Raw genomic sequence first — 54,122 nt, forward strand, 5'->3', positions numbered from 1 at the left:
TGGGAGACCTGCTGGGTCGGGGGTTCGGTTTTGGGTTCTCTTTTTTGGGGGGAAAAGGGGGGAGAAAGAGCCCCCCCCCCACCCCCCCCCCCGCTCCCCCCCCCCGCGCCGCCGGCGGGCCGTCGGCGGCGCGCGCGTCGGCCAGGTGACCTGAGCGCCTTCGCTACGCGGAGGCCACGACCTGGCCGGACATGACCTGGGGAGGGTTGGGGAACAGGGACGCGAGGTTGTCCCGTACGAAACCGGCCGCCCTCTTGATCGATTCCTCGGCCCCCTCCTCGGTCTCGAAGACAGTGGTCGAGATCATGACCCCGTTTCCGGCGTCGACCCAGTAATAGGCGAGGAGACCGGGGATCTGGCGGATGAGCGGCACGAACCCCTCGCTCACCCGACGCCCTGCCTCGGCCGGATCGGTCACCCCTTCGTACCGTCTGACGGCTGCGTACACGGCTGCTCTCCTCACGAGTCCTGGGGCGTCATCTGCTGCGCAGACGCCGTACCCCCGTGCTGCGTGCTCCGCTCGCGAGCCGTACGGCAATCACCGGAAGGAGTCGGCCGGTGGTCCGAATGGCGGCCTCCGATGGTGCGGTGGCGGCTCGCTGAATCCAGGACTGCGACTGGCCGAATCCAGAACTGCGACGATCCGAATCGCGGACGAGCCGACCATGACTCCGAAGGTGGGCAAACGCCGTCATCGGCGGCGAGGTGACAACGGCGAGCCGGAGCGTGGTGCCGCCAAGTCCGCTCTCGCATCCGGGAGTTGGTGTGGGAAGCTGGCGTCGGCCGTTCGCGGGGCGGACATGGCGGCCGTCGAGAGGAGTGCGACGTGAGACAGGGCGGCTTCCGCGCCGAGGAGATCGACACCAGCAGGCCGCATCCTGCGCGGATCTACGACTACCTGCTGGGCGGCAAGGACCACTACGAGGTGGACCAGCAGGCCGGCGACGAGCTCGCCGCCGCGGCACCCGAGGTGCGGATCGGCGTGCGTGCCAACCGCGCCTTCCTGCGACGCGCGGTCCGATACGTCGTCGGCAGCGGCGTCCGCCAGATCCTCGACGTCGGCACCGGGCTGCCCACCTCGCCGAACGTGCACGAGATCGCCCAGGAGGTGGCGCCGGACGTGCGCGTCGCGTACGTCGACAACGATCCGATCGTGAAGGTGCACGCCGACGCGCTGCTCGGCAGCTCCGGCGCGACCAGCATCGTACTCGCCGACCTGCGCGACCCGTCGGCCATCGTGGACCATCCCGACGTCCGCGGCGTCATCGACTTCGACGAGCCGGTCGCCCTGCTCCTGGTCGCCGTTCTCCACTTCCTCACCGACGCGGAGAAGCCGGATCGGATCGTCGCCACGCTACGTGAGGCGCTGCCGGCCGGCAGCTTTCTGGTGCTCTCGCACGCCACGGGCGACTTCGCCGATCGCAGCGGAGCCCAGGCCGTCTACAGCAGGGCCACCGCCACCCTGAACCTGCGGTCCCGTGCCGAGGTCGAGCGGTTCTTCGGCGGTTTCGAACTGGTCGAGCCAGGTCTGGCCCAAGTCCCGTTCTGGCGCCCGGACATCCCGCCGCCGGCAGGATCCGGCGAGATCGGTTTCTACGGGGGAGTGGCCCGCAAGACCGGTTGAACCACCGTACGGCCGGAGCGTCGACCTACGACCGGCGATGATCGCGGCGCCGCTCTCACCCGTCCTGGACGGCGGTGTAGAGGGCGGCAGTTGCCGCGGCTTTGCGGGCGAGGGCCTGGCGCAGTTCCTCCGGGGCGAGGACCTCGGCGTCGGGGCCGAAGGCGAGGAGCGCTTCGGCGGCGATGAGGGAGGGGAAGCGCAGCCGGACGTCCACCCGTTGCGGATCGGCGTCCGTCGCGGGGAGGGAACCCTCCGGGACGGGGGCTGCCAGGTCGGCTTCGTGGATGCGGAGGAACTTGGCCAGGATCCCGGTGCGCACGCTCACGGTGACGGCCAGCGGTGCGGGGATGTGGTCGATGCGGTGGCGCAGGGTGTCCCACACGTCGGTCAGCTCCAGGCCGTCGCGACGTCGGACGGGCTCGTCGAGGACGGTGGCGGACAGTACGCGGTCGGCGCGGAAGAGCTGGGCTTCACCGTGGTGGTCGGCGACGAGGTACCAGACGCCGGCTTTGTTGACGAGGCCGTAGGGGTCCAGGGGGTAGGAGCGGACGCGATTGTCCCGGCCGTGCCGGTAGCGCAGCCGCAGGCGGCGATCGGTGAAGACGGCCTGCTGGAGCGGCGAGAGATCGGGGCTCGGGCGCTCGGGTCCGGGCGCGCCGCGCCACCGCGTGGGATCGATGAGGACCCGGCGACTGGCCAGTTCGGCATCGGGGCGGTGCGGCGCGGGCAGGGCGGCCATGATCTTGCGCAGGGCGGATCCGATGGCCTGGCCGAGACCGAGGTCGGCGTGCGCGCTGCCGGAGAGCAGGACGAACAGGGCACGGGCTTCGTCGGCGGTCAGCCCGGTGACGTCGGTGCGGTAGCCGGGAAGCAGGGCGATGCCGCCCTGCGGCCCGCGCACGGTGTAGACGGGCACGCCGGCCGCGGACAGGGCCTCCACGTCCCGCATGATCGTGCGGACCGACACCTCCAGGCGGTCGGCCAGGTCGGCGGCAGGCAGCCGTCCGTGGGTCTGCAGCAGCAGCATGATCGACAGCAGGCGGTCGGATCTCATGATGGAAGACTCCCAGCGCTATATGACACAAGATGTCATGTACGGCGCGCAGGATGCAGTCGACCGAGCCGCAGAAGGGACGCGGCCGGAACTCCCCGACACGTCCGCTGCCGGGCGCGCACCCCGCGCCTGGCTCGCGGGCAAGGGGCGAAGCATCCAGGAAGGACACGGCTGTGACCGCAACCGACACCAAGCAGATCGCCGAGGGCTACGCGAAGGCGTGGACCAGCGGGGACGTCGACACCGCACTGACCTATCTGGCGGAGGACATCGTGTGCGACGCGCCCGCCGGCCGGATCGAGGGGCTTGCGGCCTACCGCCCCTTCACCCAGAAGTTCGTCGACGCGCTGGCCGGGGCGACCATCACGAAGGTGCTCGCCGACGAGGACAGCGCGGCGATCGTCTACAGCTTCGACACCCCGTGGATGAAGGACTTCCGCAGCGTGGAGTACGTGACGATCGAAAACGGCCGGATCAGGCACGTCACCACGGTCTTCGACCGTCTCCCGGCCGCCGAGGCGGCCGCCGGGCGCGCCCGGGGCTGAGCCGTGCCCGCCGCCGAGTACGCGAAGACGCTCGTCGGCGCCGGGCTGCCGCGGTTCCTCACCGACGCCGTCGCCGGCCACGGCGACGGAACCGCCCGCGGTGGCCGGCACTCCGACAGTCAGGGCCTCCCGGAGTCTTCGGGCCGCTCGGCGAACTCGCCGAACCCGGTCTCCCGGGCGATCGTCGAGGCGCTCCGCCAGAACCGTCCGTAGCCGGAATGCCGCCGGTGCCTCCCGTCGGCACCGGCGGCACGTCCGCTGCGCACTCGCGCCGCACGGCCCACTCCTTCGCCGGGGCGGCCATCCAGGCGTCGTGGACCCGAACGTCTCATGCCGCGACTCCGGTCCGGGTACCTGAGCGGGGACATGAGCGAGAAAGGGCTGTGACGACATGCAGATCGATCTGAAAGGCCGCACCGCGCTGGTCACCGGCTCCACACAGGGCATCGGCGCGGCGATCGCCGCCGGTCTGGCCCGTGCCGGGGCTCGGGTGGGTGTCAACGGCCGCACTCCGCAGCGCGTGGAGGAGAGCATCGCCCGGCTGGCGCAGGAGGTGCCCGGGGCCGATCTGGTCCCGGTCGCGGCGGACGTGACAGACGAGGAGGGCGCCCGCCGAGCGGCGGAAGCCCTGCCACAGGTGGACATCCTCGTCAACAACCTGGGCATCTTCGGCGCCGAAGACCCCTTGAAGATCACCGACGAGCAGTGGCGGCGCTACTTCGAGGTGAACGTACTGGCCGCCGTACGGCTGACCCGCCTGTACCTGCCGGGCATGACCGGACGGGGATGGGGGCGTATCCAGTACATCGCCAGCGACTCGGCGGTCGTCATCCCCGCCGAGATGATCCACTACGGGATGTCGAAGACCGCCCTGCTCGCGGTGAGCCGGGGCTTCGCCAAACAGGCCGCCGGTACGGGCGTCACGGTGAACTCCGTGATCGCGGGCCCCACCCACACCGGAGGCGTCGAGGACTTCGTCCACGAACTCGTCGACCGCGACCTGCCCTGGGACGAGGCGCAGCGTGTCTTCATGCGCGAGCACCGGCCGCAGTCGTTGCTGCAGCGCCTGATCGAGCCGGAGGAGATCGCCCATATGGTGGTCTACCTCAGCTCCGACCAGGCCTCGGCCACCACCGGTGGCGCACTTCGGGTGGACGGCGGCTACGTCGACTCCATCCTGCCGTGACCGCTCGTCCCCGACCCGGGTGGCGGCCGTGTCGGAGTGGACGCCGAGACGTTCTCCCGGTGTTGGGAACTCCCGCGCCGCGGAGTTGGCGGCGCTTGCCGGAACCCTGCCCGGCGTGGGCGATCGGCGTAGGCGCAATCCTGCTCCCCGATCGCCCTAAGATGCGCAAGGACTGCATCGATGATCTGCGGGGGACGTGTTGAGGGAGTTGGCCCGTGTCGCGCCGGAGGTCCGGGACCGGCTCGTCGTTCGGTTCGGTGCCGAGGTGCTGGCCTGGTGCGACGAGTTGCCGGATCTCGTCGGCGGACTTACCGCCCGCTGGAACCTGGATCTCGTCGCGGCCGGCGGGGGAGGCACCTCACGGGTGTTCCGCTGCCTGAGACGTGACACCGGCACCACGGTGTGGCTGAAGCTCACGCCGGAGCCCGCGATCGCCCGCGAGGAAGCCGAAGCCCTGCGAGCCTGGGCGAAGACGCCGTCGGTTGTCACCCTGCTGGCCGACGACCTCACCGCCGGGGCTCTGCTACTGGAGGACGTGGAGCCGGGAGTGCAGGTGCGGGGAAGCGCCTGGAGCCTGCGCGAGGTGGCGGCGCTGCTGAGTGACCTCCGGGTTCCTCCGCCCGTACCGTGGGAGAACTCGGTACTGCGGCCTCTCACGCACCGGATCGACTTCCTCTTCGACCTGGCCGACCGCAGGCTGGCGTCGGCCGGTGTGAACGGTTCGTTCTCCCCGGCGCTGCTCGGCCGGACCCGGGCGGCCGCTCTCGAACTCGCCACCGGTGGACCCGTGGGACTTGTACATGGCGATCTCCACCCGGCGAACGTGCTGTCCGGTGCGGACGCCCGCTTGGTGGCGATCGATCCGAGGCCCGCATGGGGCGACCCGGACTTCGACGCCGTGGACTGGGTGCTTGAAGGAGCCGCGAGTACCGCGGTGCTGGAGCAGAGGATCGAGACGCTGGCGGCGATGGTTCCCGGCCAGTCTCCCCAGCGTGTGCTGGCGTGGTGCCGGGCCCTGGCCGCCCTCAACGCGGTCCCGGGAATCTGCGCCGGGCGTGACGATCCGCAAACCCGGTTCCTCATGACCCTGGCCGCCGGCTGATCCGCCCGCCGGCGTGACCCGTTCCGGCCCCCGGACGACGGCGTCCGAGGGCTTTCGTCAGGCGTTCGTCGAGCGCTGAGGACATCACACGGGGCCCGGTCCTATTCCCACTCAGGCGGGAAGATGGAATTGTCGAGCTCACCGTCGAGATCGCCGTTGATGGAAATGTTGTTGGTCTGATTGATAGTCACATTCCTGTTGCCGTCGCCGAACTGACAGCTGAGCTGATCGGCCAGCTCGCCCAGGTCGTCGTCGGTCCCCGACGGCTCGTCCCCGTCATCTGAACAAGGGCCGGTCGCGCCGTACGCGCCGGCCAGTCCGGTCGTGCCGGCGTTGCCGATCGGGTCGGTCGCGGCGGCCGTTGAGGCACCCCCAAGCAGAGCAACGGCTGTTGCAGCCATTGCGACTCCAAGTTTCACGCGCTGACGCACCTAAGCCTCCGTAGTCCGGACTTTTTGGCTGACAGCCCGATTATCCTGAACTACGATCATATTTCTATTATCTTGTCGGTCCGCATTCGAGTGAAGTTGATGCGCTGAAACGGACGCGGGCCGACAGCACTGCTCAGCGCTCTCGCCCTGCCGGCCGTTTCGCCGGGCCATCACCGCGGACGACCGGCAACCGGCCCGTGCCGCCACCGACTTGATGGCCGACCGAGCCCAACGGGGCTTCGCCGAGGCGGGTCAGCGCACGTCCGTGTCGGTCGTCCGTGGCCGCCAGGGCTCCGGCCCGGTGCCGTCGCTCCACGCCCGCACGTCGTCCCGGTCCCAGCACACGATCCCGCACTGCTCGGCGTACTCCAGCGCCGGAGCGGTGAAACCGCTGGTGGTGACGACGACCGCGACATCCGCGCCGTGGACGGTGAAGCACGTGCCGCCGAAGCGCTGGAGGTCCTGGGAACCGACCCGGTTGGTGTCGCCGTAGCGTTTGCACTGGATGACGACACGCCTTCCGTCCGGAGCCGTGGCCACCACGTCGGCGCCGAGGTCCCCGGCTCCGCCGACGACCTCCACCTCCGTGCATCCGTCGCGCTCGCACAGGGCGGCTGTCGCCTGCTCGAACTCGTCGGGGTCCAGGGTGTCGAGGTCGACGGGCCCGGTTGCCGGGCGGGCGGTCGCCGCGTCGGGCGTGAGCGCTGCGGCCTCGTCGGTGCCGTGGGAGGCGGCGGGCGGCTCATGGCGATCCGTCCGCCCGGCAGGGACGGGGAGCGGTCCGCCGGCCGTGGCCGACGCGACGGGGTCCCGGCCACCAGGAGACTCGTGATCCAGCGCGTCAAGTGCCGTTCTGGTCGCCTCGTCGAGCGCGGCGGTGGCCTTGCGCGCGGTCCGTGCCACGGAGAACGGATGCCGCCGACGCCGCCGCAGGAGCAGGGCGGCCGTCAGGACGAGAACGCCGAGCACGACGGCCCACAGGGGCCGGTGCTCGGCGACGCTGATCGCCGTGCGGGCGGTCAGGCCCACGAGGCTGACGACAGCGGCCAGGAGAGCGAAGAACAGGGCCGTGTAGCGCAGATCGAAGGCGCGCCGACGGTTCACCGGGCGCCCACGGCGGACGGGCGTTGCCACGAGATGTACTCCCCCCGACGGGACCGATACCAAGATCACTTCCCGTCTGCCCCGGATCGTGGGGTTCACCACCGTGTGCGTCCGTCGGCCCGGCGTCGACTGGCGTGGCGGCGGGCCGCCACGCCGCGGCCTGTCATGTGAGGCTTGCGGCCTCTTCCCGCGCGTTCCGCGGCGCGCTCTGCCGGGGCGGCAGCAGGAGCGGGGTGGCCAGCAGGAGGACTCCGGCGATGGCGATCGCGGTGCGGGGGCCGGTCACGGCGGCCAGCAGACCCCACAAGGCGGTCAGGGCCGCGATGGAGGCGCTGCTGCTGACCGACCACGCCGACAGGGTGCGGGCGACCCGGTCGGGGTCGGTGTGCTCGAGCCGGTGGGTGGCCAGCACCGGGTTGAACAGGCCGCAGCAGGTCACCAGACCGAGTTGGACGACGATGACCAGTACAATCCCGGGGACACCGGGCCGGACGAACGCCAGACCGACAGGCCAGCACGCACGCAGCACCCCGGCGGTGAGCATCACCTTGTGCTGCCCGAACCGCGTCACGAGCGGGCGCGCCAGGCGTGCGCCGACGAGACCACCGATGCAGGGGGCCGCGAACGCGAGACCGTACTGCCAAGGCGTGAACCCGAGGCGGCCCAGCATGAGTACGGCCAGCAGCGGCTCGGAGGCCATGATCAGACCGTTGACGACGATCGCGTTGAAGAACAGCGGGCGCAGCGCGGGGTGGGTGAGGATGTGACGCCATCCTTCGAGCAGGTCGCCTGCTCGCATCCGCCGCGCACCGGTCCGCGCGGGGCGCGGTTCCGTCCCGCCGACGGAGCGGATGCCCAGCGCCGAGAGCAGGTAGCTGACGGCGTCGGCCACCACGGTCGTCACCGGGCCGAACATCCCGATCGCGGCCCCGCCGAGCGGTGGTCCGACCACGGTCGCGGTCCACATCGTGGACTCGAACCGGCCGTTCGCGACGAGCAGGTCCTCCGGGGGCAGGAGCGCCTTCAGATACGCACCGCTGGCCGCGTTGAAGGCGATGTTGGCAGCGGCGACGACGACGGAGACGACCAGGAGCTGGGCGAAGCCGAGCCGGCCGAGCGCGAACGCGGCGGGGACGCTCATCAACGCCGCGAACCGGACCAGGTCCATCGCCACCATGACCGGCCGCTTGCGGTGGAACTCCACCCACGGACCGAGCGGGACCGCCACCACGGCCCCCACGGCCCGCCCCGCGGCGGACAGCGCCGACACCTGGGCCGGCCCGGAGTGCAGCACGAGGATCGCGATCAAGGGAAACGCGCCGAACCCGAGCCAGGTGCCGTAGGCGCTGACCGCATACGCCGCCCACAACCGCCCGAACCGCCGGCCCAGGGACCGCCTGCCTGTCATACCCGACGCACCTCTCGCCGATCCGCCCCACCACTGCGCTGAGCATCGGCATCAAAGCGGGAAGCGGATGGCGAGATCAAACAACCGACCCGACAGGAAAGCACAACCCTTCGTTGTGCACATAGCATGGCCGGCGTGGATCTCGAGTCGGTGCGCACCTTCGTGGCCGCCACGGACGCGGGGCGGTTCCAGGACGCTGCCGCGGAATTGTCGATCACTCAGCAGGCGGTCTCCAAACGCATCGCCGCACTGGAGAAGAGCCTCGGTGTGCGGCTGTTCACCCGCAGCGCACGAGGGGCGAAGCTCACCGTCGACGGACAGGCGTTCCTTCCGCACGCCCGCGATCTCCTACGGGCCGAAGAACGGGCGGTCGCCTCCGTTCGTCCCGGCCGGCGTGCGCTGCGTGTCGACGTGATCGGCCGACGGCTCGGCCCGGCCGGCGTGCTGAGCGACTTCCGGCGCGCGCACCCCGCGGTCCAGCTCGATGTGGTGACCCTCTTCGACGCCGACGCGGCCATCGACGCCATCCGGTCCGGCACGATCGACGCGTCCTTCCGCGCCGTCACCATGCCCGGCCGGCAGCTCCCCGACGACCTCGGGGTCGCCCGTGCCTTCGACGAGCCCGTGCAGCTTCTCACCGGACCGGCCCACGAGCTCGCCGCCGCCCGCGAAGTCACGCCCGCCCAACTCGTCGGTCACCGGATCTGGATGCCCGGCATCGTTCCCGGAACCGAGTGGGCCGCCTACTACGACGCGCTCGCCGCCGCGTTCGGGCTCACCATCGAGATCACCGGCCCCGACTTCGGCACCGAGCCCCTGCTGGACACCATCGCCCACTCACGGTCACTGGCGACCTTCGTCGGCGAGCAGACACGCCTCGTCTGGCCCGCCGACCACGGCCTGCGGCGGATCGCGGTGCGCGACCCGGCACCGGTCTACCCGCACTCACTGCTCTGGCACCGCGACAACCCGCACCCGGCACTCGCGGCGCTCCGGGACCACCTCGGCCGCGGGCGGTCCGGCCACTCCGGCACCGAGATCTGGACACCGGCATGGGCGCAGCGGCCGGCACCACCGCACCCGGCGCCGACGGCCTCGTGAGCTGCCCGGGTGCGGCGGTCTCCTGCGCCGGCGTGCCCTTCGCGGTCGTGCCGTAGCTCATCCCGTGGCGGGAGCGGGGGACGGCGCCGGCTCCCGGCCGCCGGGGTGGCGTGCACGCCATACGAGGAAGACCGACGTGCCGGCCAGACACCACGCGGCGAGCACGAGGTAGGGCTCGAGGTGCTGGTTGTGCGGGAAGTAGATGGCGTTGCGATGCGCGTTCACCGACGCACCCGGCGGCAGGAACCGCCCCAGAACGCCCAGCACCGGAGGGAGCAACGGCCAGGAGACCGCGCCCCCGGAAGAGGGGTTCCCGAGGATGACCAGCAACAACCACGTCGGCAGCAGCGCCCAGCGGCCCAGGAAGGTGTGGAACGCGGTGAAGATCATGCCGGCGGTGAACATCGTGAGCGCGCAGATCCCCCACGACTGGAGGAACGGCAGCCGAACCACGCCCAGCACCCAGTCGGTCATGACGCAGATGGACAGGCCGCCCAGGACGGAGTAGCCCGCGGTGACGGCGATCCGTTCGGCGGGGTGCAGCGCCTGGGCGTGCACCCCGAGCTGGATGGCGCCGACGAACCCGAGGATGGTCGACCCCAGGGTGATGTAGAAGAGGGCGAGTCCCTGGGGGTCGGTGGCCGGAAGCGGCTTGACGTCCTTGACCTGCACGGGGATGCCGAGCTTCTGGCCCACCGCCGGGGCCCTCTGGCCGAGGACCCGGGCGACCGACGCACCCGCCGCGCTCGCCACGTCGACCTCCACCCCGGCCGGTCCGCGCCGCAGGATCGCGAACTCCCGCTGCGCGTTGACGGCGGCGAGCGCCGCGCGGTAGTCGGGGTACGGGTGCAGGATCAACGAGGTGCGGAGGGTGGTCTCCAGCGCGTCGACGAATCGGTCCCCCTTGACCGAGCCTCCCGTCACCGCGACGGGGATGCGATGCGGTACGGGGTCGGCCATCGCCCATGAGTAGGCGCTGACGAAGAGCCCGGCCAGGGCCGCGACGAGGAGTGAGATCACCACTGCGGGCACGAAGCGCGAGGGTGCCGGCCGCGACCGTCCGCCCTGACGGCTGGGCTGCCGACCGGGCCCCGCTGCGGACCGATGCTCGCCCATGGCCGGGATCATATGTGCGGCCGAGGGCGGTGCCCGCCAGCCGTACCGGACGCGTCACCGGTATGCCGGAGCCCGCTTCCGTCCACGTGTCGGAATGCATCCGTCCGAGGGCCGGGACGGCCCGTGGCGTTTCCGGGTGTCGCCGCCGGGGACTCGGTCGTCATGGTGTCCTCCGTACCTGAGCAGCGCGTCCGCCTGCCGGCCCTGGAGGCGGGATGGCTGACTCAGACCTTCGTGCACTGGGCCTTCCCGGCCGGAACCGTGCAGCGCCTGTTGCCGGACGGCCTGGCCGTTCACGAGTACGAGGGCATGGCGTGGGTGAGCCTGACGCCCTTCGTGATGGCCGACGTACGACCGTCGGTGCTGCCCGGCGCGACGCCCGGGCTTCCCACGTTCCCGGAGACCAACCTGCGCACCTACGTCCGTGGACCGGACGGGCGTGACGGGCTGTGGTTCCTGTCCATCGAGGTGGACAACCCGCTCATGCTGGCGGCCCGCGCCGTGGGCGCCCCCTACAACCCGGGCCGGCTGAGGCTGTCCCGGGACGGTGACACGGTGTCCTACTCGGGTGCGCGGAGGGGCGGATCACCCTGGTACGAGATGACCGTCCGGGCTGGCAGGCCCCTCGTTGCCGCCGAGCGGGACATCTGGCTGACCTCCCGGTGGCGCGCGTACACACGACGGCTGGGGATGCTCTGGCAAACGCCCGTCGCACACGAGCCCTGGCCGCTGCGTGCCGCCACCCTCGAGCGCTTCGAGGAGACCGTGACCCGGGCGGCGGGACTTCCCGCACCCGCCGCCGAACCGTTGGTGCACTTCTCCGACGGGGTCCGGCACGTCCGCATCGGCGTGTCCCACCCGCTGCCGCCGCGGGCCGCGGCTGACCGGCACCGGGGGCGCTAGCCTCTCCCACCCAGCCATTCGGCGAGTACGGCGGCCTGGCTGTGGTCCACGTCCCTGGTCGCGGTGAGCAGCGTGAGCTTGTCGTCGGCGGCCAGAGACCGCAGGTGCTCGGCCGCCTCACGGTGTGCGGCATCGCGCAGTTCGGCCAGGTAACGGCGGCGGAACTCGGTGAACCGGCTGGGCTCGTGGCCGTACCAGCGGCGCAGATCGCTGGAGGGGGCGACATCACGCAGCCATTCGTCCAGGTGCGCGTCCTCCTTGCGCATGCCCCGCGGCCAGACGCGGTCGACGAGAACGCGCCTGCCGTCCTGAGGGGAGGCGTCCTCGTAGACGCGCCGGTAGGTGATCTGTTCGGCCATGACGGCACCCTCCACACCGCGTCGGGCTCCACGACGGATCCGTCCGACGTGTCCATTTTATGAGTGACGACGGGGCGGCGACGGCCGGGACCGCCGTCGCCCGCGTGGTTCTGCGCGGGGACGACCGGCGGCACATGCGAGAGCACCTGCGGGAGTGGCCGACCAGCCCGTCAGGACCGGATGGCGCGGACGGCCAGCGTCGCCGCGGCGGTGGCCGCGGCCACCCCGGCGGCGCCGACCAGCCCGAGGTGCTGGGAAGCCCACACCTGATAGCTGCGCGGCGTGGACTTGTCGTCGAAGACCCCGTGCGCTCCGAAGTCCCGGCCGTCGGACCCGTCCGCGGGCCGCCACAGGTTGACCGGCTGGTCCGGATCGCGGGGCTGGTCGGTCTGCTGGGACGCGTACCCGGTCCGGGCGAGGTAGCGGTCCAGCAGACCGGCGGCGAACTTGTTGGCGATCAGCGTGCCCATCGTCGACCCGCCGACCCAGTACTCCCGCCGCTTGGGATGGTCGGCGGCGTACACCACCGCCTTCGCCGCGACCTCCGGCTGGTAGATCGGCGGAACCGGCTGGGCGTGCCTGGGCAGCCGGGAGAGCACCCAGCTGAACTGCGGCGTGTTCACCGCCGGCATCTGCACCATCGTCACCCGCACGTTGCTCTTGTCGTGCATCAACTCGCAGCGCAGCGAGTCGTGCAGGCCCTGCACGGCGTGCTTGGCGGCGCAGTACGCCGACTGCAGCGGGATACCGCGGTAGGCGAGCGCGGAACCCACCTGGACGATCGTGCCCCGGTCCCGCGGCAGCATCAGGTCGAGCGCCACCCGGGTGCCATGGACATAGCCCAGCAGGGTCACCTCGATGACGCGCTTGAACTCCTCCGGACGGATCTCGGTGAAGGGGGCGAACACCGAGGTGAACGCCACGTTCACCCACACGTCGATCGGGCCCAGTTCCTCCTCCACCCGCTGCGCCGCAGCCGCCAGATCCTCGAAGCGGGCGGTGTCCACCGGGATCGGCAGTGCGGTCCCGCCGGCCTTCCGCACCTCCTCGGCAGCCCCCTCAAGTCCTTTCTCCCCTCGGGCCAGCAGGGCCACCTTCGCCCCGCGAGTGCCGAACGCACGCGCCGTCGCCCGCCCGATGCCGCCGCTGGCGCCCGTCACCACCACGACCTGTGGCTCCTTGACCTGCGGCTCCTTGCTCATGTTCGTTCCCTCCTCTGCACCTGGGACCGGCGGCCGACCCGCCGCGTCACCACCGAATACCCCGACTCGCACGTGTAGATCCACGGAAGCACGGCGGCGAGACGACCGCTCGCCGGCCCGGCCACCTCCCACGCCCGGGATGCGATGCTCATACCGGCGCGTAACGTAGGAATCACACGAGACGAAGAGACCAGGCACCCCTTTCGTCACTCCCCGCCGCCGGCGGGCGGTGACCGATGGAGGCGGGCGAGACGCAGCGATGCTCCGGGAGGCTCCGCAGCCTTGCCCACAGCCGGAAGGAGGGATCCTCGTGGGATCAGCGCCGGAGACCCTGCACCGGGCCGAGCTGACGGAGGAACAGACGCGTGACACCGAACGCGAGTGGTTCCTCGACGCCGACACCGGGGAGCTGAAGCCGGAGGGGGAGCAAACCGACCCCGACCGGGAGGACCGGCCAGGCCCGGTTCGGGTGGCCCGCTGGACGTTCGATTGACCGAGCCCTCCGAGGACCGCGTCTGGGCGCGCCACCGTCGGCGCACGGGGGCGGTGCTGATCGTCGGTGCGGGAGCGGTCGGCGGATTCCTCGCGGAGGAGCTGGCGCGGATCGGGTTCAGCCCGCTCCGGCTGGTCGATCCCGACACGCTCGCGGTGGAGAACCTGATTCGTCACCCGCTCGGTGCTCCCGCGCTGGGCCGTCCCAAGGCACCCGCGCTGGCCGGGAAGATCCGCCGCGACTTCCCCTCCTGTGACGCCGTCGGGCATCACGTGGACTTCCTGGAACTGCCCGCGGACCGGCAGCGGTCGCTGGTGGCCGGCGCGGACGTGGTGGTCGCGGCGACCGACTCGGCCACGTGCCAGCGCCACGTCAACCGCGTGGCCCTCGCCGTGGGCAGGCCCGCGGTGTATCCGGCGGTCTGGGTGGATCCCAGGATCCGTGACGCCGAGGTCGGCGAGATCCTGTGGGTGCTTCCCGGCAGGCGCACACCCTGCTACGAGTGCGCGGCGGCGTTCCGGCAGACGACGGCCGACACCCAGGCCGCGCGCGGTGCTCGGGTGGACATCCAGCTCGTCGCCCTGGCCACGGCCCAGGTGGTGACCGCGTTGGCGCACCCCGACGACGACCGCTCGGCGATCCTCGATCCTCAGCGCACGGCCATCTACCTCCACGGACTCACGCCCACCTCGCCGGGCGTCCGTGCCACTTTCCCCACGCCGGGACTGAGCAGCCGCAACGTCAGGGTCCCTTTCCCCTCGCGCCCCTGCGCCGCCTGCCGCGGCTGGCGTCACGTGGCGACCACCCCGGCATCGGCCACCGCGGGATCGCACGATCGGCCCGGCGATGACCGGGGGCGCGGCTGGCCCGTCTTCGCGGCCATCGTGTTGGCCATCCTCGTCCTGTTCATCGTCTCGATCGCCCGCGGTGCGCATACGTAGGGCCGCTGACGTCGCGACGGCCGGCGCATCGCCTCGCACCGCGCGGCCGGCTCGGAGTCCGAGCGTGCGGGGAGCGGACGCCCTGCCCCGTCCGGGCGGGCCCGTACGGAGCGCGTGAGCGAGCGACTGCAGGCGGACGACGACAGCCGGTGCAGGGCGGCGTCGACGTCTTCGCCGCGGGCCGGGCGGCCGGCGCCGTTCGGCCGAACGTGTCCGTGACCTGATCGCACGTCATCGGCCGCCTGATCAGGGGCCATGCGGCGATGTCGGAACGTGGGTCAATGCGCAGAGTAGTCGTTCGGTTGCACAATGCGACAAACTCTTTCACGGTGGGCTCAGGATCCGACGTCCATCGAAAGGAACACCCATGTCTGGTCTGTCCATACGTCGTACCGCATGCACCGCGCTCTGCGCCGCCCTTCTGACCGCTGTCGCCGTCCCCGTCGCATCGGCGGCCGACTCGGCCCGCGAGCGCAGCCATGCGGCGTCCACCCACACATCCGTCGCTGACCCGGATGCGCTGCTGGCCCGGCTGGAGAGCCTTCGCGACCCCCGCCTGGCGCCGGTCACCGACCTGACGGCCGCCGTGTTGGGGGCCGGGGACGGCCGACTTCCCGCGGCGAAGGCCAGAATGCTCGGTGACGCCGCGCAGGACGCCCTCGCCCGGCTCCGGGCGCAGCGGTCGGCGACCGCTGCCGCCGATCCGGCGGGCGATGCGCTGGCCGCCTTGCAGAAGGCGATCGACGACCTCGTGCATGCGATGGGCTCCGGCGACGCGGGCCAGGTGGCTGCCGCCGTCTCCGCCTTCGTGGCCGCCCTGAACCATTACATCGAGACGGTGCTCAACGGCAGCGGCCTGCCCACGCCCACTCCGACACCCACACCGACGCCGATCCCGACCCCCACTCCGACGCCGATCCCGACCCCCACTCCGACGCCGATCCCGACCCCCACGCCGACGGTGACCGTGCCCCCGCCGCCGGCGTCCGCGTCGGCCTCCTAGGTCATCACGTCCCGGACCCGCTGACGGGCGGCTTGCGTCAGGCGACGTGAAGTGCCGTACCGTCTGTCTCCCGTCGTCGTGTCCGGCATCGTCTCCTCCAGCGGTTGTGCCGTCCGTCAGGGCCGGCACAACCGCTTCTCCCGTTCCGCGCGCATACGGCGCGCGCGGCTCGGACGGCATCCCGTCCGGAAAAGATCGGGGCGGACAACCGGGTCCGGCCGGCACGTCCCCGTTCCGGCCGTCGTCGCGCGGCCCGGCGTGTTCATGTGGTGGCGTCGGGCTTGTTCCATTGGGCCCTGGACGGGCCCGTATTGTTTGTTTATGCGCTGGAACCGCCCGCGCTGGTCGCGCGTCTCCAGGCGGCAGAGACATCTGTGCCGGAGCCCGCCCTCCGTGAGCAGGCTGCCCAAAGGGGTTCGAGTTGAGACCTTCGATTTCCTCCACCCGCCGTACCACGACCGCCCTCGCAGCCGTTTCCGCGGCGGCCCTCGCCCTGCTCACCGGCTGTTCGTCGAGCAACTCGGCGAGCCTGAACGGAGCCGGCCGTTCCCACGGGGCCGTGACGACCACCCCGGCCGGCGCCGCGACGCCGTCGCCCGTACCGACCTCCGCCCCCTCCGGGACGCCCGACGCCGCCCCCTCGCGGACGTCCGACGCGGCACCGTCCGGGACGCCCGCCGGCGCGTCCGCCCGCGGCTGCCGGTCCCTCACGGTGTCGGCCGCCGTGAAGGCCGAGGTCACCGCCGCCTATGGGCGCCAGAACAAGCCTCCGCTGGTCCACATCAAGCCCCGCACCGGCACCTTCTACTACGGCATGTGCGACGGCGCCGGGTACGCCGCCGCGGAGTTCGAGCCGACCGCCGACGCCACCTACGCGGAGAAGGTCGCCGGCCAGGACGACGGCAGCGCGATGAAGTACTTCTCCCGTTCGGGGAACGGAAACTGGACCCTCGTCGCGAGCGACGGCCTGCCCAGGGACCCGCGCGGCTGCGCCGCCATCCCGCAGATCCCGGCACGCCTGGCCGCACTGTGGGGCGACTGCCTGGCGGTGCCGTAGGGAATCAACACCCCTGGCCGGCGGCCGGACCGCCGCCGTGGTGCGCAGCGCTCAGCGTCCCGGCCTCCCGTGGACGCTGCGGGCCGGCCCGGCGACCCGCCGGACGACCGGCCCTGGATGCGCCGGACCCGCCTCGTCAGAAGCCGGTGGACCGGCGGCCATGCCGCCGGCCGCGCACCGTGCCCGCCCGCTCATCCGGTCCGTTCGGTCCGTTCGACGACCGCGTCACATGGCGGATCGTCAGTTACCGGAGCGTGCCGTGGCGTACGGCGTCCACGGCGCCACCCTGTCACCCCAACCGTGTGCTCCCGCCCCATTGTGCCGCGCCGCGCGCCCCCTTACTGTTCGACTTTGCCTGAGTCTGTTTGAAGTTGATTGCTCAGGCGGTATGGAGGCCGCAGTGCGGAGTAATCGGATCGGTTCAGAGGTTGCGAGACCCGGCCGCCGTCGGTGGTGGCGGGCGGCCCTCGCGACAGCCGCGACCATCGCCCTGTCCACCGGCATGATCGCGCCCGCCGCCGCGCAGGACGCCGACGGGCAGGCGCCCGCCGCCGCGCCCGCCGCCGGCCCGGGGGCGCACACGGTGAGTCTCGACGGCTACTCGTTCCTCGTCGACGGCAAGCGCACCTACCTGTGGTCCGGCGAGTTCCACTACTTCCGGCTCCCGAGTCCGGATCTGTGGCGCGACATCTTCCAGAAGATGAAAGCCGCCGGATTCAACGCCACCTCGCTGTACTTCGACTGGGGATACCACTCGCCGAAGCCGGGTGTGTACGACTTCAGCGGGGTGCGTGACGTCGACAAGCTGCTCGACATGGCCCAGGAGGCCGGGCTCTACGTGATCGCGCGCCCGGCGCCGTACATCAACGCGGAGGTCGACAGCGGCGGCCTGCCCGGCTGGATGACCACCAAGGCCGGGCGCAACCGCAGTGACGACCCGCAGTTCCTCAAGTACGCGGACGAGTGGCTGACCCGGATCGACCGGATCATCGCCCGCCACCAGCTGACCAACGGCACCGGGTCGGTCATCGCCTACCAGGTCGAGAACGAGTACTACAACGGCTCGGCCGCGGGCCGCTCCTACATGCAGCACCTGGAGGACAAGGCCCGCGCCGACGGCATCACGGTGCCGCTGACCGGCAACAACAACGGCACCTTCAACTCCGGTGCGGCCGCCCTGGACGTCGACGGCCCCGACTCCTACCCGCAGGGGTTCAACTGCTCCAACCCCTCGAAGTGGAACGGCGTCCCCGACATCAGCTACGACCACCCGGCCGGCAAGCCGCTGTACTCGCCCGAGTTCCAGGGCGGCGCCTTCGACCCCTGGGGCGGGCCGGGCTACGACAAGTGCGCCCAGCTGATCAACGACCAGTTCGCCAACGTGTTCTACAAGCAGAACATAGCCGTCGGCGCGACCGCGCAGAGCTTCTACATGACCTACGGCGGCACCAACTGGGGCTGGCTGGGCATGCCGGAGAACTACACGTCCTACGACTACGGCGCCGCGATCCGCGAGAACCGCCAACTGGACCCGAAGTACTACGAGGACAAGCTGATCGGGTACTTCACGCAGTCGGTCGCCCCGCTGACCAAGACCGAGTCGATCAAGGCCACGCCGCCGGACGACTCCGCGGTCGTCGACACCGCCCGGATGAACCCCGACACCAAGACGCAGTTCCACGTCCTCCGGCACGGGAACTCCACGTCCACGGCGGTCGACAAGACCCACATCTCGCTGGACTTCAACGCGCAGCCGTCCGCGGACACCACCTACACCTGGGACGACCCCGACTCCGCGCTGCAGTACACCGGTTCGTGGTCGCACGTGGCCGATCAGAGCTACACGGGCGGGGACTACAAGCACACCGAGTCGTTCTCCAACAAGGCCGGTGACTCGGTCACCGTCCCCTTCGACGGCACCGCGATCCGCTGGATCGGCTCGAAGACCGACAACCACGGCTACGCCGACGTCTACCTCGACGGCACCAAGGTGGCGACGGTCGACGACTCCGGCGGCGAGAACCAGGCGGTGATCTTCCAGAAGGCCGGCCTGACGCCCGGCGCGCACACGCTGAAGATCGTCGTCGACGGGACCCACAGCTCGGGCTCCACGGACAACTACGTGTCCATCGACGCCATCGACGTGCCGACGGCCGCCACCGCGACACCGACCTACCCGGTCGTGCCCCAGCAGCCGGGTACCGCGATCACACTCGACGGACGCGACTCGCACGTGATCGTGGCGAACTACCGGCTCGGCGACGCGCAGTTGCAGTACTCGACGTCGGAGATCATGACCAACGCGACGATCGGGAACCGGGACGTCGCCGTGCTCTACGGCGACCCCGGGAGCGACGGCGAGACCGTCCTTCGCTACTCCTCCAAGCCCACCGTGGTCACCGGCGACGGCTCGGCCACGACCACCTGGGACGCGGCCACCGGTGACCTGCGGCTGAACTACACGCACAAGGGCCTGATCCGCATCAGCGTCAGCGGCGGCGGGAAGCGCCCCCTGCTGCTGCTCGTCGGCGACAAGGCCACCGCGGAGACGTTCTGGCGCCAGGACACGGCGACCGGCCCGGTGCTCGTGCGCGGCACCCATCTGCTGCGGACGGCGACCAGCCTGGACGGCGGCCAGACCCTGGCGCTCACCGGCGACAACGCCGACGACAAGAACATCGAGGTGTTCACCGCCGCCGACCACGTCACGTGGAACGGCCACGCCCTGCCCACCCGGGCCACCGACACAGGGAGCCTCACCGGACAGATCCCCGTCGCGGCCCCGGTACGCCTGCCGGAGCTGACGAACTGGAAACACGCCGAGGAGTCCCCCGAAGCAGCCCCCGGTTTCGACGACTCCGGCTGGCAGGTGGCCGACAGGACCACCACCAACAGCGTCTCCGGCGTCAACGCGCTGCCGGTGCTCTACGCGGACGACTACGGGTTCCACACCGGCAACACCTGGTACCGCGGCCGCTTCCGTGCCACGGGCAAGGAGACGGGCATCCACCTGGTCTCGGACTCCGGCGGAAAGGCGCAGGCCTTCTCCGCCTGGCTCAACGGCACCTTCCTGGGCAGCTCCACCACGGGCAGCGCCGACTTCACCTTCCCGGCAGGCTCGGTGAAGTCGAAGGGTGACAACATCGTCTCCGTGCTCACCGTGAACATGGGGCACGAGGAGGACTACAACTCGACCAACGGCAACAAGACCGCGCGCGGCCTGACCAGCGCCTCCCTCGTCGGAGCGCCGCTGACCCCCGTCACCTGGCGGCTGCAGGGCGTCCGGGGCGGCGAGGACCTGCAGGACACGGTCCGCGGCCCGCTGTCGACGGGCGGCCTGTACGGCGAACGGGCCGGCTGGTCCCTGCCGGGCTACCCGGACGGCGACTGGAAGCGGGTGTCCCTGCCGACGACCGACACCCGTCCCGGTGTGTCCTGGTACCGCACCGACGTCACCCTGGACCTGCCGCGCGGTCAGGACACCTCGCTGGGGCTGACGTTCACCGACGACCCGTCACGCAAGTACCGTGCCACGATCTTCGTGAACGGCTGGCAGATGGGCAACTACGTCAACTACCTCGGCCCGCAGAGCACCTTCCCGGTCCCCAACGGGATCCTGAACCCGAACGGCCGGAACAGCATCGCCATCGCCGTGTGGAACCTGGACGGCAGCACCGGCGGGCTCGGTAAGGTCTCCCTCACCGACTACGGAAGCTACGCCTCGTCCCTGCGCGTCGCGCAGAACGCCAGCCCCCGCTACAACCCCCGCACGTACGCGATGCCGAAGCGTCCGGGAGCGGATGTGACCCTGGACGTGCCCCACACGGCTCAGTCAGGACAGGCCTTCACGGCCGAGGCGACGGTGCGGGTACCGAGGGACAAACCGTCCGCCTCCGGGCTGACGGCCTCGCTCTCCGCTCCCGACGGCTGGAGCGTGAGTGCCACGAGCCCCACGTCCGTGGGGCGCCTGAACCCGGGCGGATCCGCCACCTTCACCTGGAAGGTGCAGCCGCCGGCCGGGGAACTGCCCTCCGCCTCGGCGCTCACCGCGACGGTGCGCTACCGGCAGGACGGACGGCAGGCGGCCGTCGGTGACGAGCGCATCGTCGGCGGTATCCCGCCGGCTCCGCCGGCCGGGGACAGCGCCGTGAGCGACCTGCCGTTCCTGTCGTCCACCAACGGGTGGGGTCCGGTGGAGCGCGACAGCAGCGTCGGCGAACAGGCGGCCGGGGACGGCCGTCCGATCAGCATCGCCGGTGTCCGCTACCCGAAGGGCCTCGGCACCAACTCCGTCAGTGACGTCGAGCTCTACCTCGCCGGAAAGTGCTCGCGCATGACGGCGTACGTCGGTGTCGACGACGAGACCGGTGGCGCGGGAACGGTGACGTTCTCCGTGATCGCCGACGGCAAGACCCTGGTGACCACGCCGACGATCCGGGGCAAGCAGGCGGCGGTGCCGATCGACGTCGATGTCAGCGGCGCGCAGGTGGTCGACCTGAAGGTCGGTGACGCCGGCGACGGCAACGGCAACGACCACGGCGACTGGGCCGTGCCGACGCTGACCTGCGGCTAGACGGACGTCTGGCGGACGCCTGCGACAGCGGGGCTGGATCTGCTGTCGCAGGCGTCCGCCGTTCGAGCGTCAACGCGTTGGGCTTCCCGCCGGTGCTCGGCGCGTCGACGCCCTGGATCCGCCGGTCACGCCCGAGAGTGACGAGACCGACGGCCCCGACGAGACCGAAGCGGTGCCGACGACGGTCCGGCCGCCGATCGCAGACGACTCGTCGGGCATCGCCGACCCGAGGATGCGACAGACTTCCCCCGCCCCGCCCCGCACCGACCCCCGCCGGCCGCGGTACAGGTGTCCCCGGTGTCGTCCGCGCCCGACGCGCTGGAGCAGCGACGCGTTGTCCACCGGCGTCACTCGGCCGGCACCGGGACGTGGCCGCTCCCAGCCCGGGCAGCGTCTCCGCCTGATGCCTGCCTGCCGTCCGCGCCGACTCGCGAGCTCCGCCGCCCGCCCGCCCCGAGGAGCGTGGCCGCCACGGATGCGCAGGCGACCGCGGCGATGCCGAGCCACTGCGGCCAGGCGAGCCGCTGGCCGAGAATGAGCAGTCCGAACAGGGCGCCGGCGGCGGGCTCCAGGCTCGTCAGCACGCTGAAGACGCGTGGCGGGATGCGGCGCAGTGCCTCCAGGTTGAGCGAGTACGGCAGCACACTGGACGCCACGGCCACCACAGTGGCGACCCACAGCACATGCGGGGCCAGCAGCGCACTCGCGGCGTGGGCGATGCCGTACGGCGCACTGAGCAGCGCGGCCCACAGGACCGCGAGCGCCAGGCCCTGCCCGCCGCTGATGCGCCGGGCCATGCGGGAGGAGACGAGGATGTAGCCCGCCCAGCAGCACGCCGCCAGCGCGGCCAGCGCGAGGCCGGTCGGGGCCAGGGGGACGCCGCCCCCGCTGAGCAGCAGGACACCGCCGGCCGCCAGGCATGCGGGCAGCAGGTCGACCACCCGTCGTGATCCGGCCAGGGCGATGACGAACGGGCCGAGGAACTCGATCGTGGCCACGGCCCCCAGGGGGATGTGCTTCACGGCCTCGTAGAAGGTGAGGTGGTGCGCCGCCAGCAGCGCGCCGGCGCCGATCACCGTGCCCCGGGCGCCCTTCACCGAGCTGGACGCATGCCGCCGCGGGCGCCACACCAGGCACAGAAGTACGCCTGCGATCAGCAACCGGAGAAATACGACGCCCGCGGCACCCACCTGCGGGTACACCCGTGGTGCAAAAGCCGCGCCGAACTGGATTCCGAACACCCCGCCCAGCACCAGCCCAGGTGCGGGCATCTTGCCCACGACCCCCGTGTACACGCGGGTCATGCCGCCCTTGCTCATCACCGGCTCACGTTCCTGTTCTCGGGACGGTGCGCGCTCAGTCGGCCATCCGCAGCAGCAACTTGCCGGTCGACGTACGCCCGCCCATCAGCCGGTGTGCCTCCGCCGCCTCCGACAGCGCGAACTCCGCGGTGATCGGCAGCCTCACCGTGCCGTCGGTGACCGTACGGAACGCGCGTTCGGCCAGCGAGCGCAGCGCCTCGGGCGCCGACTGCGCGAGCGCCAGGAGGGAGAAGCCCGCGACGGAACGGCCCCGCGGGTACAGCTCGGGCTGGCCGACGTGCCAAGGCTCTGCCGCGCTCGCGTTGCCGAAGGACACCAGCCGTCCGAAGACGGCCAGCGCGTCCAGGCCGCGGCGCAGGGTGGCGCCGCCCACCGGGTCGAGCACCAGGTCGACACCCCTGCCGCCGGTGGCGCGGCGGACGTCGTCGGAGAAGGCGTCGCTGGTGAACACCTCGTCGTAACCGTGCTCGAGGGCGTGCCCGGCCTTGTCCGCGGACGAGACCACGCCGTAGACCGCACCGGCGCCCGCCGCCCGGGCCAGTTGCCCGGCCACCGTGCCGATGCCGCCCGCCGCGCCGTGCACCAGCACGCTCTCCCCGGCGCGCAGGCGCCCCACCTCGTGCAGCAGGGCGTGCGCCGTCGGCAGCACAGTGGGCAGTGCGGCCGCGGTCCGCAGGTCCAGGCCCTCGGGGAGCGGGAAGACGGTGGCCGTCTCGGCGACCACGACCTCCGCGTACGCGCCGCTGTGAACGAGCGCGACGACCTCCTGCCCCGGACGCAGTCCCTCGACGCCGTCGCCGACGGCCCGGATGCGTCCGGAGACCTCCAGGCCGGGGCGGAAGGGCAGCGATTCCACGCGGTACCCCTCGGCGCGCGCCTTGAGGTCCGCGAAGTTCACACCGGCATAGGCGGCGTCGACGGTCACCTGGCCCGGCCCCGGCTCGGGGACGGCGGCCCGCACGACCTTCAGCACCTCGGGACCGCCGTACTCCTGGAACTCGACTGCGCGCATGAGCGGCCCCGTCCTTGTGCAGAGTGTTCAATGGAAAGCGAACACCGGCACCGTAAGATATTCATCGAACACTCTGCAAGCGTCGAGAACACTCCGCGGGCTTCGCGACGAGGACGCACTGGGTGAGGAGAGGGGCATGTCGAACCAGGCCGCGGGCGGCAGTCACCGGGCGGCGCCCGTACACACGGATCCCGAGGACGTTTCTGTCCTGACCGCGCTGTCCGCGGTCGCCGACCCGGTGCGCATCCAGCTGATCCGCGAGCTGGCGGGCTCGGCCGACTGGACCCGTAGCTGCGGCAGCTTCGACGTGCCCGTGGGCAAAGCCGCGCTCAGCCACCACTTCTCGGTCCTGCGCGGCGCCGGCCTGGTGGAACAGCGGGACGAGGGGCCCCGGCGGGTCAACCGACTGCGCCGCGAGGAGTTCGACGCACGCTTCCCCGGGCTGCTCGACATCGTCCTCCGCGCCGACGGCGCGGACTGAGCAGCCGGCCTGACGCCGGCCGCGGTCGCCGTCCCCTCGATGGTCGTGGCCAGGCCACGGCGTCGGGCTCCCTGTCCTCGGCGCCTGAGGCATCGATCATGTCCGGACGGCCGCGGCACACCGCAGCGGGAACACGCCCTCGCCGAGCCGTGCTCCGGCCGCCGCGATCACGGATGGAACCTCCACTGCCCTTCGGAGACGACGTCCACCTTGTCGTCCGTGACGCGAAGAGCCGTGTCGTCGTCGATGAAGTAGATCGGGAAGTCCGCCCGCGTGACGATGCGATCAGCCCAGGCGTCGTCCCGCTCCGGGAAGTCCGGAGAGTACAGGTGCGGCTTCAGGTACCAGTCGAAGACACCGAACGGCGGCTTCACGGTCGTCGCGCCGAGCGCGTGCAGGTCTGCCGCGTCCCCGATGACGTCGGCGGAGTGTTCGGTGAGGTTCCGGCTGAAGATCATCGATCCGGCGCTCACGCCCACGTAGACCCGGCTCTCCAGCGCTTCGAGGAAGCCGTCGGCCAGGTCGTTGCCGGTGATGCTGCGCGCGAGGTGGTAGTGGTTGCCGCCCTCGACATAGACGACGTCGGCGTGCAGCAGCCGGTCGAGGACCGTCTGCCGGGGCAGGCCGTTCAGCTCGAGGATGTCGAACTCGCGCCAGCCGAGGCCGTGCAGCCGGTTCATGTCCGCGACGAACCAACCGTGGTCTCCGGGCTCGGCGACGGACGCCGTGGGAACGAACACGACGTTCGCCGACTCGAACGGCTTTCCCAGCATGTCCCGCAACGCATCCCGCAATGTCTCGTTGCGCAAGCCGCTCGACGTCAACAGAAGCTTCATCAGGCGAGCCGTCCCTTCATCGCAGTCGCGGCGATCGCGGTCGCCGCCAGGATTGCACCGGCCGTTGCGAACGCGGCCTGCACGGCGCTGCCCGGGGCGCCGTCCCCGGCGAGGCAGACGCCCCCGACCACCGCGACGCCGAGGGTACCGCCTAACTGCTGAACGGCGTTGAGCAGCCCGGCCGCCGAGCCGGTCTCCTGCGGGCCCACGCCGCGCAGCGCGGTGGTGAAGACTTGTCCGGCAGCGGAACGATGCTGGTGTCGGTGACTTTCCTTGACGCCTCAACAGGCATGGGGGGACAGTGGTGGCCTTCTGACGCGTGGCCAGAAAGCCGGGCCCCGTCGGGATGTGAGGTCATCCGGCGAGTCGCCGGACGGGCTCGGTACAGGGGGGGAGTCACCTTTTCCGCGGACGCCGAGGTGTACCGGCTGCCGGCCGAGCGGAACTCCCCGACCTACGAGCCCTGGCATGCCCACTGGACCCTGTGACCGGGCGGCCGCCACCGCCCCGAGCGGCCTCTACCGGCCGTTGCCGGTATCCCCGCGGTCGTCCTGCCCGGAAACGGGTGAGCTGGGGTTTCATGGGCACCCGGATGTCGAGGCGACGCTTCCGCGGAGCCGGATCTCTTCGAAAACCTCAGGAGGTGTCCGCCGCCGTGCCGACCAGGACACCTGCCGCGGGCCGCGGCGCCCGGGGCGCCGAGTTGCGTGACATCGCCCGCGAGACGTTCGGCTGGGCGGATCTCGGCGACGAGCAGCTTGCGGCGATGGAGGCGCTGTGCGCGGGACGGGACGTCCTGGTGGTCATGCCCACCGGCGCCGGCAAATCGGCGATCTACCAGGTGCCGACGGTGTGGTTGAAGGGACCGGCCGTGGTCGTCTCGCCCCTGATCGCCCTGCAACGCGACCAGGTCGCGGGGCTGCGGGACAGTGCCGCGCCTGACGCCGTCGAGGTGAACTCCGCCCAGCCGGAGTCGGCCACCGACGAGGCCTGGCGGGCAGCGAGCGAGGGAGAGGCCGAGTACCTGTTCCTTTCCCCGGAGCAACTGGCGAAGGACGGCGTCGTGGACCGGTTGCGCCGTCTGACGCCGTCACTGTTCGTCGTGGACGAGGCGCACTGCGTCTCGGACTGGGGACACGACTTCCGCCCTGATTACCTGCGGCTCGGCGAGATCGCCGAGAGACTGGGACGTCCGCCCGTACTGGGACTGACGGCGACCGCCGCCGCGCCCGTCCGGGCGGACATCGTCGAGTACCTCCGCATGCGCGATCCCCTGGTGATATCCACGGGTTCCGACCGCCCCAACATCCACCTCGCCGTGCAGACCTTCCCCGACGACGCGGACAAGCGAAAAGCGGTGGTGGACTGGACCGCGGACGCCGCGACGCAGGGCATCCTCTACACCGCCACCCGCAAGGACTCCGTCACCTATGCGACGGCACTGCGCGACAGGGGAGTGGACGCGGAGCCGTACCATGCCGGAATGTCGGCGGCCGACCGCCGCCGGGTGCACGACGGCTTCATGAAGGGCAGCCCCCGCGTGGTGGCGGCCACCTCCGCCTTCGGGATGGGCATCGACAAGCCGGACGTCCGCTTCGTGGCACACGCCTCGCCGCCGGACTCCCTGGACACCTACTACCAGCAGATCGGCCGGGCCGGGCGGGACGGTGAACCGGCCCGAGCCGTGCTGTTCTACCGCTCCCAGGACCTCGGACTGCAGAAGTTCCTGACCGCCAGGACCCTGGACACCGAAGGCCTCGAGCGAGTGATGTCGTTCCTGCTCGACCAGAAAGGCCCGGTCACCCGCCGCCTCCTGGCCCAGCGGTGCGGCCTCTCCCGTCAGAAGACCACCGATCTGGTCAACCTGCTCGAGAAGGCCGGAGCCGTCACCACCGGAGGCGGACGCCGACCGGTGCGCGCACTGCCCGGCCGCACCCCCGCCGAGGCCGCAGGACCGGCCGCGGAGGAGTTCGACAGGCAGCGCCGCATGGACCGGTCCCGTATCGAGATGATGCGCGGCTATGCGGAGACCCTCTCCTGCCGCCGCCAGTACCTGCTGGGCTATTTCGGCGAGCAGCTCGACGAGCCGTGCGGGCGATGCGACGTCTGCGACAGCGCCGGACCGCAGCAGCCGGAACCGGCGGAAGCGGCCGCACCGGGGGCGGGCACCGTTCCGTACGCCTCGAACGACCGGGTCCGGCACGCCGAGTGGGGGCCCGGCACGGTCATGCACACCGAGGGGGACCGGATCGTCGTGCTGTTCGAGCAGGTCGGATACAAGACGCTCTCCCTGCGAGCCGTCGAAGAACACGGCCTGCTCGCTGCCGACGTACGGTGACCGGGCCACTTCTCGGCGCCGGGCTGAGGAGCCGGTCACATCCCCGCGCCGGCTAGTGCTGTGACCGGAAAGGTTCACCGGCTCGCGACGCCCGGCACGGCACCTCGCCGCGTTGTCGCATCACCCGAGTACATCCAGTACGCGGGCGATGCTCCGCCTTGCGATGTACCGCACCGGACGCCGCGAGCTTCCCGGCAAACCTTTCCGGTCACAGCACTAGAGGGCGGTCTGGGAGGCGGCGGCGTCGGGGCGCAGGTCGTCGAGGCCGAGCCGGCGTGCCGGGGCGTCGGGCAGGATCAGCCGGCGGGTGGTGCGCAGGTCGGGGCCGACATGGAGAAGTTCGCCGGGCTGCATCTCGCGCCAGTGGGGGTTGTCGTCCATGCGTTCGCTGGCGACGACGACGGCGCGGTGGGTGGCCAGGTGTTCGGAGTGGATGCGCATGCGGCCGTGGCTGCCGCTGTGATCGAGATGCCGGTTGCCGTGCTGGCCGCCCCCCTGACGCTCGAGGACGTACAGACCATGGGTGTCCGGGTAGCGCAGCGCCCACAGCTCGTCGCAGGTGATGAGGACCAGGTTCAGGGCGTAGACGGGCAGGTTCCCGGCGACCCAGCGGGCGGCCTGCTCGATACCCGCGAAGACGTCACCGTCGTGCTTGCGCGTCTCCCGGGTGATCAGGGCGAAGAACCGCTCGGAATCGGTGTCGCCCCGGACCAGCGACCGGTCCTCGCCGAGATGGTCATCGAGCTTGTCCAGCCCCTCGATGACACCGTTGTGCGCGAAGATCCGCCCGTCCTGCTCGAAGGGATGGGTGTTGCGCACGTCCAGGCTGCCGGTGGACGCGAAGCGCACATGGGCCAGGAAGGTTACCGATTCCTTCTGCCGGGCCTCCTGGGCGAAGGCCCGGTCCTGGTACGCCGCGATGGGTGCCTTGTCGACGTGCGGGGTGCCGTCGGAGGCGAAGTACCCCAGGCCGGTGCCGTCCGGGTCGCGGTGGCTCTGCCGGCTGAGACTGTCGGGGGCGTCCAGCAGCCAGAAGGTGGCGTGGGCGCGCCGCGGAGCGCAGCTGAGACCGAACAGGCGGCACATGGGTTCCTCCTCGAAACGGCGGACGGGCGGCCCGCCGCCGGTGTCGGGCGGTCGGCGTGCGGGCTCGGGAACCGTGGACCGTGGTCAGCGACGGCCCGGGCGGCGAGGGTTCCTGGTCACCGCCCGGTGGGCGAAGCCACCGGCGTCTTCGGCGTCGCGGTGCGGCTCACCCTGCTTGTCCAGCCGAGGCAGGACGCGGCGCGGGTCCTCCAGCAGCAGGTCGGCCGGGTCCCGGCTCTCGCCGCGTTGATCACGCTCCGTCATACGCCGCTCGCCCCTCTCTGTACTGGTAGGCGTCGCTCTGTCGGGGATTCCCCCTGCCGAAGCAGCGAACCGGCGAACCGGAATCAGCCATCCGTATGCGGAGTGATCGATGCCTCCTTCGGCGGTCGTGCCGCCGCAGCGCGAACGGTCTGGGCGACGTGTGGGACGTCGAGCTGCAAGGTGGCCCGTGCCCACGGCGGCGACCGGCCGCTCGACCGCGCGGGCCACGGCGAGGGCGCCGAGGCCGGCGGGTCGGGCCGTGCGCGAACCTAGAGGTGCGACGCCAAGGCGGCGTAGACCCTGCGCCAGGCGTCCGCGCCGGCCTGCGGATCGTAGTCGGCCGGGCGGTCTGTGCAGGCGAAACCGTGCCGGGCGCCAGGGTAGGTCACCAGTTCGTGCGGCACCTTCGCCTCGGTGAGTCGCTGCTCCGCCTGCTCCCACTCCTCGGCCGGGATGATGTGGTCCAGTTCGCCGCGAAAGCCCAGCAGGAAGGCGCCGCCCGCAGCGATCTGCTCGCTGGTCTCCAAGGGGGGCACCGGGCCGACCAGCGGGAAGCCACTGTTCAGCAGCCAACCCGGGTAGAAGACCGCCGCCAGCTCGAACCGGAGCTCGGTCGCGGCCCGCACCGCGATGTGCCCGCCCATACTCAGCCCGAGGAACGCCACGCCCCGCTCCCCGGCTTCCGCGCGCGCCGCCGCCAGCGCCGCCGACGCATCGGCCACCAACTCGTCCCGGTCCAGAGCGCGCATCAGCACCAGGCCTTCCTCGCGTTCCTCGGCAGAGTATCCGAGCTCGGTGCGGCGAGCGTTGCGCCAGTAGTAGTCCGGCGCCAGCGCGACGTAGCCGGCCGCCGCCAACTCTGCGCAGGTTTCGCGGACGTAGGCGTTGACTCCGTACAACTCGGAGCAGACCACCACGGCGCCGCGCACATCACCCACCGGCCGGTGCACGTGGGCTTCGATGCCGCCCGCCTCGCCGAGTGTCTCCCACTGACCTGTCATCAGTCCCCCGTGCCTTCGATCGCGGAATGCGGACTCAACTCTACGCGCAGCCAAGGCCGTTCCCGAGGCGGGCGCAGCCGCGGACAAGTACCGGCGGGCACAGCCGCGGCTGCGCCCGCCCCGCTGACCGAGGGGACGCGCAAGGCTGAGCCAGACCCCTACGAAGAACTGATCCCGCCCTCACGTCGGCCGGTGCGCTGCGGGGGGCCACTCGACCTTGGCCCGCCCTTGAGCTGATCGGCGTAGCCACGCACTGTCCGGGCCGATGCCGTGCGATCGTGCACCGCAGTCGCGTCTGCGCCCTTCTGATCGACACGCCCGAGGCCGAAGCCGCTCATGCAGCTCGCCGCCGACCGCTACCCGCGGAATGTCACGGTGGTGATCACATGCCGTCGCCGCGGCGGCGTACCGTTCCCGCATGGAGCAGCGAGAGATCATGCAGCGGGTCGTCGGCATCCTCACCGAGGCGCTGGAGATGCGACGCCAAGCCCGCGAGCGGGATGACGGAGATGTGCCGCAGAGTGAAGCGGTCTCTGCGCTGCTGGAGGAAATGCTGCCCCGTATCCAGGTGCCTGCTGACGCGAGTGCCCGGGAGGTCGCGACCGCGGTGAGCCGAGCGCTCGGGCCGGCCATCGCGCACATCGCGTCGGCGTTCGCGCTCGCCTTCGTGCAACTCGCCGAGATCCACGACGAGGGACGTGCCGACGTCTCCGCCGGCGACGTGCTCCAGTCCATTTCCCTGCACTTCGAAACGGAGGCGGAGCAGTAGCAGCCGTCTCGTGATGTGCCATACGCGTTGCCATCACCGTGGGCCGCAATGAGCACAATGCATGCGACGGCGGCTGCGGGGACCGTCGTCAGCAACACCGTCACCGGAGCCGTCGCCCTCATCCTCGGCCTGGTGACGACGGCGATGGCGTCCCGCGAGCGAGTCCGACCCGACCGCAGCCGTACGGCCTCGAGCCTCGGGCCGCACGGCTGCCTGTGTTCCTCGTCGGACGTGCGCCGCCGGAGGGGCGCGATTCAGGCGCCGCCGACAGCCGGCGGCCCTGTCCTCGGATACCGAGGCAGAGCCCTCGCCGTGCGGTTGGTTGGGATCGGTTTGCTCCAGGCCACCGTCGACTGCTCAGCAACTCCGTCCGGCTGCACGGGCTCCGCCGGTGTCAGCACAAGGCGCCGGCTGCCTGCACATCGCCGAGCGCTCGACGCGCGATGTCACCGAAGTCGTCGCCGTCAGTCGTTTCGCTCCAGCGCTCATAGGCGATCCTCAAGGCGAGCGCGCCCAGTTCCGCGGCCACGCACGAGGTCAGGTCGGGAACGCCGCGCCGCTTGAGGGCGTCGGCCATCGATGCGGTGAGACCGATGCCTTTCAGCGCCTCACGTTCCCGCAGCTCCGGATGGGCGGCGATCACCGCACGCCTGCGGGCGCTGAATTCGCGGCGGGCGGGTGTGAACGCTTCCCTTCCGGCCGCGTCCAGGGCGTGAGCCACCGCTTCGAGCGGCGTGGCGGTTCCCGGCGCCTCGGCGATCCCTCGGGCGAGCAGTCCGGTCATCGTCTCCCCGCCGAAGAGCACTTCCCGCTTGTCCTGGAAGTGCCGGAAGAAGGTGCTCTTCGTCAGCCCCGCACGCTCAGCGATTTCGATCACCGTCGTGTGCTCATAGCCCCGCTCCTCGAACAGTTCGAGGGCGGCGACGACGAGTCGCTCTCGTGCGTTGGGCTGCCAGCGGGCCATGAGAACAGTCTACGGCACTTGGTCCCATCACTCGTGTATGGTGATGAGACCAAGTCCCATCACTGGGCGCCCATCCCCATGGAGGTCCGTTCATGAGCCGAGCCGTCGTCTATCAGACCTTCGGAGGCCCCGAGGTGCTTGAGCTGCGAGATGCCCCGGAGCCGCATGCCGGCCCGGGCGAGGTGCGCGTCCGCGTGACAGCCGCCGGCCTGAACCCGATGGACTGGATCCTCTCGTCGAACCGGGAAGCGGCGGCGAGGTTCGGCGTCACCGTGCCGTCCGGCTTCGGGTACGACTTCGCCGGCGTCGTCGACGAGGTCGGAGCCGGCGCCGATGGGTTCGCCGTGGGCGACCGCGTCTACGGAGGCGCGATGGCGAAGGCCGCCGCCGACTTCCTGGTGATGAGGACTCCGGCTCAGGCACCCGACGCGCTGTTCCACACACCGGACGGCATCAGCGACGAGGTGGCGGCCACGCTTCCGGTGGCCGGCCTGACCGCCGCAGCCGCTCTGGAGGCGATCGGCCTGCGGCCCGATGACACGGTCCTGGTCGGCGGTGCCGGCGGCGGTGTGGGCGTGTTCGCCGTACAGCTCGCGAAGCTCACCGGCGCCAGAGTGATCGGGACCGCCTCGCAGGGCACGTTCGAGTTCCTGCGGCGGCTGGGCGCCGAGCCCGTGGCGTACGGCCCGGGGCTCGCGGACCGCGTGCGGACGCTGGTTCCCGAGGGTGTGACCGCCGCGACCGACCTGTTCGGTACCGAGACGGCCGAGACCGCGCTCGCACTCGGCGTTCCGCCTGAGCGGATCTCCACCATCGCCGCGGGCCCGAACCCTCCCGGCGGCGTGCGCGCGACCGGGGGCAGCGAAGCCGGACGGGCCGACCTGGAGCGGATCATCGACGCGATCCTCGCGGGCCGGATCACCGTGCCCATCGCCGCGACCTTCCCGATCGAGCGGATCCGCGACGCCGTGGCACTGCAGGCCGGACGCCACGTGCACGGCAAGGTCGTGATCACGCTGTGACCCGTCTCCGCTGAGCGGCTGCGCCTTGCCCTGCCGGCGACGACGCCGAGGGGCCGGCCGCTCGGCTCGGCGCGGGGCCGTGGAGTAGGACGCGACGATGCGCCACCTCGTGTCCGGTGCGCTCGGCCACCCGGCGGACGTCGCCCAGTGGGCGTCGCCCAGTCCTGAGTCATGGGCGACGCCGCGTCGGGCGATCATCGGCGGGCGTCTCAGGCCGGGAAGCCGTAGCTGTATCCCTGCGCGTCCAACTGGTCGAGGAGGCGAGCGAGCGCCTGCACCGTCTGCGAACGGTCACCGCCGCCGTCGTGCATCAGGATGATCGCGCCGGGGCGCAGGTCCTGGTTGATGTTGTGCAGGATGCCGTCCACACCCGGGCGCCGCCAGTCGTTGGCGTCGTCGCTCCAGCCAAGCGGCTGCAGGTGGTTGGCGCCGGCTATCGCCCGGATCGTCGGGCTCCAGTCACCGCCGGGTGCCCGGTAGTACATCAGCTTCGCGCCGCTCCCCGCTGCGTCGGTTATCTCGCGCTTGGCGTCGACGATCTCGTGGACGTTGTACTCGACCGGCTTGCGGCTCTGCTGCTCGTCGTGATGGACCGAGTGGTCGCACAGCCGGTCCCCGCTCGCGACGATCGCCTTCGTCAGGTACGGGTGGCTCCGGGCGAGCGGCCCGAGCTCGCAGAAGGTGGCCTTCGCGTGGTGCCGGGCGAGGAGCGCCAGCACCTGCGGGGTCCACCGCGGGTCGGGGCCGTCGTCGAAGGTGAGCGCCACGGACTTGCCGCTGCCCTCGACGGTGTGGCTGACCACCATGTCGGAGCCTGGCGGCGCGCTCGGCAGCCGCCCGAAGGCATTCGCAGAGCCGGACTGCGATGCGGGCCCGGACGGCGTCGCGGAGGAGCCGCTGCCGCTGCCGGACTGCGCTCCTCCTGCCGCGCGGTCGGATGCCGACGCGGACGGGGAAGCGGACGAGGGCGACGGCGCCGGGGACGACGAGTGCGGTCCGGGAGAGGCGAGCTTCGTCGGGGGAGTCGCGCTGCTGGGCGAGCTCTGGGACACGTGCCCGCCTCCGTGCGGGCCGCACGCGGTGAGCACGGCTCCCGCGACCACCGCCGTCAGGGCGGCTGCCGAGGCCCCTTTGATTCTGGCCACTGCCACAGATCTACCTCCGTCGGCACCACTCGGTGCCCGAATCGGTGCTGGTACTGGTCATGTCGACGCGCAGGAGGGACCGAGCGCGGGCGCGCTGCCGGTCGACGGCACGGCGGCGTCCTTGGTCGGGGTCCGCTGGAGATCCACGTCCCCGGGCGTCAGCGCCCAGGGCTCACCGGTCGCTCCGAAGCGCTCCGGGGCCGGCCGGGCGGCGAGCTCCATCGCCCTGCCGCGGATCCCCGCTCTCGACGGATATGGCCAGCACGTCCGGTTTATGCCTGATGTCCGACCACAATAAAAGACCCCTGTCGCCCGGCTAAACAATTCCCATATGTGATAAACGTCGCATTGCGAATTGCGTCCTGAGATGAAAGGGCGCGAGTCGAACAGCGGCAGCAGCAACGCCACCACTTCGCCTGCCTCGCCGCCACCACCTCGCCCACCTCGCCGTTCCCGGTGCAGTGGACCAAGCGGTAGGTGACGACCGCATACGCACGATCCGGCAGGGCGCGCGGCCGTCCGTGGCGAAATTCGTGAGACGCGAGACCGGCTCATCGCCGCACGGGGGAAATCCCGTGTTCCGGGTCGCGGTGATGGCGCTGGACGCGCAGTCGATGCCAGTGGTGCGGTAACCGAGCCGGTGGAGGCGGCGCGCGACGGCGCCCTGCCGAGGCCGGCTGACACAGACGCGGTCCGCCTCGCCTCGTCGACGGTTCGCCGCCCTCGCGGGCGGTGAACCGTCATCGGAAAAACCGAAAGGCGGCTCAACGCGCGGCCTCCCGTTCCGGAAGAAGCCTCGCCGACATGGCATCGGCTGATCTGCTGACGGGGCGTCGGCCATGCCGCTCCACCTCGCCAGTCACGGCCCGCGCTGGACCGTAGTGGACGCGGGGGTGCTCACCCCGATCAGCGTCCTCGGCTGCATGCCCGCCGCCGCGACGGGTACGACCCCTCCCGTGCGGGGGTGTCGCGGAAGCGGCCGATGAGGAGGGGTGTCGGAACGTGATTCGAAAGCTGCAGGCGGTCGCGCTGGATTGCGCCGATCCGGTACGGCTCGCTGAGTTCTACGCCGAGTTGCTCGGCGGGCGTGTGGTCGCGGATCAGGAGGATTCCGACTGGGTCGAGGTGCACGGTTTCGAGGGGACGCCGCTGGCCTGTCAGCGGGTGGACGGCTACCGAGCGCCCGAATGGCCCGGCCAGGAGCGCCCGCAGCAGCTCCACCTGGACTTCGACGTGGACGACCTCGACGGTGAGGAGAAGCGGGCGCTGGCCCTCGGCGCGACCGTGCTGGAGCGGACGGACCAGCTCCGCCCGGGGGCCAACTGGCGGGTCTACGCGGACCCGGCCGGCCATCCGTTCTGCCTCTGCCTCCACTGAGTCCACCGGGCCCCAGCGCAGTCGCTGGGGCGCGGCGGCAGGATCGGCCGTCGGACGGGGACTTCGGCCCCGGGTTCGATCAGCCAGGCGCAGCCCGGCGAGGCGGCCCGCACCAGCACGTCGCCGCGGGTGCGGTGACCCGCGCAGCGGGTTTGTGCAATGCGCTTCAGGAGCCGATGGGCCCCGGCGTGCGCTCGGCCTCGCCGGCGCCCACCTCTGTCACGGCCCCCGCATCAACTCCGGATGTACGACCTGCTGTGAGGCCGGTCGCAGCGCCGACGCCCCGGCCTTGCACGCGCACACTGAACCGTGATCGGGCGGACAGTTCCTGGACCGGCCCCTGAGCCGGTCCCGCGCCCTCCTGGACCGCAGGGGTCCGCGCATGATGGCCGGGCCGGGGCCGGTCGCCGGACCGTCGGGGGATCGGAGCCCGCTCCGAGGCCCCGAGATCACGGCGCCGAAAAGAGCCCCGCTGCGAACTTCGCGCTCAGAAAGTCTCGTTGGCCTCGTTGACACGCCATAAGCACGCGCGTTTCACTCAACACCCGTGCATGGCAACGTTGTCAGGCCGTCGAGGCGACCGGCACCGTTGCCTGTCACTGGCGTTCCGGCGTTTTTCGGCACGTCAGCACCTCATGTGCGAAGCGCGAACCGCTGCGGAGGCAACCGATGGTCCGACCCCAACGTTCAGCCGCGCCACGTAACCGAAAGAGATCGCGTCAACGCTTGGCCGTGGTCTCCATCCTGGGCATGGCCGTACTCCCACTCCCGGCGATCGGGGGCGCCCATGCCGCGAACGCCGCGACGCCGGCCTTCGTGAAGGATCCCGCGTCCCTCGTCAACCCCCTCATCGGCACATCCGGTGCGGTGGACACCTTCCCCGGGCCCGACATGCCGGCGGGCATGGTGCAATGGAGCCCCGACACGACGCCCGACCGTCCTGACGGTGGCGGCTACGAGTACAACGACAAAAAGATCTCGGGCTTCAGCCTCACCCACGTCTCGGGACCCGGCTGCGGCGTCGCGGGCGACCTGCCCATCCTGCCGGTGACCGGCGCGCTGTCGGGCAACCTCGGCAGCGCGTCCGTCGGTTTCAGCCACGACGACGAGAAGGCGGGCATCGGGTACTACGGGGTCACCGATGCGAACGGCGTCAAGACCCAGTTGACCGACACCGTCCGCGCCGGCCTGGGCGCCTTCACGTTCCCCGCGGGTCAGCAGGCGAACCTGCTGTTCAAGCTCAGCGGCGGCGCCACCCAGGTCGACGGAACCCGCGTCCAGGTGGTGAACGACAAGGAGATCAGCGGCGCGATCGACAGCGGTCACTTCTGCGGCGCGAGCAACAGGTACACGCTGCACTTCGACATCAAGTTCGACCAGCCGTTCAGCGCGAGCGGTACCTGGGTCGGCAGCACCATCAACCCCAACGCGACGTCACTGAAGGCGGGCAGGGCCCGGCAGAACCTTCAGGTGCGCCCGTCCAAGCCGCTCAAGGAGAAGCACTTCACCGTTCCGGCGGCACCGTCCCCGACCGTGCACGGAAGCGGTGGCACGGCCGTGCAGCCGCCCACGACGGGTGCGAACGGTATGTACCTGACCTTCGACACCTCCTCGAACCCGACGGTACGCGCGAAGGTCGGCATCTCGTACACGAGCGACGCAGGCGCGGCCGACAACCTCGCCACCGAGATCAGGAACTGGAACTTCGACGCCGTCGAGCAGGCGAACCACGACGCCTGGAACGCGGTGCTGAACAGGATCCAGATCGGCGGCGGGACCGCGGACCAGCAGGTGCAGTTCTACACCGCGCTCTACCACGCGCTGCTGCACCCGAACGTCTTCTCGGACGACAACGGCCAGTACATGGGCATGGACAACCAGATCCACAAGCTGGCCAGGGGCCAGCAGGCCCAGTACGCCAACTACTCCGGCTGGGACACCTACCGCTCCCAGACCCAGCTGATGGCGATGGTCGAGCCCAAGGTCACCAGCGATGTCGTCACCTCGATGCTCAACGGCTACGACCAGACGGGCCTGCTGCCCAAGTGGGCCTCGAACAACGGCGAGAGCTACGTGATGGTCGGTGACCCGGCCGCCGGCATCATCGCCGATACGTACGCCTTCGGCGCCGGGGGCTTCGACACGGACAAGGCACTCGCCGCCCTGCAGCACGAGGCCACCGTCCCGAACAACGACCGCCCCGGCGAGTCGGTGCGGGACGCCAAGGGCTACCTCCCGCTCGACGAGAAGGACTACGGCTGCTGCAACTTCTACGGCCCCGTCTCCACGCAGCTGGAGTACGACTCCGCCGACTACGCCCTCGCCGCCTTCGCGAAGTCGCTGGGCAGGACGGCCGTCTACGAGAAGTTCGCCACCCGCGCTCAGGACTGGATGAACGTCTTCAACCCGCAGACCGGCTACATGCAGGGCAAGAACATGGACGGCCAGTTCGCGGGCGGTTTCACCCCGGGCACCTCCAACGGGTTCGTGGAGGGCACCTCCGCCCAGTACACGCCGATGGTTCCGTTCAACCTCAAGCAGCTCATCCAGGCGCGCGGCGGCGCCAAGGCGTACTCGTCCTTCCTGGACAGCCTGCTGGACAACATCACGAACCCCGGCAACACCAACGCGGATCTGAGCAACGAGCCCAGCGTGGAGATCCCCTGGGAGTACGACTACACGGGCGAGCCGTGGAAGACGCAGGCCGCCGTCCGCCGGGCCCAGCAGGACCTGTACTTCAACGCTCCGGTCGGCTCCTTCGGCAACGACGACCTCGGCGCCATGAGCTCCTGGTACGTCTGGTCCGAGCTCGGCATGTACCCGGAGACCCCGGGCGCGGACACCCTGGTGCTGGGCAGCCCGGTGTTCCCGGTGGCCAAGGTGACTCTCGCCGGGGGCAAGACGGTGCAGATCAACGCACCGCAGGCCGCGCCCGACGCGCCGTACGTGCAGTCACTGGACGTCAAGGGCAAGGAGTGGAAGAACTCCTGGCTGACGTACCAGCAGTTCAGGAACGCGGGCACGGTCGACTTCACCCTCGGCACCCGGCCCGACACCTCCTGGGCGTCCGACCCGTCGGCGGTGCCGCCGTCGGACACCACGGGCGGCGACCGGGTGCTGGCCGCGACCGGTCCCTCAAGCGACGGCCTGGTGCTCCAACCGGGTGCGTCCGGTGACGGCACCCTCGATGTGACCAACCTCGGCAGCAAGGCCGTCACGGTCGACTGGAAGGCGACGGTGCCCTCCGGCGTCACGCTGGACACGGCGTCCGGCTCGGTCGAGGTGCCCGCCGTGGGCAGCGCCGAGGCGAAGGTCCACGTGACGGCGGGCACGAACGAGGGCACGTTCCCGGTCACCTTCGCACTCACCGACCACAGCACCGGTGCGGCACTGAGCGGGGCGACCCTCCGCGTGGCCGTCGCCAAGGCCGGTGCGCTGTGGCCGTACGACACCAACGAGGGCGTCTACCCCGACGGTACGAAATTCTCCGGCGGCTTCGACGGCGGCGGCTGGGCCCTCTCACAGAACGCGCTGTCGGCGGGCGGCGCCACGAGCGGCTCCACCGTCACGGTCGACGGCATCCCCTACGTCTGGCCGACCGTGGCGTCCGGCCGACTGGACAACCTGGAGATGGCCGGCCAGACCATTCAGATGCCGGCCGGCACGTCGGGCGCGTCGCTGGGCCTGCTGGGCGCGGCGACCAACGCGCCGACCGACGGCAGCGGGGTCTCGGGCACGGTGACCGTCACCTACACCGACGGAACCACCTCTCAGGCGACGGTCGGCTTCTCGGACTGGACGCTCAACGGCGGGTCGAGCAAGCCGCTCGCGGGTGACACGACGGCCGTCGCGATGACCTACCGCAACACCGGGAGCGGGGGCCGGGACAACGTGAAGACCTACGTCTTCGCCACGAAGGTCCCGCTCGACGCGTCCAAGCAGGTGGCGTCGATCACGCTGCCGGTGACGGGCTCGACGGGCACCGACCACCTGTTCGCCTACGGCTTCGGCCAGTGAGGCACGGCAGGCGCTGACGACGGCGGGCCGGTCCCCGGGCGCGAGCCCGGGGGCCGGCCCCGCCGGGTGTGCGGGCCCGGCCGCCCCGCCCGAGGAGGGGGAGCGCGGGCGTTTCGCCGGGGCGCTGTCGCTCCGATGTGGTTGCGCACGCGCGGGTCGGTGGATGTCCCGACGCCACCGATCGTCCCGACGCCACCGATCGCGCTGGTGCGGCGCCACGGCGCCCAAGCCGCCGCCCGGGCTCGTTTCTGTGGGCCGTCGGGGGCAAACCAGCCCGCGTCCGCTTGCGCCTGCCGCCGGGCCACTCCACCAGGCTGAACAATTGCCCCGGTCCGCAGACAGGCGTGGGTTCGAACGGCACAAAGGGGAAAGCCGATGGGCACAACAGGGCGTTTGGACCGTAGGTTTCTGCTTGCCGGTTCACTGGCAGGCGCCACGGTCGCCCTTGCGGGGTGCTCGTCGACCAACGCCGTCACATCGACGAACGCCGGCACATCGGCGGCCAACGCTTCGCCCGCGGAGCGGCCGACCACGCCCGCCACCGCTTTCGCGAGACTCATGGACGGCAACGCTCGCTGGGTCAGCGGAAACCTTCAGCACCCCGACCGGGATCCGGACCGGCGCCAGCTCGTGGCGCAGCAACAGAAGCCCTTCGGCGCGGTTCTCTCGTGCATCGACTCCCGAGTGCCGCCCGAACTTCTCTTCGACACCGGGCTGGGTGACCTCTACGTGATGCGCACCGGCGCGCAGACGGTCGATCCGGTGGTCACCGGTTCCGTCGAGTACGGACCCATGACGAGCAGCACCCCGCTCATCGTGGTCCTCGGCCATCAACGCTGCGGTGCCGTCAAGGCGGCGTACCAGTCCCTGCGTGACGGCAAACCTCTGCCCGGCAACCTGCAGGCCGTCGTCAAGGCGCTGCGGCCGGCGTACGAGCAGGCAGTGAAGCAAGGCGGCGCCGACCCGGTCGGGACGATGACACGAGCCCAGGTCAAGTTGACCGCCACCACGCTTCGCTCCAACGCGGACCTCGCTCCACTGGTGCGCAAGGGCTCCCTGGCGGTGGTCGGTGCCTACTACTCACTCGACACCGGCAAGGTGGAGGTCCTGGCCGGCGCGCCCTCCTGAACCGGTCGCAGAGACGGACGGGCGTTGCTCGCGGGCGGCGGACGGTCGTCCTCCCTCCCGGGACGGTGAGGCGGGCGCACCCGGCTGGAAGCAAGCCGTCCGGGCATGCGGCCCGGTACGCCGGCCCTGGATCACATACGCCTCCACGGAGACGCAGCCGGGCCGGGTGGACAGCACGTTGCCCCAGCTTCCCGGCAGCGACTGCTCTCCGGAGTAGTGCGAGGGGGCACTGGCGCGATCGGGATCGCGGTGGGCCACGATGACGGCGTCCCACTTCGCAGAGACCGGGCCGGTCAGATAGCCCCAGGCCGCCTGGCACGCCGGCGAGTACATGAGCAGGATCGTCCCGTAGTTCCGGCTGCCGTCGGCCCAGGCCACGGGCTGCCAGTCGAGCTGCTTGGCGTCGGCCCGGCACCCGTCGGCGTAGGGATCGGTGCCGTCGGCGGCCGGACGCACGGCGACCGGCTGGGACCGGGGGGCCGGACTCTGCGTGTCGGCGCCGATCGTCCTGCCCGCCGTGAGCCAGGCCACGATCGGCGCGACGATCACGACCGCTCCGACCGCGGCCACGCCGACCAGCCTGCGGCGCAGGACACGTGGCCGAGGCGCCGAAGGGGCCGATCCCCGGCCGGCCGAGGTGGGGAGCGCGTCGTCGGCCGGCTCCTCGGGCGGCTCGGACGGAGCGCCCGTCCGCGTGCCCGTGGGGGCGGCGTCCCCCGGCGCGGTGTCCCGGGCCAGCTCCCACAGTTGCCGCCAGTGCGCGGCCTCGCCGCCGCAGGCCACCACGAACGCGTCCACCAGCTCCCAGGTGGCACTGTGGCGCCCCGACTCCGCAGCCGAGAGCGCGGCCTTGGAGTACCCGGACTTCTGCGACAACTGTTGCAGTGTCAGGCCGCTTTCGTCGCGCAGGTCCCGCAGCCGCTGGGCGAGGGCGGCTCGTGGGCCTGTAGCGGTGATCGGCGATCTCCGGCGACCGGGCATGGGGCCTTCCTGATGCTTCGGCGGACCTTCGGCATTGTTCTGCATTGTCCATCCGGGCCGGTAGACACGTTCTGGTCATGGCCGGCCGCTGCTAGACCGGTGAACCGCACCAGCGACATCCACCACGACGGAAGGTCTTCCATGAAGCGGCTTCTGGCCTGCGCCTTCGGCGCCAGCGTGATCGCCTCCACCCTCGTGTTCGGCGGCGGCGGTCCCGCTTGGGCCGCCTCCTGCTCCGGCGGCTCGTGCAACGGCCACGACCCGTACAAGTACGGCTGTGGGATCACCTCCACCACGACCGCGACCTACACCTCAGGCTCCAAGACGGCCACGGTCTACAACCGCTATTCGAAGGGCTGCAACGCCAACTGGGTGGAGATGACCCTCAACAACGCCGCCCGGAGCGCGGGCTGGCAGGTCCAGGGCTCCGTGTGGGAGCTGAACTCCGCCAAGACCGGCGCCATCGCCGAGTCGTGCTTCCCGTCGAACGACAACAACAGCGGCAAGACCTTCGAGACCTGCAACGGCAGCTACTACGCCGGTGCCACCGGCTGGCCGGCCTGGACGGACATGGTGGACGGCACCAACTACACCGAGGGACCCATGAGCGTCTTCGACTCCTCCGGCACCTTCCTGAAGCAGATCTGGGCCAACCAGTGAGGTGACACGGACCGCCCCGGCCGACCCATCCGGCCGGGGCGTGCCCGGCGCACCGGACCGTTCCCCCCTCCCATCCGACCTGGTCCGGCTTCCGGCCGGCCAGGAGGCCACCGGCTGGGACGTCCGCTTCGGTCCGTCGTCTCCCTGCGGGCCACCCGGAGGTCAGGACCAGGGAGAGGCAACCATCCAGGTGCTGTCGTCGACGAAGTCGCTCAGGGCGTCGAAGCCGTCCGAACCGCCGTTGGACGCGGCGTAGACGGTGAAGTCGTAGTGCCGGACGTACCTGCTGGGGTGGTTCCAGGACAGGAAGGACCAGCCCCGGCCGCTGTTGCCCTCCTGCGGGCAGAAGGTGGCGTCCTGTGCGAACTGCGAGGTTCCGTCGTCGGCGTTGAGCTGTAGACGGAAGGCGTAGTGGCGAAGGTATGCGCCAGGGGTGTTCGCGGACTCGAACGAGACGCAGGAGGAGTTCGCAAGACCCGCGTGGACGATCCAGGTCGCGTCTGCCTTGGCGGTCGCCGACGAGGACGAGGTGACGTTCGCGATCACGGCGTAGGCGTCGCCGTCGTCGTGCTTGATGTAGTCGGAGGTGCAGCACGCCGTGGTGGCCCGCAGTGAGATTCGGGAACCGGGGGCGAGCGCGGTCGACGGCGCCGGGGCGGTGTAGCCGACCGAGGCGATGTCGGCCTGGACGGCGTTCTCCGTGGCGTCCGTCGGGTAACCGGCGGTCATGACTCCCTCGTAGAAGGTGCCGGAGTCCCCGTTGCTGTTGTCTCCGCCGATGCCCAGGATGATGGCACCCTGCTTCTTCATCGTGGTGTAGCCGGTGGGCCGGGCTCCGTCGTAGTACGTCGAGAGGCCGCCGGACCGGGCGTTGCCGCCCCGGATCGCCCAGTGATCGGGCTGCCCCTTGAGCATCGCCGTGACGAAGGGGCTGCTCTGGGACGGGTCGTTGGCGTTGAATCCGGTGCTCCGGCCGGAGAACAGGCCGTTCTCCATGTCCGCCATCACCCAGGGCCCGTTGCCGGCCCCGTAGCCCCAGAGCTTGATGTTGCCGAAGTAGATGGCCTCCATGGTGCCGTTGCCGTCGTTGCGGTTGTCGGTCTCGGCGTTGCCGTAGTCGAAGCAGCAGTTGCCGTTGTAGTGGGTGCCGTCGAGGACGGCGTACATGCCCTCGGCCGCGTCACCGGTGGCGATGCCGCTGGTGTGGTCGTCGCGGTACCCGGTGCCGGGGCCGACGAACACGCCGTACGCCTTGTGGCCGGCGACGGTGACAGGTGCCGCCGTGGCGGGCGCGAGGTTGTCGTTGCCGCCGGCGGCCGGACCGGGGAACTGCCCGGCAAGGGCCTGGGTGAGGTTGTTGGCCTTCCCGGACTGGTCGTAGACGACGGTGATCACGCAGTTGGTGCCGGCGCAGAAGGAGTCCTGCGCGGCGGCGTTGGCGTACCCGCCCGTGCTGAGCACCCCGATGTCCTTCGTGGTGCCGTCCGAGGCACGCCGGACCTGGTACAGGGGCCCGTTGTACGCGGCGTACAGCGCCCGGGTGGTGCTGTGGGCGGCCACGCAGGGCGTGCCGCCGGCTGCGTAGATGTCGCACGGTTCTTGGGTGGCGGCCTGCGAGGTGGTGGCGGTGCCGGCGAGCAGGCCGGCAGCGAGCACGGCGGTCGTGCCGGCCGCGAGGAGCGCGCGCCGGGCGCGGCGCATCCACGGCTGAGCGGGCATGGAGGAACTCCTTCAGAGGGGGAGGGGGGCCTGCGTCGGCGCTGACGAACCGAGGCGGAAGCGTCGCGGTCGCAGGCGGGGCCTCGACGGCGGACATGCACTCGTCCTGCGGGTGCCGAGCTCGGCCTGACCGGCGTCCGCGTCCCGGGCAAACGGACAAGGGGCAGGCCCTGCACGGCGCGGCGGAGCAGCACGCCCTGCGGGTGGGCATCGAGCAGACCGGAGCGCGGCGGGAGAACCACTTCATCGAACCGGTTCGAGAACCTAGCATCCGGACACTCGACCAGCAACGCCTTCGCCCCAAGGTCCTACCGGTCCCTTTTCGGGAAACGGAAGTGTCGCCAGGGGTGTTGACAGGGGTTCGGGCAGTTCCTACCTTCACTTCACGCGAACCGGTTCGACGACCGGCCTCTCGCTCCTCATCCCGTCCCACATCCTCACAAGCGACGGATGATCCCGTCCGTTATCGAACCGGTTCGATCAAGGAGTTGCCGTGAACATCGGTGAGATCGCCCGGCGGGCCGGTGTCTCGCGGAGCACCGTCTCCTACGCGCTGAGCGGCAAGCGCCCGGTTTCGCAGGACACACGCCGGAAGATCCAGCGGGTCGTCGACGAGCTGGGCTACCGGCCCAGCGCCAGCGCCCGAGCCCTGGCCAACGGCCGGACCAGCACGATCGGCCTGGTCTTCCCGCCGGCCGGAAACCACTACACCGGCATGCAGTTGGACTTCATCGGCAGCGTGGTGGAGGCCGCCGCGGTCCACGACTACGACGTGCTGCTGTCACCGAGCGGCGTGGACAGCGACCGGTCCTTCCAGCGGCTGCTGGGGGAGCGGCGGGTCGACGGCGCGATCCTGATGGAGATCAGGCTGGAGGACGACCGGGTCGATCACCTGGCCGCACTCGGCTTCCCTTCCGTCGCCATCGGCCGTACCGCCCGTCCGGAGGGCGGCTGGTGGGTCGGCCTGGACCACACCGCGCTCGCGGAAGCGTGCGTCCACCACCTCGCCGACCTCGGCCACAGCAGGGTCGCCTTCGTCAACCGGCCCGAACAACTGCTGCGGGCCGGGTACGAGTCCGCGCACCGCGGCCTGGAGGGCTTCACCAAGGCCGCGGCCGAGCGCGGGCTGACGGTCCGGACGTACTGCTGCGGGGACGACGCCGCCTCGGGCGAGGCATGCCTGGAGCGGATCCTGCACGACGAGCCGGCCACCACGGCCCTGGTCACGCTGAACGAGGCCGCTCTGGGCGGCCTGTACCGGGGGCTCGCCCAGGCCGGCCGCCATGTGCCGCGCGACTTCTCCGTCACCGGGGTCGTGGCCGGCCGCTGGGCGCAGACGGTGACCCCGCAGCTCACCGCGGCGGACGTACCGGCGGAGGAGATGGGCCGACTCGCCGTCGAGCTGCTGGTGGAGCGGCTCGACCGTCCTGACGCGCCGCCCCGGCACCATCTCCTGGCGCCGCCCATCTCCCTGCGGGCCAGCACAGGGCCCGCAGGAGTCACGACCCCCGCGGACACCGGTCCCGGTACCACACCCTGACCGATCCCACTGGCAACCCCCGCGTCCTGTCTTCACCCGCCGATCGCTCGAATCGCTCACCAGTGTTCGTTCGGCGTGCCCCACCACCCGGCAATCCCGTGCCCTCGGCACCCGCATGCCAAGAATTAAGGACCTCGCGATGAACAGCTCCTCCAGACAGCGCCGTCTGACCGCAGCGGCCCTGACCGCCCTGGCCGTGGCCGCCGGTGCCACCGCATGCAACTCCTCCTCCGGCAGCAGCGACGCCAAGGGCGCCGGCAGCGGCACGTACACCATCTGGGACCCCTACCCGCAGTTCGACAAGAGCTCGGCCTGGGTCAAGCTGCTGGACCAGTGCGGCACCAAGGCGGGAGTGACGGTCAAGCGGACCGGCTTCGACACCAGCGACCTGGGCAACAAGGCGCTGCTCGCGGCGCAGCAGGGCAACTCGCCGGACGTCCTCATCGTCGACAACCCGGTGGTCTCGACCCTGGCCGAGGCGGGCGTGCTCACCACGACCGACGACAACAAGCTGGACACCTCGAAGGTGGATCCCAACCTGCTCGCGGCCGGCCAGTCGGGCGGGAAGACGTACGGCACGCCGATCGGCGCCAACACGCTCGCCCTCTACTACAACAAGAAGGTGCTGAAGGAGGCCGGGGTGGACATCTCCTCGGTCAAGGACTGGAAGTCACTGACGGCGGCGCTGGAGAAGGTCAAGAAGGCAGGCAAGAAGGGCATCACGTTCTCGGCGATCGGCACGGAGGAGGGCAGCTTCCAGTTCCTGCCGTGGTTCTGGGGCGCGGGCGCCAAGCTCACCGAACTCGACTCCGCCCAGGCCGTGTCCGCCCTCAGCCTGTGGAAGGACTGGCTGAAGAACGGCTACGCCCCCAACTCGGTGCTCAACAACACCCAGACGACCAGCTGGCAGGAGTTCGCCACCGGCGACTACGCGTTCAGCGAGAACGGCACCTGGCAGCTGGCCAACGCGAAGAAGGCCGGCTTCGAGTACGGCGTCCTGCCCGTCCCCGGCGCGAACGGAGGCAGCGCCTCGGCCCCGACCGGTGGCGAGTTCGTCACCATCCCGGTTCAGAAGGACACCGGCCGCTACGCCACCACCCAGAAGCTCGCGAGCTGCCTGACCAGCACCGACAACCTCTACACCACCGACACCACGCTGTCCTACGTCGCTCCCACCAGCGAGGTCCAGGACAAGCAGGTGGCCGCGAACGCCGAGCTGAAGCCGTGGGTGGACGCGGTGAAGGCGGCCAAGGGCCGCACCAGCGACGACCTGGGCACCAAGTACCCCAAGATTTCCGAGCAGATGTGGAAGGCCGTCCAGTCCGCCCTCAGCGGGTCCAAGTCGCCCAAGGACGCGCTGGCCGCGGCGCAGTCCGCCGCCAAGTAACCAGGATGCCCCCGGACCGCAGATGAACCACACGACACGGCTGCCGGACCACCGGTCCGTGCGCGTCCGGAACGGGGCGGCCACCGCCGCCCCGCCCCCGGCCCGCAGCAGGAAGCGCCGCCGGCCCGCCTCCAGGCAGTGGGCCGCCTGGGGATTCCTCGCCCCGGTGACCCTCTACCTCGCCCTCTTCTACGCCTATCCGCTGTACCGCAACATCGACCTGAGCCTGCGCGACTACACCGTCCGTTCCTTCGTCCAGGGCGACGCGCCGTTCACGGGCCTGAAGAACTACCGGACCGTCTTCGACGACCCGACCTTCGCCCCGGCCCTGCTGCACACCGTGGTCTTCACCGCCGTGTGCCTGGCCTTCCAGTACGTCATCGGGCTGGCCCTCGCGGTCTTCTTCAACCAGCACTTCCGGCTGTCGGCGACCCTGCGCGCCCTGTTCCTGGTGCCCTGGCTGCTGCCGCTGATCGTGTCGGCCTCCACCTGGTCGTGGATGCTCAACAGTGAGTCGGGCGTCGTCAACGCCGCCCTGCACGCCCTCGGCATCGGACCGGTGAACTGGCTGACCTCGCCCTCCTGGTCGCTGACCTCCGTGATCATCGCGAACATCTGGATCGGCATCCCGTTCAACCTGGTCGTGCTCTACAGCGGCCTGCAGTCGATCCCGGCCGGGCTGTACGAAGCCGCCGCCCTCGACGGCGCGGGCGCCTGGCGCCGGTTCCGGAGCATCACCTTCCCGCTCCTGCGCCCGGTCTCGGGGATCACGCTGCTGCTCGGCCTGGTCTACACGCTGAAGGTCTTCGACATCATCTGGATCATGACCAAGGGCGGCCCCGCGGACTCGTCCACCACCTTTGCCACCTGGTCCTACCAGCTCGGCTTCGGCAACCTCCTGCCGGCCTTCGGTCCCGGAGCCGCCGTCGGCAACCTGCTCGTCGTCGCCGCCCTGGTCTTCGGACTGGTCTACGTCAGAGTCCAGCGGAAGCAGGATGCCTCATGACCACCGCGACCACATCCCTTGCCGCCCCTGCCCGATCGCGCAGGCGACGGGCCACATGGTGGAAGACGGCCGTGGGCCTGACCCTGACGGCGGTCATGCTCTTCCCGGTCTACTGGATGCTCAACGTCTCCCTCACCCGCGACCAGGACATGCGCAAGAGCCCGCCGGACCTGCTGCCGGTGCACGGCACCCTGGCCGGCTACCGCACCGTCCTCGACGAGCAGTTGCCCTACCTCGGCACCAGCCTCGTCATCGGCCTGGGCACCGTCGTCCTGACCGTGGTCCTGTCCGCACCGGCCGGCTACGCGCTGGCCAAGCTCCGCCCGCGCGGCGGCGGCATCCTGAGCTTCGTGCTGCTGGCCGCCCAGATGATCCCCGGCATCATCATGGCGATGGGCTTCTACGCCGTCTACCTCCAGCTCGGCCTGCTCCAGTCCGTCCCCGGTCTGATCGTGGCCGACTCCACCCTGGCCGTCCCCTTCGGCGTCCTGATCTTCACGGCGTTCATGTCGGGCATCCCCGGTGAACTGCTCCAGGCGGCGCAGATGGACGGGGCGAGGGCCCTGCGCACCTTCCGGTCCATCGTCCTGCCGATGAGCCGCAACGCCGTCGTCACGGTGTCCCTGTTCGCGTTCCTGTGGTCCTGGTCCGACTTCGTCTTCGCCAGCACCCTCGTCAACGGCGGCGCCCACGAGCCCATCACCCTCGGCATCTACCACTACATCGGCAACAACAACCAGCAGTGGAACGCCATCATGGCGACCGCCGTCGTGGCCTCGCTGCCCGCCGCGGTCATCCTCGTCCTCGCTCAGCGCTATGTCGCCGCCGGCGTGACCGCCGGTGCCGTCAAGGACTGAGTTCCCCCCCCAACTCCGGTACGACGGCGGGCAAGTTGTCCGCCGGCCGCCGCCCCCTGCTCCAGAAACGAGTCACGCCACATGACCGCCGCCCGATCCGGCCCGGCCTTCTCCGTCCACGACATCCCGTTCAGCACGTACGGATCCTGGTTCGGCATATCGCCCGTGGTGGCCGAGAAGACGTACGCCGAGGACCTCCACCTCGTCTCACACCAGAACGGTATGCACGGCGTCCTGCGCCTGGTCCCCCGGGACCCGGCGAGAGGCGGCCGGGCCGAGACCCGCGTCGAGGCGACACCCGGCCTGCTCAGCTGGATCGGCGAGAGCGGGCGCGCCGACCTCGCCTACGAGTCGCCGGACACCGTACGCCTGCGGGGCAGCGGTCTAGGCCTCAGCGTCTTCGCCGCGGCACGGACCCTCACCCCGTTCAGCGGCACGTACTTCTTCCACGACCCGGCGGCCGACGCCCACGTGTTCACGTCGTACGAGACCGGACGCCGTTACCGCGTCACCGTGCTGTCCGGCACCATCGCCGACACGGCGGGAGCCCAGGCGCTGGGCGGCGCCGACCGCGGGCTCACCGTGATCGCGGAGGCGGACGGAGCCTGGGAGATCGCGATCGAGGAACAGGACACCGCCCGCCCGCCGTATGCCTCCTCGGCGAGCTTCGACGAGATAGTGGAGGCCGCACAGAGGTCCTTCACGGGCTTCGTCGACGCGGTGGCGCCCTGGCGCTCGTCCGCCACTCCGGCCGCCGAACTCGCGGCCTACGTCGTCTGGTCGGCGACCGTGCGGCAGGCGGGTCTGGTCACCCGGCCCGCCGTGCTGATGTCCAAGCACTGGATGGACAAGGTCTGGAGCTGGGACCACTGCTTCAACGCCCTCGCCCTGGCCCCCGGACTCCCCGAACTGGCCCTGGACCAGTTCGCCCTGCCCTTCGACCACCAGGACTCCAGCGGTGCCCTTCCGGACTCCGTCACCCACTCCGAGGTCCTCTACAACTTCGTCAAACCGCCCATCCACGGCTGGGCCTTCGGCCGCCTGCGGCGCCGGCTGCCGACGCCACCCAGCCACGAGGAACTGGCCGGGGTGTACGAGCGGCTGGAACGCTGGACGGACTTCTGGCTCACCGCACGGCGAGCCCCCGGGGCCGAACTGGCCCACTACCAGCACGGCAACGACAGCGGCTGGGACAACGCCACCACCTTCGACCCCGAGCGGGTGATCGTCACCGCCGACCTGGCCGCCTTTCTGGCCCTCCAACTGCGTGAACTCGCCGATCTGGCGACGGAGCTGGGCAGACAGGACGAGGCGAGCCGGTGGACGCGGGCGGCCGAGGACATGCGGACGGCGCTGATCGACCAGCTCTGGACGGGTGACAGGTTCGTCGCCCGGTCGGCCGCCACCGCAAACACCTGGAGCAGCGCCAGCCTTCTCGACCTCATGCCGGTCGTGCTGGGCGAACACCTGCCCGACGACATCGGCAGCGCGCTGGCCGACCGCATCAAGGCCCACCTGACACCGTACGGCCTGGCCACCGAACTGACCGCCTCACCGCACTACCTCGCCGACGGCTATTGGCGCGGCCCCATCTGGGCCCCGGCCACCGTCCTCATCGAGGACGGCCTGCGCCGCGCCGGCCACCACCGGCTGGCGGACGACATCAGCGCCCGCTTCCGCGCCCTGTGCGAAACCCACGGCTTCGCCGAGAACTTCGACGCCCTCACCGGAACAGGCCTGCGCGACCGCGCCTACACCTGGACCGCCAGCAGCTATCTCCTCCTCGCCGAAGCACACGCCCACCGAGACGGCCGCTGACCGGCCGTCTCCCCACAGCCCCGGGACGTTCCGGCCCCGGCCCCCTCACCGCTCACGCAGGAGCCGCACCATGAAATCGCCCTGGACACTTCGCAGACCCGCAACCCGCACCGGACGCCGAGCGACGTCGTCCATAGCCGTCCTCCTGGCCGCGCTGGCCACGACCCTGGTGCCCGCCGGCCCGTCGCAGGCCGCGGACACCAGCGTCACCGTCGACTTCGCCACCGCCGGAGGCGCCCCGGCCTACCGCGCCTCCGGCATGATCTACGGCATGACGCCGAACGGCTCACTCCCGCAGGACCACTTCTTCAAGGACATCAAGTGGCACTTCATGCGGGCCGGCGGCGCACAGCTCAACAGCGGCGGCTACGCCACCAGCCTCGCCGACTACCAGACCCGCTGGAACTCCACCCTCGCCCAGTACAAGCGCACCAAGGCCCTCGGCGGCACCTTCGTCATCCTGCCGCACGACCTGTGGGGCGCCGACGGCACCACCAGCCAGGCCTTCCCCGGCGACAACGGTGACTGGACGCTCTTCGACAAGTTCGTCAGCCAGCTCTTCTCCGACGTCAAGGCCAACAACATGACGGTGGAGTGGGACCTGTGGAACGAGCCGGACGGCAAGGGCTTCTGGGCGCCGTCCCAGAGCCAGTACCTGCAGATGTGGTCACGGTTCTACGCCGCCGTGCGGGCGAACTTCCCCGGCCAGCTCATCGTCGGTCCCAGCATGGCGGGCCAGCCCAACTCCTCCAACACCTGGTGGACCACCTACCTGAACTACGTCAAGGCCAACAACGTCGCCCCGGACATCTACAGCTGGCACGACGAACCCGGGGACCCCGCCACCGACGTCGGCGGCGCCGACTCCACCCTCTCCGCGGCAGGACTCACCAACACCCGCCCCTACCAGATCAACGAGTACGCCACCCTGTCCATGCAGTCCCCGGGCGGCGGCGCCTGGTTCATCGGCCGCCTGGAGCGGGCCGGCGCCGACGGCCTGCGCGGCAACTGGGCCTCCGGCACAGCCCTGCACGACGACGAGGCCAACCTGCTCACCAAGAACAGCTCCGGCCAGTACCTGCCGCTGGGGGAGTGGTTCATGTACCGCTACTACGGCTCGCAGAGCGGCAACATCGTCAACTACATGCCCGGCACCAACACCGACGGCCTGGCCACCAAGGACAACACCGCCAGGAACGCCAAGATCCTGATCGGCAGCAACGGCAACACGGGCAACGTCACCGTCAACCTCACCGGCCTGAACACCACCTCGGTCGTGGAGAACGGCCAGGTCCGCGCCGTCGTCCAGCGCGTCCCCTACAACAACGGCGCCGCCGTCACCGGCCCCACCACCATCTCCGACACCACCCTGACGGTCAGCAACAACGCGGCCTCGGTGACCGTCCCCTACACCAACGCCAAGGACGGCTACATCATCACCCTGCTCCCGCCGTCCAACACCACCATCTCCACCGTGGCGGTCAGCGAGAACAGCGGCCAGTGCCTGGACGACACCAACCTCAGCACCGCCAACGGCACCCAGTACCAGCAGTACTACTGCGAGGGCGGGTACCAGCAGATGCTCGACCTCAAGCCGGTCGCCGGGCGGGCCAACACCTACACCGTCGTCAACGAGCTCAGCGGCAAGTGCCTCGACGTCTCCGGCGCCTCCACCGCCGACGGCGCCGCCGTCATCCAGTACACCTGCAACGGCGCCACCAACCAGATGTTCACCCTCAACCCCGTCACCGCACTCGGCAACAGCCAGGACTACCAGCTCGTCGCCGTCCACAGCGGCAAGTGCGTCGACGTCAGCAACGTCTCGACCACGGCCGGGGCGCTGATCCACCAGTGGACCTGCGACCCGGCAAGCGCCCTCAGCACCAAGAAGAACCAGATCTGGCGGCTCCAGGGCAAGGCCTGACCGGCGCCGCCCGCACACCGGCCCTGCCCCGGCCGCCTGGCCGGGGCAGGGCTCCGTGCGGTCGGTCGGGCCCGTGGTCGCAGCCCCGCCGCGCGGGCGTCGCAAACGGCTCGGCCTTCGGGCGGCGGCCGTTCCGGATCCGCACGCCGCGGCTGCGACCGGAGTGGCTACTTGCGTCCCAGGCCCTTCTCGCCGATGTGGAAGATCCTGTGGCTGTCGCGGGTCATGTCGACGACCAGCTCGGTGGTGGTGTCGCGGCTCCAGGTGAGGGTGACCACGGCCTCCGTGTAGGTGCGGGCGGTGCCGCTGCCGGTGACCTTCCAGGCGAGCGGGACGTTCTGGGCGCGCAGGACGCCGTCGGCGTGCTCCCGGTCCTCCCAGGCCGCCAGCTCCTTCTGGAAGGCGGGCGTGAGGTAGTGGCTGCGCAGGGCCTGTCCGAGGTTGCCCCTGTCCTCGTCGCTCACCGCGTCGATGTAGGTGCCGTAGAAGTCGGCGATGCGGGTGAGGTCGTCGGACGGCTTGCCGCTGACGCTGCGCGCGGCGCCGGCGGAGGCCTGGGCGGTGGCGCCGAGGCCGAGGGCGACGGCGAGGACGCCGGCGGTCAGGATGGTGCGGGTCTTGCTGCTCATGTGTGTTCCCCGTTTTCCGAGTCGTGGCGAATCGTGTCGAATCGCGCCGAATGGCGCTGTCACGGGTGTCCCCCGTGGACGAGTGCATGGGTGTCGTGTGCCGCCCGCCGCCGGCTGGTCGGTCCGGCCCCGGTCGGTGCGACACCGAGAGCATCGGCCGTCACGGCGCGCCGGCGCAACGCCGGACGCCCCTTCGGCGACGGTGGAACCATCCCAGCCCGTCTGACGTGCAGGTACATGGACCGCCTGGGATACGGGGACACGGGGGAGGACGGGGGAACGGTGTCGACCGGGGACGACGTCGAGCAGTTCGCAGCACTGCTGTGCCGGCTGAAGGACCGCACGGACCGGAGCTACGGCTCCCTGGCCCGCCGTCTCAGCATGAACACCTCCACGCTGCACCGCTACTGCGCGGGCGACGCGGTCCCGCAGGACTACGCCCCGGTGGAGCGCATGGCCGCCTTCTGCGGGGCGACACCGGAGGAACGCCTCGAACTGCACCGCCTGTGGCTGCTCGCGGCGACGGCACGTCAACGGCCGAGGGCGGTCGGGGGAGCGGCGGAGCCGACGAAGGCCGAGGGGGCGCCGGAGCCGACAGGGGGCAAGCGGGTTCCGGATCCGGACAGCGGTACGGCACGGGGCGTGGGTGGCGGCGCGGACGGCGTCGGTGGTGGTGGCGGCACGCGCGGTGCACCGCCGCGGCCCGACGCGGACGCACCCGACGCCGGGCTGCCCGCCCCCGACGCCGGGCTGCCCGCCCCCGACGCTCCCGCACCGGGCAGTCCCGAGCCGAGGGCCCAGGGGGATGCGGCCCGCTCGACCGGACGGCCCTGGTACCGCCGTCGCCGCACCGTCGTCGGCGCCGCCGCGGCGACCGTGCTGCTGGCGGCGCTGGGCAGTCTGTCGGCGCTGTCGGCCGATCGGTCCCACGACAACACCGCCACGGCGCCCGGTCGGACCCGTACTCCAGGAGCCGATACGTCGCACCACCCGTCGGCTGCGACCCGCCCCTCGCCCGGCCGTTCGTCGGCCTCGCCCTCCGCAGGAGTACGGGCTTCGGTGAGCCCCGGGCCGAGGGGCGGACCGTCGGCGGACACGAGGAGCGACGCCCCGGCACCGACCGGTGTGCCGCTGGTCTGGAGCGCCGACTCGCAGATCTGGGAGGGCGGTTGCGGGCACGACTACGTCATCGCCAAGAATCCGGCGCAGGTGCCCCCGCCGCCGGAGCAGCAGGACGCCGCGGTGTGGGCGGCGACGCAGGGGGCGGTGCACGGGCGGCAGACGATGGTGCAGATCTCGGTGCAGGGGAAGTCGTCCACGGCCGTGGTCCTGGAGGCCCTCCGGGTCCGTATCGTCAGCCGCGGCACCCCGGTCACCGGCAACGCGTATGCCATGGAACAGGGCTGCGGCGGCGGGCTGACGCCCCGTGACTTCTCCGTGAACCTGGACATCGACCGCCCGATCGCCCGGGCGCGTCCCGGCAACGACAGCGGAAAGCCCCTCCCCGCGGTGCAGTTCCCCTACCGCGTCTCCGCCGAGGACCCGGAGGTGCTGCTGGTCACCGCGACGACCGAGACCTACGACTGCAACTGGTACCTGGAACTCGACTGGTCCTCCCAGGGCCGCACCGGCACGGT

Annotated in this window: 48 protein-coding genes; 27 read left to right on the forward strand and 21 right to left on the reverse strand. The window is 70.9% G+C overall.

Annotated elements, in window-relative coordinates:
* Nucleotides 1–163: 163 nt before the first annotated feature.
* The gene (locus tag ACZ4SW_RS18705; protein WP_468244267.1) at nucleotides 164–448 is read right to left on the reverse strand and encodes a hypothetical protein; all 285 of its coding nucleotides are present in this window, start codon (nucleotides 446–448) and stop codon (nucleotides 164–166) included.
* Between the two features lie 378 nt (nucleotides 449–826).
* On the opposite strand from ACZ4SW_RS18705, the gene ACZ4SW_RS18710 reads away from it, so the two are divergent.
* A complete protein-coding gene (locus ACZ4SW_RS18710; RefSeq protein ID WP_468244270.1) occupies nucleotides 827–1,624 on the forward strand; it encodes an SAM-dependent methyltransferase in 798 nt (265 codons plus the stop codon).
* A 55-nt stretch (nucleotides 1,625–1,679) separates the two neighbouring features.
* Here ACZ4SW_RS18710 and ACZ4SW_RS18715 read toward each other — a convergent pair whose 3' ends face one another.
* Nucleotides 1,680–2,678 (reverse strand): helix-turn-helix transcriptional regulator, encoded by a 999-nt coding sequence (locus tag ACZ4SW_RS18715; RefSeq protein ID WP_468244272.1) that lies wholly within the window; start codon nucleotides 2,676–2,678, stop codon nucleotides 1,680–1,682.
* A gap of 173 nt (nucleotides 2,679–2,851) precedes the next feature.
* Between ACZ4SW_RS18715 and ACZ4SW_RS18720 the strand changes: the two genes are divergently transcribed.
* From ACZ4SW_RS18720 to ACZ4SW_RS18735, 4 genes are all read left to right on the forward strand, one after another.
* Nucleotides 2,852–3,223, forward strand: a complete 372-nt coding sequence (locus ACZ4SW_RS18720; RefSeq protein ID WP_468244274.1) for a nuclear transport factor 2 family protein — start codon at nucleotides 2,852–2,854, stop codon at nucleotides 3,221–3,223.
* Nucleotides 3,224–3,226: 3 nt separating this feature from the next.
* Nucleotides 3,227–3,436 carry a hypothetical protein gene (locus tag ACZ4SW_RS18725; RefSeq protein ID WP_468244277.1) on the forward strand — a complete coding sequence of 70 codons (210 nt, stop codon included), beginning with the start codon at nucleotides 3,227–3,229 and terminating at the stop codon, nucleotides 3,434–3,436.
* Nucleotides 3,437–3,614: 178 nt separating this feature from the next.
* Nucleotides 3,615–4,409, forward strand: a complete 795-nt coding sequence (locus tag ACZ4SW_RS18730) for an SDR family NAD(P)-dependent oxidoreductase (protein WP_468244280.1) — start codon at nucleotides 3,615–3,617, stop codon at nucleotides 4,407–4,409.
* A 208-nt stretch (nucleotides 4,410–4,617) separates the two neighbouring features.
* Complete coding sequence (locus ACZ4SW_RS18735; RefSeq protein WP_468244282.1) at nucleotides 4,618–5,511, forward strand: aminoglycoside phosphotransferase family protein; 894 nt, start codon at nucleotides 4,618–4,620, stop codon at nucleotides 5,509–5,511.
* A 101-nt stretch (nucleotides 5,512–5,612) separates the two neighbouring features.
* Here the strand turns inward: ACZ4SW_RS18735 and ACZ4SW_RS18740 are convergent, their stop codons facing one another.
* From ACZ4SW_RS18740 to ACZ4SW_RS18750, 3 genes are all read right to left on the reverse strand, one after another.
* A complete protein-coding gene (locus ACZ4SW_RS18740) occupies nucleotides 5,613–5,912 on the reverse strand; it encodes a hypothetical protein (protein WP_468244285.1) in 300 nt (99 codons plus the stop codon).
* A 282-nt stretch (nucleotides 5,913–6,194) separates the two neighbouring features.
* On the reverse strand, nucleotides 6,195–7,076 hold the full coding sequence (locus tag ACZ4SW_RS18745) for a restriction endonuclease (RefSeq protein ID WP_468244287.1): 882 nt from the start codon (nucleotides 7,074–7,076) through the stop codon (nucleotides 6,195–6,197).
* 133 nt (nucleotides 7,077–7,209) lie between these two features.
* Nucleotides 7,210–8,454, reverse strand: coding sequence for an MFS transporter (locus ACZ4SW_RS18750; protein ID WP_468244290.1), 1,245 nt, complete (start codon nucleotides 8,452–8,454; stop codon nucleotides 7,210–7,212).
* A gap of 126 nt (nucleotides 8,455–8,580) precedes the next feature.
* Here ACZ4SW_RS18750 and ACZ4SW_RS18755 point away from each other — a divergent pair, with 126 nt between their 5' ends.
* Nucleotides 8,581–9,555, forward strand: coding sequence for a LysR family transcriptional regulator (locus tag ACZ4SW_RS18755; protein WP_468244293.1), 975 nt, complete (start codon nucleotides 8,581–8,583; stop codon nucleotides 9,553–9,555).
* Nucleotides 9,556–9,612: 57 nt separating this feature from the next.
* Here the strand turns inward: ACZ4SW_RS18755 and ACZ4SW_RS18760 are convergent, their stop codons facing one another.
* Nucleotides 9,613–10,671, reverse strand: a complete 1,059-nt coding sequence (locus ACZ4SW_RS18760) for an ABC-2 transporter permease (RefSeq protein ID WP_468244296.1) — start codon at nucleotides 10,669–10,671, stop codon at nucleotides 9,613–9,615.
* 162 nt (nucleotides 10,672–10,833) lie between these two features.
* Here ACZ4SW_RS18760 and ACZ4SW_RS18765 point away from each other — a divergent pair, with 162 nt between their 5' ends.
* Complete coding sequence (locus tag ACZ4SW_RS18765; RefSeq protein WP_468244409.1) at nucleotides 10,834–11,574, forward strand: YqjF family protein; 741 nt, start codon at nucleotides 10,834–10,836, stop codon at nucleotides 11,572–11,574.
* Here the strand turns inward: ACZ4SW_RS18765 and ACZ4SW_RS18770 are convergent.
* Together ACZ4SW_RS18770 and ACZ4SW_RS18775 are read right to left on the reverse strand one after the other, a co-directional pair.
* Nucleotides 11,571–11,933: a DUF488 domain-containing protein gene (locus ACZ4SW_RS18770; protein ID WP_468244299.1), complete on the reverse strand. Its 363-nt coding sequence runs from the start codon at nucleotides 11,931–11,933 to the stop codon at nucleotides 11,571–11,573. The genes ACZ4SW_RS18765 and ACZ4SW_RS18770 overlap by 4 nt on opposite strands.
* A 170-nt stretch (nucleotides 11,934–12,103) precedes the next feature.
* Complete coding sequence (locus ACZ4SW_RS18775) at nucleotides 12,104–13,135, reverse strand: SDR family oxidoreductase (RefSeq protein WP_468244302.1); 1,032 nt, start codon at nucleotides 13,133–13,135, stop codon at nucleotides 12,104–12,106.
* Between the two features lie 310 nt (nucleotides 13,136–13,445).
* On the opposite strand from ACZ4SW_RS18775, the gene ACZ4SW_RS18780 reads away from it, so the two are divergent.
* The 5 genes from ACZ4SW_RS18780 to ACZ4SW_RS18800 all read left to right on the forward strand — a co-directional run bounded on the left by ACZ4SW_RS18780 (nucleotide 13,446) and on the right by ACZ4SW_RS18800 (nucleotide 21,202).
* Nucleotides 13,446–13,628, forward strand: coding sequence for a hypothetical protein (locus ACZ4SW_RS18780; RefSeq protein ID WP_468244305.1), 183 nt, complete (start codon nucleotides 13,446–13,448; stop codon nucleotides 13,626–13,628).
* Nucleotides 13,625–14,569 carry a ThiF family adenylyltransferase gene (locus ACZ4SW_RS18785; RefSeq protein ID WP_468244308.1) on the forward strand — a complete coding sequence of 315 codons (945 nt, stop codon included), beginning with the start codon at nucleotides 13,625–13,627 and terminating at the stop codon, nucleotides 14,567–14,569. The genes ACZ4SW_RS18780 and ACZ4SW_RS18785 overlap by 4 nt, the downstream gene beginning before the upstream one ends.
* 367 nt (nucleotides 14,570–14,936) lie before the next feature.
* On the forward strand, nucleotides 14,937–15,572 hold the full coding sequence (locus ACZ4SW_RS18790; protein WP_468244311.1) for a hypothetical protein: 636 nt from the start codon (nucleotides 14,937–14,939) through the stop codon (nucleotides 15,570–15,572).
* Between the two features lie 421 nt (nucleotides 15,573–15,993).
* The gene (locus ACZ4SW_RS18795) at nucleotides 15,994–16,629 is read left to right on the forward strand and encodes a hypothetical protein (RefSeq protein WP_468244314.1); all 636 of its coding nucleotides are present in this window, start codon (nucleotides 15,994–15,996) and stop codon (nucleotides 16,627–16,629) included.
* A 400-nt stretch (nucleotides 16,630–17,029) separates the two neighbouring features.
* Entirely contained in the window at nucleotides 17,030–21,202 is a 4,173-nt protein-coding gene (locus ACZ4SW_RS18800; protein ID WP_468244317.1) for a beta-galactosidase, read from the forward strand.
* Nucleotides 21,203–21,549: 347 nt separating this feature from the next.
* On the opposite strand, the gene ACZ4SW_RS18805 is transcribed toward ACZ4SW_RS18800, so the two are convergent.
* Both ACZ4SW_RS18805 and ACZ4SW_RS18810 read right to left on the reverse strand, forming a co-directional pair.
* Nucleotides 21,550–22,506, reverse strand: coding sequence for an EamA family transporter (locus ACZ4SW_RS18805; protein ID WP_468244320.1), 957 nt, complete (start codon nucleotides 22,504–22,506; stop codon nucleotides 21,550–21,552).
* Nucleotides 22,507–22,558: 52 nt separating this feature from the next.
* Nucleotides 22,559–23,536: a quinone oxidoreductase family protein gene (locus tag ACZ4SW_RS18810; protein ID WP_468244323.1), complete on the reverse strand. Its 978-nt coding sequence runs from the start codon at nucleotides 23,534–23,536 to the stop codon at nucleotides 22,559–22,561.
* A gap of 136 nt (nucleotides 23,537–23,672) precedes the next feature.
* Between ACZ4SW_RS18810 and ACZ4SW_RS18815 the strand changes: the two genes are divergently transcribed.
* Nucleotides 23,673–24,017, forward strand: coding sequence for an ArsR/SmtB family transcription factor (locus ACZ4SW_RS18815; protein ID WP_468244326.1), 345 nt, complete (start codon nucleotides 23,673–23,675; stop codon nucleotides 24,015–24,017).
* Between the two features lie 167 nt (nucleotides 24,018–24,184).
* Here the strand turns inward: ACZ4SW_RS18815 and ACZ4SW_RS18820 are convergent, their stop codons facing one another.
* Together ACZ4SW_RS18820 and ACZ4SW_RS18825 are read right to left on the reverse strand one after the other, a co-directional pair.
* The gene (locus ACZ4SW_RS18820; RefSeq protein ID WP_468244328.1) at nucleotides 24,185–24,853 is read right to left on the reverse strand and encodes a Type 1 glutamine amidotransferase-like domain-containing protein; all 669 of its coding nucleotides are present in this window, start codon (nucleotides 24,851–24,853) and stop codon (nucleotides 24,185–24,187) included.
* Entirely contained in the window at nucleotides 24,853–25,062 is a 210-nt protein-coding gene (locus ACZ4SW_RS18825) for a hypothetical protein (RefSeq protein WP_468244330.1), read from the reverse strand. Before ACZ4SW_RS18825 ends, ACZ4SW_RS18820 begins: the two co-directional genes overlap by 1 nt.
* Before the next feature lie 446 nt (nucleotides 25,063–25,508).
* Between ACZ4SW_RS18825 and ACZ4SW_RS18830 the strand changes: the two genes are divergently transcribed.
* On the forward strand, nucleotides 25,509–27,191 hold the full coding sequence (locus ACZ4SW_RS18830) for a RecQ family ATP-dependent DNA helicase (protein ID WP_468244332.1): 1,683 nt from the start codon (nucleotides 25,509–25,511) through the stop codon (nucleotides 27,189–27,191).
* A 216-nt stretch (nucleotides 27,192–27,407) separates the two neighbouring features.
* Here ACZ4SW_RS18830 and ACZ4SW_RS18835 read toward each other — a convergent pair whose 3' ends face one another.
* The 3 genes from ACZ4SW_RS18835 to ACZ4SW_RS18845 form a co-directional block, all read right to left on the reverse strand.
* On the reverse strand, nucleotides 27,408–28,277 hold the full coding sequence (locus tag ACZ4SW_RS18835; protein WP_468244334.1) for a class II glutamine amidotransferase: 870 nt from the start codon (nucleotides 28,275–28,277) through the stop codon (nucleotides 27,408–27,410).
* 84 nt (nucleotides 28,278–28,361) lie between these two features.
* Nucleotides 28,362–28,541, reverse strand: coding sequence for a hypothetical protein (locus ACZ4SW_RS18840; RefSeq protein ID WP_468244337.1), 180 nt, complete (start codon nucleotides 28,539–28,541; stop codon nucleotides 28,362–28,364).
* 269 nt (nucleotides 28,542–28,810) lie between these two features.
* The gene (locus ACZ4SW_RS18845; RefSeq protein ID WP_468244340.1) at nucleotides 28,811–29,542 is read right to left on the reverse strand and encodes a dienelactone hydrolase family protein; all 732 of its coding nucleotides are present in this window, start codon (nucleotides 29,540–29,542) and stop codon (nucleotides 28,811–28,813) included.
* 418 nt (nucleotides 29,543–29,960) lie between these two features.
* Here ACZ4SW_RS18845 and ACZ4SW_RS18850 point away from each other — a divergent pair, with 418 nt between their 5' ends.
* Nucleotides 29,961–30,311, forward strand: a complete 351-nt coding sequence (locus tag ACZ4SW_RS18850; RefSeq protein ID WP_468244342.1) for a hypothetical protein — start codon at nucleotides 29,961–29,963, stop codon at nucleotides 30,309–30,311.
* Nucleotides 30,312–30,705: 394 nt separating this feature from the next.
* Here the strand turns inward: ACZ4SW_RS18850 and ACZ4SW_RS18855 are convergent, their stop codons facing one another.
* Nucleotides 30,706–31,275 (reverse strand): TetR/AcrR family transcriptional regulator, encoded by a 570-nt coding sequence (locus ACZ4SW_RS18855; protein WP_468244345.1) that lies wholly within the window; start codon nucleotides 31,273–31,275, stop codon nucleotides 30,706–30,708.
* Nucleotides 31,276–31,367: 92 nt separating this feature from the next.
* Between ACZ4SW_RS18855 and ACZ4SW_RS18860 the strand changes: the two genes are divergently transcribed.
* On the forward strand, nucleotides 31,368–32,297 hold the full coding sequence (locus ACZ4SW_RS18860; RefSeq protein ID WP_468244347.1) for an NADP-dependent oxidoreductase: 930 nt from the start codon (nucleotides 31,368–31,370) through the stop codon (nucleotides 32,295–32,297).
* A 209-nt stretch (nucleotides 32,298–32,506) separates the two neighbouring features.
* Here the strand turns inward: ACZ4SW_RS18860 and ACZ4SW_RS18865 are convergent, their stop codons facing one another.
* Together ACZ4SW_RS18865 and ACZ4SW_RS18870 are read right to left on the reverse strand one after the other, a co-directional pair.
* On the reverse strand, nucleotides 32,507–33,103 hold the full coding sequence (locus tag ACZ4SW_RS18865; RefSeq protein ID WP_468244349.1) for a polysaccharide deacetylase family protein: 597 nt from the start codon (nucleotides 33,101–33,103) through the stop codon (nucleotides 32,507–32,509).
* A gap of 396 nt (nucleotides 33,104–33,499) precedes the next feature.
* A complete protein-coding gene (locus ACZ4SW_RS18870) occupies nucleotides 33,500–33,664 on the reverse strand; it encodes a hypothetical protein (RefSeq protein WP_468244352.1) in 165 nt (54 codons plus the stop codon).
* A 780-nt stretch (nucleotides 33,665–34,444) separates the two neighbouring features.
* Here ACZ4SW_RS18870 and ACZ4SW_RS18875 point away from each other — a divergent pair.
* From ACZ4SW_RS18875 to ACZ4SW_RS18885, 3 genes are all read left to right on the forward strand, one after another.
* Nucleotides 34,445–34,819 carry a VOC family protein gene (locus ACZ4SW_RS18875; protein ID WP_468244355.1) on the forward strand — a complete coding sequence of 125 codons (375 nt, stop codon included), beginning with the start codon at nucleotides 34,445–34,447 and terminating at the stop codon, nucleotides 34,817–34,819.
* Between the two features lie 750 nt (nucleotides 34,820–35,569).
* On the forward strand, nucleotides 35,570–38,836 hold the full coding sequence (locus ACZ4SW_RS18880; protein WP_468244358.1) for a GH92 family glycosyl hydrolase: 3,267 nt from the start codon (nucleotides 35,570–35,572) through the stop codon (nucleotides 38,834–38,836).
* 558 nt (nucleotides 38,837–39,394) lie between these two features.
* Nucleotides 39,395–39,964 (forward strand): carbonic anhydrase, encoded by a 570-nt coding sequence (locus ACZ4SW_RS18885; protein WP_468244361.1) that lies wholly within the window; start codon nucleotides 39,395–39,397, stop codon nucleotides 39,962–39,964.
* On the opposite strand, the gene ACZ4SW_RS18890 is transcribed toward ACZ4SW_RS18885, so the two are convergent.
* Nucleotides 39,917–40,945, reverse strand: a complete 1,029-nt coding sequence (locus ACZ4SW_RS18890) for a helix-turn-helix domain-containing protein (protein ID WP_468244363.1) — start codon at nucleotides 40,943–40,945, stop codon at nucleotides 39,917–39,919. The genes ACZ4SW_RS18885 and ACZ4SW_RS18890 overlap by 48 nt on opposite strands.
* Nucleotides 40,946–41,086: 141 nt before the next feature.
* Here ACZ4SW_RS18890 and ACZ4SW_RS18895 point away from each other — a divergent pair, with 141 nt between their 5' ends.
* Entirely contained in the window at nucleotides 41,087–41,605 is a 519-nt protein-coding gene (locus tag ACZ4SW_RS18895; RefSeq protein WP_468244365.1) for a DUF2690 domain-containing protein, read from the forward strand.
* Between the two features lie 162 nt (nucleotides 41,606–41,767).
* On the opposite strand, the gene ACZ4SW_RS18900 is transcribed toward ACZ4SW_RS18895, so the two are convergent.
* On the reverse strand, nucleotides 41,768–43,324 hold the full coding sequence (locus ACZ4SW_RS18900) for an alpha-L-arabinofuranosidase B (RefSeq protein ID WP_468244368.1): 1,557 nt from the start codon (nucleotides 43,322–43,324) through the stop codon (nucleotides 41,768–41,770).
* Nucleotides 43,325–43,817: 493 nt separating this feature from the next.
* Here ACZ4SW_RS18900 and ACZ4SW_RS18905 point away from each other — a divergent pair, with 493 nt between their 5' ends.
* From ACZ4SW_RS18905 to ACZ4SW_RS18930, 6 genes are all read left to right on the forward strand, one after another.
* Entirely contained in the window at nucleotides 43,818–44,864 is a 1,047-nt protein-coding gene (locus tag ACZ4SW_RS18905; protein WP_468244370.1) for a LacI family DNA-binding transcriptional regulator, read from the forward strand.
* A 139-nt stretch (nucleotides 44,865–45,003) separates the two neighbouring features.
* Nucleotides 45,004–46,251 (forward strand): sugar ABC transporter substrate-binding protein, encoded by a 1,248-nt coding sequence (locus ACZ4SW_RS18910; RefSeq protein ID WP_468244373.1) that lies wholly within the window; start codon nucleotides 45,004–45,006, stop codon nucleotides 46,249–46,251.
* A 22-nt stretch (nucleotides 46,252–46,273) separates the two neighbouring features.
* Nucleotides 46,274–47,257: a carbohydrate ABC transporter permease gene (locus ACZ4SW_RS18915; protein ID WP_468244375.1), complete on the forward strand. Its 984-nt coding sequence runs from the start codon at nucleotides 46,274–46,276 to the stop codon at nucleotides 47,255–47,257.
* Nucleotides 47,254–48,114, forward strand: a complete 861-nt coding sequence (locus tag ACZ4SW_RS18920) for a carbohydrate ABC transporter permease (protein WP_468244378.1) — start codon at nucleotides 47,254–47,256, stop codon at nucleotides 48,112–48,114. The genes ACZ4SW_RS18915 and ACZ4SW_RS18920 overlap by 4 nt, the downstream gene beginning before the upstream one ends.
* An 81-nt stretch (nucleotides 48,115–48,195) precedes the next feature.
* On the forward strand, nucleotides 48,196–49,932 hold the full coding sequence (locus tag ACZ4SW_RS18925) for an MGH1-like glycoside hydrolase domain-containing protein (protein WP_468244380.1): 1,737 nt from the start codon (nucleotides 48,196–48,198) through the stop codon (nucleotides 49,930–49,932).
* 70 nt (nucleotides 49,933–50,002) lie between these two features.
* Nucleotides 50,003–51,856, forward strand: coding sequence for an RICIN domain-containing protein (locus tag ACZ4SW_RS18930; protein WP_468244383.1), 1,854 nt, complete (start codon nucleotides 50,003–50,005; stop codon nucleotides 51,854–51,856).
* 167 nt (nucleotides 51,857–52,023) lie between these two features.
* Here ACZ4SW_RS18930 and ACZ4SW_RS18935 read toward each other — a convergent pair whose 3' ends face one another.
* Nucleotides 52,024–52,485, reverse strand: a complete 462-nt coding sequence (locus tag ACZ4SW_RS18935; RefSeq protein ID WP_468244386.1) for a hypothetical protein — start codon at nucleotides 52,483–52,485, stop codon at nucleotides 52,024–52,026.
* A gap of 237 nt (nucleotides 52,486–52,722) precedes the next feature.
* Between ACZ4SW_RS18935 and ACZ4SW_RS18940 the strand changes: the two genes are divergently transcribed.
* A partial coding sequence (locus ACZ4SW_RS18940) for a helix-turn-helix domain-containing protein (RefSeq protein ID WP_468244388.1) occupies nucleotides 52,723–54,122 on the forward strand: 1,400 nt, incomplete at its 3' end.

Source organism: Streptomyces sp. NPDC028331, assembly GCF_055565775.1.

Bases quoted from the DNA above. Each gene is read 5' to 3' on its own strand.
- ACZ4SW_RS18915 (WP_468244375.1), top strand. From the start codon at position 46,274: ATGAACCACACGACACGGCTGCCGGACCACCGGTCCGTGCGCGTCCGG.
- ACZ4SW_RS18815 (WP_468244326.1), top strand. From the start codon at position 23,673: ATGTCGAACCAGGCCGCGGGCGGCAGTCACCGGGCGGCGCCCGTACAC.
- ACZ4SW_RS18885 (WP_468244361.1), top strand. From the start codon at position 39,395: ATGGACGGCAACGCTCGCTGGGTCAGCGGAAACCTTCAGCACCCCGAC.
- ACZ4SW_RS18895 (WP_468244365.1), top strand. From the start codon at position 41,087: ATGAAGCGGCTTCTGGCCTGCGCCTTCGGCGCCAGCGTGATCGCCTCC.
- ACZ4SW_RS18715 (WP_468244272.1), bottom strand. From the start codon at position 2,678: ATGAGATCCGACCGCCTGCTGTCGATCATGCTGCTGCTGCAGACCCAC.
- ACZ4SW_RS18870 (WP_468244352.1), bottom strand. From the start codon at position 33,664: ATGGAGCTCGCCGCCCGGCCGGCCCCGGAGCGCTTCGGAGCGACCGGT.
- ACZ4SW_RS18810 (WP_468244323.1), bottom strand. From the start codon at position 23,536: ATGCGCGCAGTCGAGTTCCAGGAGTACGGCGGTCCCGAGGTGCTGAAG.
- ACZ4SW_RS18835 (WP_468244334.1), bottom strand. From the start codon at position 28,277: ATGTGCCGCCTGTTCGGTCTCAGCTGCGCTCCGCGGCGCGCCCACGCC.
- ACZ4SW_RS18760 (WP_468244296.1), bottom strand. From the start codon at position 10,671: ATGGGCGAGCATCGGTCCGCAGCGGGGCCCGGTCGGCAGCCCAGCCGT.
- ACZ4SW_RS18880 (WP_468244358.1), top strand. From the start codon at position 35,570: ATGGCCGTACTCCCACTCCCGGCGATCGGGGGCGCCCATGCCGCGAAC.
- ACZ4SW_RS18840 (WP_468244337.1), bottom strand. From the start codon at position 28,541: ATGACGGAGCGTGATCAACGCGGCGAGAGCCGGGACCCGGCCGACCTG.
- ACZ4SW_RS18820 (WP_468244328.1), bottom strand. From the start codon at position 24,853: ATGAAGCTTCTGTTGACGTCGAGCGGCTTGCGCAACGAGACATTGCGG.
- ACZ4SW_RS18920 (WP_468244378.1), top strand. From the start codon at position 47,254: ATGACCACCGCGACCACATCCCTTGCCGCCCCTGCCCGATCGCGCAGG.
- ACZ4SW_RS18925 (WP_468244380.1), top strand. From the start codon at position 48,196: ATGACCGCCGCCCGATCCGGCCCGGCCTTCTCCGTCCACGACATCCCG.
- ACZ4SW_RS18765 (WP_468244409.1), top strand. From the start codon at position 10,834: ATGGTGTCCTCCGTACCTGAGCAGCGCGTCCGCCTGCCGGCCCTGGAG.
- ACZ4SW_RS18750 (WP_468244290.1), bottom strand. From the start codon at position 8,454: ATGACAGGCAGGCGGTCCCTGGGCCGGCGGTTCGGGCGGTTGTGGGCG.
- ACZ4SW_RS18930 (WP_468244383.1), top strand. From the start codon at position 50,003: ATGAAATCGCCCTGGACACTTCGCAGACCCGCAACCCGCACCGGACGC.
- ACZ4SW_RS18845 (WP_468244340.1), bottom strand. From the start codon at position 29,542: ATGACAGGTCAGTGGGAGACACTCGGCGAGGCGGGCGGCATCGAAGCC.
- ACZ4SW_RS18910 (WP_468244373.1), top strand. From the start codon at position 45,004: ATGAACAGCTCCTCCAGACAGCGCCGTCTGACCGCAGCGGCCCTGACC.
- ACZ4SW_RS18740 (WP_468244285.1), bottom strand. From the start codon at position 5,912: ATGGCTGCAACAGCCGTTGCTCTGCTTGGGGGTGCCTCAACGGCCGCC.
- ACZ4SW_RS18775 (WP_468244302.1), bottom strand. From the start codon at position 13,135: ATGAGCAAGGAGCCGCAGGTCAAGGAGCCACAGGTCGTGGTGGTGACG.
- ACZ4SW_RS18890 (WP_468244363.1), bottom strand. From the start codon at position 40,945: ATGCCCGGTCGCCGGAGATCGCCGATCACCGCTACAGGCCCACGAGCC.
- ACZ4SW_RS18860 (WP_468244347.1), top strand. From the start codon at position 31,368: ATGAGCCGAGCCGTCGTCTATCAGACCTTCGGAGGCCCCGAGGTGCTT.
- ACZ4SW_RS18770 (WP_468244299.1), bottom strand. From the start codon at position 11,933: ATGGCCGAACAGATCACCTACCGGCGCGTCTACGAGGACGCCTCCCCT.
- ACZ4SW_RS18730 (WP_468244280.1), top strand. From the start codon at position 3,615: ATGCAGATCGATCTGAAAGGCCGCACCGCGCTGGTCACCGGCTCCACA.
- ACZ4SW_RS18790 (WP_468244311.1), top strand. From the start codon at position 14,937: ATGTCTGGTCTGTCCATACGTCGTACCGCATGCACCGCGCTCTGCGCC.
- ACZ4SW_RS18855 (WP_468244345.1), bottom strand. From the start codon at position 31,275: ATGGCCCGCTGGCAGCCCAACGCACGAGAGCGACTCGTCGTCGCCGCC.
- ACZ4SW_RS18805 (WP_468244320.1), bottom strand. From the start codon at position 22,506: ATGACCCGCGTGTACACGGGGGTCGTGGGCAAGATGCCCGCACCTGGG.
- ACZ4SW_RS18935 (WP_468244386.1), bottom strand. From the start codon at position 52,485: ATGAGCAGCAAGACCCGCACCATCCTGACCGCCGGCGTCCTCGCCGTC.
- ACZ4SW_RS18755 (WP_468244293.1), top strand. From the start codon at position 8,581: ATGGCCGGCGTGGATCTCGAGTCGGTGCGCACCTTCGTGGCCGCCACG.
- ACZ4SW_RS18850 (WP_468244342.1), top strand. From the start codon at position 29,961: ATGGAGCAGCGAGAGATCATGCAGCGGGTCGTCGGCATCCTCACCGAG.
- ACZ4SW_RS18900 (WP_468244368.1), bottom strand. From the start codon at position 43,324: ATGCCCGCTCAGCCGTGGATGCGCCGCGCCCGGCGCGCGCTCCTCGCG.
- ACZ4SW_RS18865 (WP_468244349.1), bottom strand. From the start codon at position 33,103: ATGGTGGTCAGCCACACCGTCGAGGGCAGCGGCAAGTCCGTGGCGCTC.